Below are 54,628 nucleotides of genomic sequence, written 5' to 3'. Positions count from 1 at the left end.
CGTCGCTGTTCGGCGCCTCCGCGGCCGCCCCGAAGACCTCGGCCTCCGCGACCCCGTCGGCGACCCCGCCCCCGAAGCCGACGCCCACCCCGACTCCTACGGTCTCTCCGAAGCCCGCCGCGGCGGTCGGTCCGGGCACGCACGCGTGGAACACGCTCGGCGGCGGCGAGTGCGTCCAGCCGTACACGGGCCCCTGGGCGGAGACGTTCACCGTCGTGGACTGCACGGCCCCGCACGCCGCGCAGCTCGTCTACACGAACCTCGTCTCCGCCGACCCGGCCGCTCCCTACCCGGGGACCGACGCGCTCGCGCAGCAGATCAACACCCTGTGCACCGCGTCCGGTGTGATCGACCTGAACGCCGCCGCCGCGTATCCCGACCTCCAGGTGCAGGGCGCGTTCCCGGCGACAGACGCGCAGTGGAAGAGCGGGCAGCGGTCGTACTACTGCTTCGCGAACCGCTCCAGCGGCCAGCCGCTGACGTCCTCCGTGGCGGGACCGGGGCCGACCGGCTGAACCGCCGCGTCCGCCCAGCGGTGCCTGCGACTCAGAGGTCCGACTCGACCGGTGCGGTCGCGACCAGCTCCTTCACGCCCGACAGGATCTCGTCCGGGCGGAACGGGTAGCGGTCGATCTCGGCCTGGTCGCTGATCCCGGTCAGCACCAGGATGGTGTGGAGGCCGGCCTCGATGCCCGCGACGACGTCCGTGTCCATCCGGTCGCCGATCATCGCCGTGTTCTCCGAGTGCGCGCCGATGCGGTTGAGCGCGGAGCGGAACATCATCGGGTTGGGCTTGCCCACCACGTACGGCTCCATGCCGCCGGTCGCCTTGGTGATCATCGCGGTGACCGCGCCCGTCGCGGGCAGCGGGCCCTCGGCGCTGGGGCCGGTGGCGTCCGGGTTGGTCGCGATGAAGCGGGCGCCGGCGCCGATCAGCCGGACGGCCTTCGTGATGGCGTCGAACGAATAGCTGCGGGTCTCGCCGACGACCACGTAGTCCGGGTTCGTGTCGGTCATGATGAAGCCCGCCTCGTGGAGGGCGGTGGTGAGGCCGGCCTCGCCGATGACGTAGGCGCTGCCGCCCGGCTTCTGCGACTTCAGGAAGTCGGCGGTCGCCAGTGCGGAGGTCCAGATCGACTCCTCCGGCACGTCGAGGCCGGAGGCGCGCAGCCGGGCCGCGAGGTCTCGCGGGGTGTAGATCGAGTTGTTGGTGAGCACCAGGAAGGGCGTGCCCTGGTCGCGCCACTGCTGGATCAGCTCGGACGCGCCGGGGAGCGCGGAGTTCTCGTGGACGAGGACGCCGTCCATGTCGGTCAGCCAGCATTCGATCTCGTCGCGTCGCACGCAGGACCCCTTCCGATGGTGAAGTGACGCCACCAGCTTATTGCCCGGGGGTTGCAGGAGGGTTTCGGGAGGTTGTCGAGATGCCGTGCCGGCCGTCGTCCTCGGTGCCGGGGAGTGGCGGCACTGCTCAGTTCGGCCGGTACGGCGCGAGCTGGACCTGCTCGGCCAGCGCGTAAGCCGCGCCGCGGTCGGCGTCGTCGGCAACGAACACCCGGCCGACGAGCAGAGCCGTGCGATGGGGGAGGTCGATGCGCGTCAGCCCGGGCGGTGTCGCGCCGCTCCAACCGGCGGCGCAGAGGAGGAAATCGCCGGGCCCCGTGCCCGTCTTCCGGGTTCCCACGTAGGCGAAATTGGAGCCGGAGGCGGGATCGGTGAACTGGATGCTGAGGTAGCGGCCGCCGGAATCGGGCACATGCAGCACCTGTGGGCCGGCCGCGACGTCCAGCCAGCCGCCGAGATACAGGAGGTCGTCGGCGCCGGTGGCGATGACGGTGCCCGCCGAAGCGGACTGCGACGCGCTCTCCGGTACGGCGTAGAGCGTGTTCACGGGTATCGGGCCGCCGCCCATGCCGCGCGTCGTGAAGACGCGCTTGAAGCCGCCGACCGTGATGCGCGGCCAGAAGAACACGAACAGGAAGGTACCGGCCGCCCAGACGACGACCGCCGCGATGGAGAGGGTGACGATCGCGGCCCGGCCGCCATCCACAATGCGCCGGTACACGACCCAGGCGAAGATCGCGAGAATGACGACGGTGATCGGGGTGGCGTATTTCAGGATCAGGCGATTCACGGCCTCACCTCGACGACAGGTGGGAGCTCGTAGTCGCCGTCCAGGATCGCCGGTCCCGGAAGGTAGGCGCGGAGCATGAGCGAGAATCTCCCTGAGGGCGATGCCAGCCAGTTCGGGGTGGCATCCGGCGGCTGACGCGCCTGGAGCAGGATCTCCACCGAACCGTCGGGCTGCATGCGAAGACCCGACCGGCTGCCGATACTCGACCGCCCTCCCGGGGTATCGACGATGTAGCCCGTCGGATCCGTCGCGGTGAGTGACCAGAACGCGCCGTTCGGCGGGAGGCCGTCGGCCGGGAAGCGCACTCGATAGGCGCGGTCGCCGCTGAGTCGCGAGCCCGCGGCGTCGGTGTCCGCGGTCCAGTACGCTGCCTCCTCGAAGCTGTTGACGACCGGCAGCGCCTTCTGCAACGCAGCGCGCACCAGCAGCCCGGTGCCGGGACGGCCTGCGCGTCGGATCGCCCGCCAGCCGTTCACGGTGGTCGTCTCCGACCGGGCCACGGCGTTCAGCAGCAGGATCGTGGTCAGATACGCGAACGTCGCACCGATGATCACGCCCTGCACGACGCCGGAATCGGCCAGCCACCGGAGGAGTCCGCCCACGGTGAAACCCTAGGCAGGCAACTGGACGGGGGCAAGCACGCTGTTCTGCAGAACGCGTCGTGCCCGAGTTCCGCGCCAGGGCTCCCGTTACGCTGAGTCGGTGAGTCCGGAGATCCCCCAGCCGAGCGACCTACCGCCGTCCGCCGAGCTGACCACGCACGGTGTCGGCCCGTGGCCCGGCGCGTGGCCGGACGACGAGCGCTACGACCCCGAGCTGCTGCGGCACGGCGACACCCGGAACGTCATCGACCGGTACCGGTACTGGCGGATGGAGGCCGTGGTCGCCGACCTCGACCAGCACCGCCACCCGTTCCACGTGGCGATCGAGAACTGGCAGCACGACATGAACATCGGCTCCATCGTGCGCAGCGCCAACGCGTTCGCCGCCGACACCGTGCACATCATCGGCCGGCGCCGCTGGAACAAGCGGGGTGCGATGGTCACCGACCGCTACCAGCACGTCGTCCACCACGACGACGTGGAGGCGTTCGTCGCCTGGGCGCGGGAGGCCGGCCTCCCGATCGTGGCGGTCGACAACGTGCCGGGCTCTGTGCTGATCGAGACCTACCGGATGCCGCGCGAGTGCGTGCTGCTGTTCGGTCAGGAGGGCCCCGGCCTCTCACCCGCGGCCCTGGCCGCCGCCGACGTCGTCGTCGAGATCTCCCAGTTCGGCTCCACCCGCTCCATCAACGCCTCGGCCGCCGCCGCCGTCGCCATGCACGCCTGGATCCTCCAGCACGTCCCCTTCGAGTAGCCATCCGTTCCTCACTTTCTCCCGCAACACGCCGCGCGGAGGCGGGAGAAAGTGAGGAAGAGATGGCTGCGGGTCAGCGGTTGGTGCGGCGGATGACGAGTTTGAGGGCGGACCAGTCCTCGGACAGGGCGGCGACTTTGACGTCGACGAGGCCGCGGGCGAGCGCGGTGTCGCGGATGAGGTTCTCGTCGAGGTCGCTGACGTGGCCGGCGGCCTTGCGCGGCCAGGCCGCCCAGATCATCCCGGCGGGGTGGATGCGCGGGGCCAGCGCGTCCAGCTCGGCCACGTAGTCGGCGGCTTCGCGGTAGAACGCGACGATCAGCCCGGCCGGCTCGGTCGAGGAGGGCGCGAGCCATTCGACGTCCGACGGGCCGTCCTCCACGGGCACCGCCCAGCCCGGGTCGGCGTGCAGGAGCTGGGCGCGCATCCCGGGCTTGAGGCCGAGCTTCTTCCAGAGCGGCGTGCCCGAGTAGCCGGCGCCGCTCATGACGCGCCCTGCCAGCCGGCGTCCGCCGCGATCCGCGCGATGGCCTCCGCGTCGAGGTCGTAGACCGTCTCGCCGTCGTCGGCCGCAGGGGCGCGCACGGCGTGGGCACGCACCGTCCCGTCCGCGGACAGGTCCACCAGCGCGAACCCGGCCCCGCGCTCGGCGCGCTCCCGCGGCGGCGGCCAGAGCACGTCCGTCGTGTTGGCGACCGCCGGGGCCACGACGACCGGGATGCCCCGAGTACCCGCCGACGTGACGAGCGCGTGGTGGTAGTGGCCGGCCAGGATCAGCCGCACATCCCCCGCCGAGCACACCTCGAGCAGGGGAGCCGGGTCGATCAGCCGCAGTGTCTCGAACAGTCCCGTCGTCGGCGGGGCCGGTGGATGGTGGAGCACCACGATCGTCCCGTTCGCGCTGGGCGCCGCCAGCGCCTCCCGGAGCCGCTCGAGTCGGTCGTCCCCGATCCGCCCGTAACCGGCCCGCGCGACGGTGGTGTCGACGGTCACGACCCGGAAACCGCCCACGGTGAACACCCGCTCCCGCTCCCCGAGAACCTCCTCGAACGCACCGGGGAGGTCGTGGTTGCCCATCGCGTACGCGACGACCGCGCCGCGCTCCGCGGCCCACGGCTCCAGCCGCTCTTGCAGCAGCCGGTACGACGCCGCGCTCCCGTCGTCGGACAGGTCGCCCGACACCACCACCAGGTCGACAGCCCGCAGTTCGCCGGCGCGGGCGAGCGCCCGGTCGAGCCCCGCGAGCGTGTCGACCAGCCCGTAGTGGAGGCGGCCGTCGCCGTAGAGGTGGGTGTCGCTGAGGTGCAGGATCCGCAGTCGGTCGGTCACGCCGCCCACCCTAGCGCCACGGTCCGACGCCCCGGGGTGGGCCGGGCCGGGTCAGCCGATCAGCGACGGTCGCAGGTCGCGCAGCGTCCGGAAGTGCGTCATCCGCGTCACCCCGACCGCCGACGCCAGCAGCGCGATCAGCATCCACACCGCGAGCACGCCCGCGTCGGCCCACGCCATCGCGGGGTTTCCGCCGTACATGAGCTGACGGATGCCGTCGACGGCATACGACATCGGCAGCACGTGGTGGAGCGCCGCGAGCGGCCCCGGCAGCGTCTGCCACGGGAACGTTCCGCCCGCCGTGACGAGCTGCAGCACCATGAGCACGAGCCCGAGGAACTGCCCCACGCTGCCAAGCCAGACGTTGAGCGCGAGGATGATCGCGGCGAACGTCACCGACGCGAGCGCCATCATCCCGAACATGCCGAGCGGGTTGTGGATGCCGAAGCCGAGTGCCCCCGACACGATCGCGAACAGCCCGATCATCTGGACCGCGCCGAGCAGCCCCGGCGTGAGCCAGCCGGCGAGCGTGATCTTCACCGGCGAGTGGAGGGCGGTGATCGCGCGCCGGGACACCGGCTTGACGATGAGGAACAGCGCGTAGATGCCGATCCAGCCCGCCAGCGCCACGAAGAACGGCGCCAGGCCCGCGCCATAGGTGCCGGCCGAGGTGACGGAGTCGCTCTTCAGGTTCACCGGGTCGGCGATCGTGGAGGCCTGCTTCTTCTGCAGAGCAGGAGAGTTGTCCGGGACCTGCGCGACGCCTTGCGTGAGGCCGTCGTGGAGCTGCGTCGCCCCGTTGTGCAGGGTCGTGAGACCGTCGCGGAGCTGGGCGGAGCCGGTCGCCGCCGAGGCCGCGCCGCTCGCGAGCTGGGCGGCGCCGGCCTGTGCCTGGGACGCGCCGTCGGCGACCTGGGACGCCCCGGACGACACCTGAGCCGCACCCGCCGCGACCTGGCGGGAGCCCGCTGCGAGCTGGTTCACCGGCCCGACCGCCGACTGGATCTGCGTGTTGCCGGCCTGGACCTTCTGGTCGATGCCGCCGAGGCCGGCCTCCACCTGTGCGATCACGGCCGGGTCGACGTGGGCCGCCTGGAGCTGCGCGATGAGCTGCTGCCCGGCCGCCGGGGCCTGGACGGCGAGCTGCGCCGCGGCCTGACTGGCCTGGGTCACCTTCGCCGCGAGCTGGTCGTTGCCGGCCGAGACCTGGGCTGCGCCCGCGCTGACCTGGGCGGCGCCGTCGCGGACCTGGGCCGCGCCGGAGGACAGGTCGCCGAGCTTGCCGGCGAGCGTCTGCGACCCGCTCGCGAGCTGGGCGGTGCCGTCGGCGAGCTGGGCGGCCCCGCTCTGGGCGCTGGCGCTGCCGTCCACGAGCTGGGCGGCGCCGCCCTGCGCCTTCACCAGGCTGGAGCGGATGTCCGCGAGGCCGAGCAGGAACCGCTGAGCGGCCTCCTCGTTCACCTGCTTGACGATGGAGGTGCGGATCTTCTCGGCCGCCTGGGTGCCGATGGTCGACGCCAGGTAGCTGTTGGTGTCGTTGGTCGTCAGGGTGACGATGGCGCGCTGCGGCGTCGTCCCGGAGGCCGAGGCGAGCGCCGTGGAGAAGTCCGACGGGAAGGTGATGCTGAAGTCGTACTTCGAGTCGTCCACACCCGACGCTGCGGAGCTCGAGGCGACGCGGTGCCACTGGAACGAGCCGTCCGTGATGAGCTGGTCGGCGACCTGGCTGCCGTAGTTGACGGCCTTGCCGTCGACGGTCGTGCCGGTGTCGTCCACGACGATGGCGGCGGGGATGCGGTCGAGGTTCGCATACGGGTTCTGGTTCGCCCAGAGGTAGAGGCCGCCGTAGAGCACCGGGACGCACATCAGGGCGATGAGGGCCACGATGGACATCGGGCTGGCGGTCAGGCGGCGGAACTCGGCCGCGATCATCTGGGGGATCTTCATGAATTCTCCACGATCAGGTCGGGGAGCTCGTCGGTGTCGTCCCGGCCCGGGTCTTCTTCTGAGGTTTGAGGTGCGGCGTGGGCGGCGTCAGCGGCGTCGTCGTCGCCGGCGAACTGCCGCGACACGAGCGCCGAGGCGGCGATCGCCGCAGCGGAGGCGTCGCCCGCCACGACGAGCACGGCGATGCCGCGCGCGGCGAGCTCGCGCGCGAACCGCCACCACTCCACCGGGTCGCCGCCGTGCCGGTCGGGGGAGACGATCACGACGCCCTCCACCCCGGCGCGCAGCAGCGCCAACTCGGTGAGGAGGCGGATGCGCACGGTCGGCGGCACGGTCCCGATCGCGTACCGGGCGTACGGGGAAGCGCCCAGCTCGGCCAGCCGGCGGCGCACCGCGAGCGGGTGGGAGGCGAGACCGGCGAACATGAGCTCCTCGGCGACGATCCCGGCCACCGTGACATCGGAGGCCGGCTCGCAGACGTCGGGGGCGTCCACCAGCGCGATGCGCCGACGCATCGCTCCGAAGTCGGCGCGGCCGTCGATGGTGACCGACCCGCTGTCGGGCCGCATCCGCCCGGAGGCGATCAGCCCGAGCACGGTCGGCCGCTGCTCGGTCTCGGCGCGGCAGAGGGTGGCCTGGCCGGTCTCGAAGGAGACGCAGGTCGCGGGGAGGGCGGCGTCGCGCGGGCCCTTGGCCACGGAGTCGAGGGTGATCTTCATCGGGTGGTCGCCTCCGGTGTCCCCTCCGGGGTCGTCCGCGCAGCCCCCTGCACCGTGTCGAACGACAGCTCCGGCGTCGCGGCCAGCAGCTCGCCGGCCTCCCGCCAGCCCATTCCCGCCGCGGACAACGCCGCCAGGATGACCAGCCGGTGCCCGTCGCGGTCGGACGCCTTCGCGCGCGTCGCCTCGTCCAGCACGGACACGGCCGCGTGCTCGATGAGCCGCGTGACGGTCTCCCTGTCGAGGTCGGTGCGGATGGTGCCGTCCGCCATGCCACGGCCGACCGTGTCGCGCAGCCGCTCGCGCGCCGGGTCGAGCGCGGTGCCGACCAGCTCGCGGTGCGGCCCGCGCACGGCGAGGGCGGCGCTGACCCGGATGTGCTCGACCTCGGCCCAGAGCGTCGCGCCGAACAGCGCGATCTCCACGCGGGCGTCGGGGTGCGACACCGGGTCGAGCAGCGCGGCCAGGCGGGCGGCGCCGCGCGTGAAGACGTCGATCAGCAGTTCGTCGCGGTTGGCGAAGTGGCCGTAGACCGCACGACGGCTGAGCCCGGCGAGGGCGGCGATGGCCTCGAGCGAGGCGTCGATGTCTTCGTTGAGCGCTGCGGCGGCGGCGACCAGGAGGGCCTCCCGGTTCGCCGTCGCGTCGCGCCGGGGTGCGCGTGCGGGCGCGCCGGAGGTGGGCGCAGGGGTGGTGGGCATGCGACGATCGTACTCTTCTTGCACACGAGTGTGCAAGTTAAGCGATCACGCCGCGACCGCCCTCCCGCCCGAGACCGTCGGCACGCGCACATTGCGCCGTGCCGCGACGGCCGCCAGCGTCAGTGCGAGCGCCCCGACCGCGTACACCAGCAGCGGTCCGGTCGCACCGAACGCCGATCCCGCGTCGCCGCCCGCCGCCGCGCGCAGCATCGCCAGGGCCGGCGCCGTCGGCAGGGAGGCCGCGAGCGACGCCAGGGCCGCGGGCACGGTCGACGACAGCCCTGCGGTGAGCGCCACGATCCCCACCACGAGCGCCACCAGCCGCCCGACGCCGCCGAACGCGGCCGCCAGGGCCTGGTTGAGCAGCCCGAACACCGCCCCGATGACGGCGGCGGCCAGCGCGAAGCCGAGCCAGACATCCGGGCGCAGGCCGAGCCCGAACTGCGTGGCGCCCGCGACGACGACGCCCTGCACAGCCCCGATCAGCGCCACCATCCCGGCCGACCGCAGCGCGATCAGCGCCGAGGGCGTCGTCGTGAGCAGCATCCGCGACGGCACCGCCCGCCGGGCGAGCGCGGTCGCCATCCCGCCGAGCCAGAGCGCGAGGATCGCGTAGAGCGGGAGTGTCCCCACTCCCGTCGGCGGAGCCTTCTGGACCGCGACGACCGGCTGCGCGGCGACGGCGGACAGCGTCGTCATGTCGCTGTCGCTGTAGCTGGGGATGGACTGAGTCGCCTGCGCCAGCCCCGAGGCGAGCTGGGCCGCGCCCTCCGCCGTCTGACTCGCTCCGGTCGCGGCGGACGCGGCGCCCGAGCTCACCGACGCGGCCCCGGAGGCCGTCTGCGCCGCACCGGAGGCGACCTGCGACGCCCCCGACGCGGACGCGTCGATCCCGCCGACGAGGGCCGGCATCGCGCTCGCCAGGGCGGCGTTGCCGGACGCGACGGCGTTCGAGCCCTGCGCGAACGCCGACAGGCCGCTGTTCGCCTGCTGCAGCGTGCCGAGCGCAGCCGTCGCCCGCGTGCAGAGCACCGCCGGACCGGTCGCGCAGAGCTGCGCGACCACCTGCGCGAACTGGGTCGTCGCCGAGCCCACCCCCGCCGACGCCTGGTCCGCCGCCCCGGCGAGCGCCGCCGACCCGGCCGCGAGCTGCTCGGTCTGGGCGGGCAGCGGCTGCGCCTTGTCGCTCAGGGTGCCGAGCCCCGACGCGAGCGACTGGGCGCCGGCGTCCAGGGACTGCGCGCCCGTCGCCAGGGTGGCTGACCCGCTCGCCAGCGATTGCGTTCCCTGCGCGAGCGTCGCCGCACCGGACGACAGGGAGGCCGCACCCGACGAAGCTGACCCGATCTGCTGGTCGATCGTGTTGAATCCCGCGTAGACGTTCTGCAGGTACTGCGTGGTGAGCTGCCGGTCGAGCGCGGCCGTCGCCGCCTGCGTGACCGCCGCCGCCAGGGCGGGATCGACCAGCGCCGAGGCCGGGCTGGTCTGCACCGTCACCGTCGCCTGCTTCGCGCTCGCCGCGGCGCCGCCGATCGAGGTCGCGTCCGCCGAGAACGACGACGGGATGGTGAGCACCGCCGCGTACTCCCCGCTCGCCAGCCCGGACGCCGCATCCTTGTCGTTGGTCAGCACCCACGTGAAGTTCGTAGCGTCGGTGGACGGCGGCGCCTCCGTCGGGCTCGTGCTCCCGGAGGCGGACACGGTGGAGGCGCCCGCGATGAGCGACCCGGCGAACTGCCGCCCCAGCGGGATGGTCTTGCCGTTCTGGGTCACCGGGGTGTCGTCGTTGACCACCGCCGCGGTCACGCGGTCGAGGTGCTGGACGGGCGAGAACAGCCCCCAGCCGAGCACGGTCACCACCAACGGGGGCGCGAGGGCGAGCCCGATCAGCGTGATCGCACGCGTGCGCTCGGTCCCGGCGCGCGCGCCGAACGGCGCCCGGCCGGCGGATGGATCGGTCATGATGCGCTCCCGTCAGGTGGGAAGGTGCGAGTCGAGCGCGGCGTCGCCGCCGCGGGAGTCGGGGGTGGGTGGTCGGGGCTGAGCGTGGCGGGGGTGCGGTAGCGGGGGCTTCGGAACCGGCAGCAGCTCCGCCACCCCCTCCGGCGACTCGGCCGCCAGCACCACCGCGGCCCCCGCGTCCGCGGCCCGCTGCAACTCCGCCGCCAGCCGCCGCCGCTCCTCCCCGACCACGGCCTCCGCGCCATCGACGACGACGACTGCCGGCCGCCCCTCCGCCGCATCCCGCACCGCCGCCACCGCGTCCGCCGACCGGTCGAGCCGCGCGACTGCCGCCCGCGCCCGCACCGACGACCGTCGCACCGGCAGCAGCAGGCCGTCCACCTTCACCCGCCCCGCCGTCAGCGGCGCGCGTCCCGCGATGGCCAGCGCGAGCGCCGTGTGCCCCGGCCCCGTGACCACGATCGCGCCGCCCGGCGGGACCAGCGCGTCGAGCGGCCCGGACTCGCCGGCCCGGGCGCCCTCCGCCGCCAGCGCGTACCTCGTCCCCGGCTCGGGCCACCCGGCCGCGTCCAGCTCCGCCTGCACGCCCTCGCCCTCGATGTCCAGCACCGGCAGCGCGCGGTCCCACGAGCGCGGCATCCACCAGGTCGCCCTCCCGAACAGCACCAGCACCGCCGGAATGAGCGTCATCCGCACCACGAACGCGTCCACCGCGACCCCGACCGCCAGGCCGAGCGCGATCGGCTGGATCTGTGCGTCCCCGCCCGGGATGAAGGCCGCGAACACCGCGAACATGATGACGGCCGCGGCCGTGACCACCTTCGCCGACCCCTGGAAGCCCTGGTGCACGGAGGCCGTCGTGTCGGCGCCCCGGATGTGCTCCTCCCGCATCCGGCTGGCGAGGAACACCTCGTAGTCCATCGCCAGCCCGAACAGCACGCCCATGACGATGATCGGCATGAAGCTGATGATCGAGCCGACGTGCGCGACGCCCAGCGGTCCCGCGAGCCAGCCGCTCATGAACACCAGGCTGGTCACCCCGAACGCCGCGCCGATGCTGAGGAGGTAGCCGAGCGCCGCCGTCACCGGCACCACGATCGACCGGAACACGATCGCCAGAAGCACCAGCGAGAGCCCGACGACGAGGAGCGCGAACGGCAGCAGCGCCCCGCCGAGCCGGGAGGAGATGTCGATGCCCGCCGCCGTGTACCCGGTGATCGAGAGGTCGATCCCGTACTCGCGCTGGAAGTGGTCGTGCATCGACCGCAGCTTCGCCACGAGCGCCTGCGTCGCCTCCGAGTCGGGCGCGCCGGTCGGGACCACCTGCGCGATCCCGGTGTCCCCCGGCTCGTTGGGCGTGGAGAGCGGGACCGCCGCGACCCCGGGGACGGTCTTCAGCTCGGCGCCGAGGTCGTTCATCAGGCCGACCGGATCGGTGCTGCCGATCACGGAGCCGGTCGCGATGAGGGGCCCGTTGTAGCCCGGACCGAAGTGCTCGGCGATGAGGTCGTAGGCGATCCGCGCGGGCTCGTGCTCGTCGAGGGAGCCGGCGTCCGGCAGCGCCAGGCGGAGGGACGCGGCCGGGAGCGCGACCAGGCCGAGCAGGCCCACGACGAGCACGACGGTGAGGATCGGGATACGCGTGACCAGGCGGACCCAGAAGCCCGCGATCGGATGGCGCACGGGGGAGGGCGGTGGCGGTGGCTGCGCGGGCTGCTCCCCGGTCGGCTTCGCAGGTTCGTGCGGCTGTCCCTTGCCTGCCTTGGCGCCCCCGCGATACCGCTTCGCCACCACCCGCATGCCCGCGAACCCCAGCAGCGCCGGCGTCAGCGTCATCGAGATCAGCACCGCGATCGTCACCGCGAGCGCCGCGGCGACGCCCATCGTCGTGAGGAACGGGATCCCCGCCACGCTCAGCCCCACCAGCGCGATGATCACCGTCACCGCCGCGAACACCACCGCCGACCCGGCCGTCGCGACCGCCCGCGCCGCGGACTCCTCCGGCGCCATCCCGTGCTTGAGCTGCTCCTGGTGGCGGGAGATGATGAACAGCGCGTAGTCGATCCCGACCGCCAGCCCGAGCATGAGCGCCAGCAGCGGCGTCGTGGAGGCGATGGTCAGCCAGTGCGTCGCCGCGAAGATCAGCGACAGCGACAGTCCTGCCCCGAGCAACGCCGTGATGAGCGGGAGGCTCGCCGCGATCACCGAGGCGAACGTCGCGATCAGGACTGCGAAGGCGACCACGATGCCGAGCAGCTCTGTGACGCTGATCCCGGCGACCGACTGGGAGAAGAGCTGGCCGCCGACCGCCACCTGCGACCCCTTCGGGAGGGCGGCCTCCAGGTCGCTGCCCGCCTTCTGCAGCGCGTCGAAGGTGGAGGGCAGCACGGCGGTCTGCGCGACCGAGAGCTGGACGGGCACGATGACCGCCGACCCGTCCGCGGCGATGTTGCCCGTCGACGGCCCGCTGTAGGGCGAGGACGCCGAGGTCACCTGCGGGATCTTCGCGATCGCCGCCGCCGACGACTCCACCGCCGACTGGAACGCCGGATCGTGCACGTCCGTGCCTTTCGGCGCGACGGCGACGAGCTGGGCGGAGGTGCCGCTGACCTGCGGGAAGGTGCGCGCGAGCGCGTCCTGGGCCTGCTGCGACTCGGTGCCGGGGATGGTGAAGGTGTTGTCCGTCCCGTTGCTCAGCAGCGCCGCCCCGCCGAGGAGCAGCACGAGCGCTGCGAGCCAGATGGCGAGCACGCGTCTGCGCGCCCGGAACGCGGCGCGCCCCAGCAGGTACAGGAGCGACGACATCGGGGCCAATGTAGAGCTGTGCTCAGCTTCGCGACAATGCTCGTTTCCGCCTCGGGGAGGCTGCGGAACCCGGCGCGATAGGATCGAGTGCGACGGTCGTCCGCGAGGGGCCGACGCGCTCCCGACCCTCGAGAGGACGAAACGTGCCCGCGATCGTGATCATCGGCGCCCAGTGGGGCGATGAAGGCAAAGGCAAAGCCACCGACCTGCTCGGCAGCCGCATCGACTACGTCGTCAAGTTCAACGGCGGCAACAACGCCGGTCACACGGTCGTCGTCGGCAACGAGAAGTACGCGCTGCACCTCCTGCCGTCCGGCATCCTGACCGAGGGCGTCACGCCCGTCATCGCCAACGGCGTCGTCGTGGACCTCGAGGTGCTGTTCCAGGAGCTCGACGGCCTGATCGCGCGCGGCGTGGACGTGTCCCGCCTCAAGGTCAGCTCCAACGCGCACGTGATCACCCAGTACCACCGCACCATCGACAAGGTGACCGAGCGCTTCCTCGGCAAGCGCCAGATCGGCACCACCGGCCGCGGCATCGGCCCGACCTACGCCGACAAGATCAACCGCGTCGGCATCCGCATCCAGGACCTCTTCGACGAGAACATCCTCCGGCAGAAGGTGGAGGGCGCCCTCGACCAGAAGAACCACCTGCTGGTGAAGGTCTACAACCGCCGCGCCATCGGCGTGGACGAGGTCGTCGAGGAGCTGCTGAGCTACGCCGAACGGCTGCGGCCGATGGTGGTCGACTCTTCGCTGCTGCTGCACGAGGCTCTCGTGGACGGCAAGTATGTGCTGTTCGAGGGCGGCCAGGCGACCATGCTGGATGTCGACCACGGCACCTACCCGTTCGTCACCTCCTCCAGCTCCACCGCCGGCGGCGCCGCGACCGGTTCGGGCATCGGCCCCAACCGCATCGACCGGGTGATCGGCATCGTGAAGGCGTACACGACCCGCGTCGGGGCCGGCCCGTTCCCGACCGAGCTGTTCGACGAGTGGGGCGAGTTCCTCCGCGAGCGCGGCTTCGAGTTCGGCACCACGACCGGCCGCCCGCGCCGCACCGGCTGGTACGACGCTCCGGTCGCCCGTTACACGGCCCGCATCAACGGCGTCACCGACTTCGTGCTCACCAAGCTGGACACCCTCACCGGCATCGAGCGCATCCCGGTCTGCGTCGCCTACGACGTCGATGGTGTGCGCCACGACGAGGTGCCGTCGTCGCAGACCGACTTCCACCACGCGACGCCGATCTACGAGGAGTTCCCCGGCTGGACCGAGGACATCAGCGGCGCCCGCACGTTCGAGGACCTCCCGAAGAACGCGCAGGACTACGTGCTCGCCCTGGAGGCCATCTCCGGCGCCCGCATCTCCGCGATCGGCGTGGGCCCGGCCCGCGACGAGATCGTGGTGCGGCACGACCTGGTCGACTGACAGGCCGAGCGGTCAGGGGCGAACAGAAGGGTGACCCCTTATTCCGGTTCGCGCGCCGTAACCCGGAATAACGACCTCGTTATTCCGGGTTGCGTGCCCTAACCCGGAATAACTCCCTCACTATTCCGGCTTGCGCGCCATAACCCGGAATAACGACCTCACTATTCCGGCTTCCGCCCGTCAGAACCACGTGCTGAGCCGCGGCGGCACCGCCGTCCGGAACAGCCGGTCCAACGCCTCCGCATCCCCGTGGACGCGCCCCGCCAGCGCCAGCCCGCGCGCCAGGTCGTGGCCGAGGTAGACGCTGCCGAGCGCCTCGACCGGGAGGGTGACGTCGGGAGCGTCGGCGGTCGGCTCCACGCGCGCCTCGCCGTCCTGGGCGATGATCCGGTAGCGGCCGCCCGCGAACCCGAGCCCGTCGGTGACCTCCAGCACGAGGTCGCCGTCGCTCTCGTAGCGGCGGGCGGTGAGGGTCGCCGGGACGTCGAGGATCCGCACCCAGAGGTGGTCCTGGACGCTTGTGGTGCGGGCGCCGCGGATGTCCTGCACCAGGAGCTGCACGGGCTCGTCGACTCCGCGCGTCCAGGCCTTCACCTCGGCGACGAGGTCCAGTTCGAGGAGGTAGCGCCAGAGCGCGGTGAGCGCGGCGTCCGTCGTTGCCGCCAGGTAGTTCACCTCCACGACGTGACGGGAGAAGTCCTCCTCGCCCCCGCGCACCACGTAGCTGACGAAACCCTCGGGGCGCCCCTCCGGGGAGTCGTAGCGCACCAGGAGGTAGCGCGCCGGCTCGTCGTCCCCCTTCAGCGGGCCGATCAGGCGGTCGGCCAGGTACGGTTCGAGGCCGATCTCGCCGTGCCGGGAGGCCATGGCCTCGGCGAGGACGGCGTGGCCGGTCTCGCGGTACTCGTCGGGCGTGGTGAACGACAGCCGCCCCGGCGTCGGCGCGCCGGCCCAGCGGACCCGCTTGACGTCGACGCTCCAGCCGGTCACGAAGGTGGCCGGCCCGAAGCCCCAGCGGCCGTAGATGGTGGACTCCGAGACGGTGAGGATGGCGGCGGGGACGCCGAGCGCATGCGCGGTGCGCAGCTCCGCTCCGAGCAGCGCGGTCGCGACGCCCCGTCGGCGATGCGTCGGCGCGACCGTGACGGAGCTGATCGCCCAGGCGTCCAGGCTGCCGCCGCCCGGGACGGTCAGCGGCGCGACCCATGAGTTGACCGTGCCGACCGGCGTGCTCACGCCCTCGTCGTAGACCGCGGTGGTGCGGCGGCCGCTGAAGCTCCCCCTGGCCTCCTCGAGGACCTCCTCGCTGGGCCGCCGCCCGTGGAAGCCGCGGAAGTCCGCCACGATCCACGCGTCGATGGCGGCGGTGTCCGCCGCGTCGACGAGGGCGAGCCGGAGACCGGCGTCCGCCAGGTCGGCGGCCGAGCGCTGGTCAAGGGGTGCGGTGAGGTGGGTCTCGGTCATTGCTCCACCGTATCGGGGCGGTGCGACGGCAGAACAGGGCCGTCAGGGGCAGGCTCAGCGCCGGGCCGCTCCCGTCACCGCCCCGCCATCGCGTGCAGCAGCGGCAGGAGGGCGCCCGGCGCGGCCTCCTGCGCCTCCGCGAAGAACGCAGCGTCTGCCGCCTCGACCGACCCGATGGCCGCCTCCGCCCTCGCCGCGCCCGCCGCGGTGACGCGCAGCACCTTGGCCCGGCTGTCCGACGGGTCCGCCGCGCGCTCCAACAGCCCCTTCGCGACGAGCCGCCGCACGACCTCCGACGTCATCCGCGGGTCGGAGCCGGTCTGCTCCGACAGCCGCGCCTGGCTCGGGCTCTCGGACTGGCCGTTCGCCCACCAGGTGGAGGCCAGCAGCACGAACTGGGCGTGCGTCAGCTCGTGCGGCCGCAGCGCCTCCACCATCGCCCGCTGCCAGCGCAGGGTCGCGTGCCAGAGGAGGAAGCCCGGGCTGGTCGCCGGCCCCTCGGGGAAGTCCGTCATGCGTCCAGTCTGCTCCGTTCCGCCCTGCGTTCCGCCTCGGCCAGCAGGGCGGCGAGCGATTCGGGGAAGTCGGCGCTGATCTGCGGGCCCAGTTCGGGACCGACCGCGGCCGATCCTGCGCCGTCGATGGTGAGCGAGTAGCGCACCCGAGTGCGGGCCGAATCGTCTTCCAGGTCGTAGCGGAAGGTCAGCCGCACCTCGCCGAACTCCGTCACGTCGGCGTACGTGCGGTTCGCCTCCAACACGTCGATGCGGGAGCGGATGGGCTCCTGGCCGTCGGGCGTCACGGTCAGCTCTGTGCCGACCGCGAACGGCCCGTGCAGCTCGAATCGGTCGGCGCCGTCGTAGGTCAGCTCCCCGGTGTGGAGGTCGCGGACGGCCTCCCAGACCCGCTCACGGGGCAGCGTGGTGACGGCGATCTCCTCTGTGGTCCACATGATGCAATCCTTTCTCTGTGCGTAGATGATCTACGCATAGAGTATGTCGTCATCCTCGTCCGCGCAACCCTCCCGCCCGGTAGGGTCGGAGCATGGCTGAGAACGAGTCGACCGTGCAGGCGCTGGAGCGGCTGCAGAGCATCCGGCAGAGCATCGACAACATCGACGCGGCCGTCATCCACATGCTCGCGGAGCGGTTCAAGTTCACCCAGCAGGTCGGCGCACTGAAGGCCGAGCACGGCCTGCCGCCTGCCGACCCCGAGCGCGAGCGCGAGCAGATCCAGCGCCTGCGCGTCCTCGCCGAGGAGAGCCACCTCGACCCCGCGTTCGCCGAGAAGTTCCTCAACTTCATCGTGGCGGAGGTCATCCACCACCACGAGCGCATCGCGTCCGAGAACGGCCGGTAGGGCGGTGGCCTGGGACCCCGCGGAGCTTCCCGACGCCCACGACCGGACCGTCGTCATCACCGGCGGCAACGCCGGCGTCGGCTATTTCACGGGTGAGCAGCTCGCCCGGGCGGGAGCGCGCGTCGTGCTCGCCTGCCGGGACCCCGAGCGCGCCGAGGCCGCCGTCGCGGCGATCCGCCGCCGGGTGCGCGGCGCGCGAGTGGAGGCCACGCCACTCGACCTAACGGATCACGCCTCCGTCGACGCCCTCGCCGCCGCCCTGCTCGAACGCGAGCGCGTGGACGCCCTCGTGCTCAACGCGGGGATGGTGCACCCGCCGCGCGAGCGGCGCACCGACCGCTACGGCAACGAGCTGGTCCTCTCCACCAACGTGCTCGGCCACTTCCGCCTCGTCGCGCGCGCCCTGCCGGCCCTGGAGCGCACCGCGGGCGCCCGCATCGTGTCGCTCGGGTCGCTCGCCGCCCGGCTCGGTTCGCTCCGGCTGGACGACCTCCAGCTCGAGCGGTCGTACACGTCGTGGCGGGCGTACTCGGGCTCGAAGATCGCCGCGCAGGTGTTCGGATTCGAGCTGGAGCGCCGGCTCCGCGCCGCGGGCAGCGGGGTGACGAGCCTGGTCGTCCATCCCGGCTACTCGACCTCCGGGCGCACCCCCGGCATCCGCGGCGTCAACCAGCCGAGCCGCGCCAAACGGTTCGCCGACAACCTGCAGGCGGCGTGGACGCAGGGCAAGGACCACGGCGCGTGGGTCCCGGTGCGCGCCGTCCTCGACCCCACGGTGACCGGCGACGACTACCTCGGGCCGGCCGGGCTCACGAAGGGTGCGCCCGCGAACGGGCGCGCCGCGCGGTCGTCCCGCTCACCGCGGACCGGGGCCCGGCTGTGGCCGTTGCTGGAGGCCGCGTCGGATCAGGAGTTCACGGTCCGCTGAGCCGTGCGCGTCAGTCGTCGACGACGATCGAGAGCAGCCGCTGCCCCTCCGGCACCTTGGCGCGCAGCGCGTCGCGGGCGGCCGGGTAGTCGGTCCCGTCGGCCTCGATGTGCTGCGTCGCCGACTCCCGGATGATCGCGGTCGCGATCACGCGTCCGCCGCGGGGCATCGCGTTGTGCACCTGCAGCAGCTCGAATCCCTGTGGCACCTGCTCCTTCACGAGCGCGCGTGCGGTCTCGGCGTCGTCCGCCTCGGCGGTCAGCTCGCGGGTCTCAGTGGTCTGCGTCACGCCGTGCACTCTCATCGCACGCAACGCTACCGGAATGCACGTACATCAGTATCCTGACCGCGCTCTCAGCGGACGCTCAGACCGGTCGACTGGGCTGTACCTCATGGACATCGCCTACACCGCCATCGCGCACGCCTCCGGAGGCGGACGCGACGGTCACGTCCGCAGCGAGGACGACCTGATCGACCTGGACACCCGCCCGCCGCGCGAGCTCGGCGGCTCGGGCGAGGGAACCAACCCCGAGCAGCTCTTCGCCGCCGGCTTCGCCGCGTGCTTCCTGAGCGCCATCCACGCGGTCGGCCGCGCCGGCAAGCTGGACACCTCGGACGCCGCCGTCTCGGCGAGCGTGGGCATCGGCGCCAACGGCGAGGGCGGCTACGGCCTCGCCGTCGAGCTGGACGTCTACCTGCCGCGCCTCGGCCGGGAGACCGCGGAGGAGACGATGGAGAAGGCCCACCACGTCTGCCCGTACTCCAACGCGACGCGCGGCAACGTCCCGGTCAAGCTGACGCTGGTCGACTGACCGGAGCTGACGGGAGCGCGGTGCGGTCGCGGCGTCAGTCCGCCGCGACCCGCCCGACCTTCTCGGTCTTGTCCCAGCGGGCTTCGGCGCCGGCGAGCTCCTTGAGATACGAGTCGAACGTAATCGCGCAGAGCAGCGAGCCGTACCCGGCCAGGTAGATCAGCGTCGGGGCCAGCCAGCGTCCCGCGCGGGTGCGCTCGGACCGTCGCGCGAGCCACGCGACGACCATGGAGAACGGGATCCAGATGTAGATCGCGAGCGTCAGGATGAACAGCGCCTCGGTGCTGAGCGTGATCCCGAACAGGCCAGGCAGCCACACCAGGGTGATCGGCGGGAACAGCGCCGTGATCATCACGATCATGTTGATGATGCCGGGGAACAGCAGGATGTGCCCCAGCTCTTTGCGACTGGTCCTGGCATCCGTGAGCGAGCCGAGGATGAGCACGAACAGGTAGGCGAGCGCCGCCGAGATCCAGAGCACACGGAAGACGTTCGCGGCCAGCTCGTTCTGCAGGAAGAGCAGCCCGGCGAGCCCGATCGCGGACGTCACCATGATCAGCGGCAGCAGCCACAGGCTGAACCAGACGATGCCGAACGTCCACGCGCCGAGGTGGTGGACCCGCGAGGGCCGGAACCAGACCTTGGAGTACCGCGCCGTCACGGACACGTTGCCGCGCGCCCAGCGCAGCCGCTGCTTCCAGAGCGCGTCGACCGCGCGCGGCTCCTCGGCGAGGACGTGCGCGTGCGGCTCGAACACGACCTTCTTGCCGTGCAGCTGCGTCTCGAAGGTCGTGATGGTGTCCTCGGCGAGCGTGGAGGTGTCCACCCGGCCGCCGATGGCCATCAGGTTCTCGCGGGTGTGGAGCTGCGCGCCGCCGGCGAGGCAGGCCTGCGCGCCGAGCACGTTCTGCGCGCGCCGGGCGGCGGGCTGCGAGAGCACGTATTCCACGCTGACGAACTTGGTGAGGTAGTTGCGGTCGCGGCTGCCCTCGCGGATGTACGCGGAGACGGCCCCGACCTCGGGGTCGGCGAGGTGCCGGGTCATTCGCCGCAGCGAGTCGGGCAGGTAGATGACGTCGGCGTCCATGATGAGGAGCGCCTCCATCCAGTCCTCGGCGAGGATGCGCTCGATGCCGTGGTTGAGGGTGTGCGCCTTGCCCTGGCCGCCCTGCTCGCGGCGCAGCAGGAAGACGTTGCCCGGATACTTCTCGGCCCGGCTGCCGACGACGACGGGGGTGTCGTCGGTGCTGGCGTCGTCCACCACGTAGATGCGCAGAGCCTCTTTGGGGTAGTCGAGCGCCATGAGCCGGTCGATGGAGGCCCCGATCACGGCGCCCTCGTTCCAGGCGGGCACGACGATGGCGACGCGCGGGAGGTAGGGCGCGGCCTTCTTGTAGTGGTTGATCCAGGCGTGGAACGGGATGACGACGAACGTCGCCGCGGCCGCGACCACCGGGATGAGTCCCGTCAGTGCCAGGATCAGGCACACCACGACGCCGATCCACTCCAGCACGCCGAGCACGTCCACGCGGGCTCCCCTCCGTCCCTCCCACACTACCGGGCGTTCTGCCCCGGGGGACCGGCGCGGCTAGGTGGGAAGGGGTGCGGGAGCGGCCGCCGCGGAGAACTCGCCGTCCGCGACCGCCTGGCGAACCGTGAGGTAGTCCGCGTGCGCCTGATCGGCATACGCGAGGGCCCACTCGACCACGGCGATGTCGAACGTCGTGCCGCTCCCCAGGTATCCCGCGATGAACGGGGCGTTGGGGGACTGCGCGTGGGCGCGCGCGAGCACGGTGCCGCAGGCGTCGACGTAGTCGGCGAACGGCCGGAAGTCGAGCTCCTCCGTGTCGATCGACACATTGTGGTCGCGGAACTGCCGGATGTAGAACGCGTGCCCGTCCTGCCGGGCGTAGCCCAGGAACGGATCGCTGACGGCCTGCAGCACCCGCTGGTTGCCGACGACCCGGTGGCCGTGCTCGTCGTCGTGGGCGTGGTCGTCGAACTCGGGCGAGCGCCCGGCGGGGGCCCCGCCGAACTCGACGGCGACGGACTCGCTCGCCTCCTTCACCTGCAGCACCAGCGGCTCGCCGGCGGGCCCGGTGAGCACGATGATGTAGCACCGCGTTCCCACGCTGCCGACGCCGACGACGCGGCGTGCGGCGTCCGTCGGCACGTACTGCGACAGCAGCACCGCGATGTCCGTCGGGACGGTCTCCAGATAGGTGCGAAGGATCGCGAGCACGTTCTGCTCGGTCGCTTCGGGCACATGGGTCTGCCGCGGCGGGTTCTCGACGATCGTCATCGCGCCGTCCGCGCCGCGCTGGGTGATCTTGCGGACGACCCGGGCGGACGTGCGCCGGGACGCGGCTTCGATCGCACGGTCGAGCACCTGCTGAGAGCTCACGGCGCTCCGGAACCTGCTCACGTCGGCGCGGACGTAGTAGCGCTCCAAGACGTCGAGCCGCATCATCTGCCGGAGGCCGATGCGATAGGCGGCGGCGGCCTCCAGGGCGGCGATCCTGACCTCCGGCTCCCCGAAGCCGCGCTGGCGTGCCGCCAGCACGACGCTCGCCACGAAGCGCTTCAGGTCCCACTCCCACGGCCCGTAGGCCGACTCGTCGAAGTCGTTGAGGTCGAAGACGAGACTGCGCTCGGGCGACGCGAAGAGCCCGAAGTTGGCGAGGTGGGCGTCCCCGCAGATGGTCACGTCGACGCCGGTCCGCGGCTCCGGCGCGAGGTCGGCGGCCTGGATCGCCGCCGATCCCCGGTAGAAGGCGAACGGGTTCGTCGTCATCCGCTCCAGCCGCAGCGGGATGAGCTCGGCCACCCGGTGCTGGTGCTGTCGCTTCAGGATGCCGACGGGGTCGCGATCGGCCGCCGGTGCGTAGTCGCCGTGGCGGCTCCGCGGGACACGCGAGCGGGCGTCCTTTCCGGCCCGGAAGAGATCGGCGGCGCTGTGGATCGCGTCGTGGTCGAGACGGAGGTGGCCCTCTTCAGCTGTCATCGGCTGCTCCTCCGCCCGGCTCGTGCGCGGCACCAGCCTACGGCGAGAAGCAGCCGATGATGATGCGGGTCAGGCCCGCGCAGCCCCGCCCAGCGTCCCGCCCGCAGCGAGCCGCATCAGGTCAGACCCGAGGTCGATCCCCAGCTCGTTCCCGCCGGCCGAGCCGAACTCGTGCTGGTAGCTGTTCCAGGAGGTGTCCTTGATGCGGGCCTCCACGCCGGTCTCCATGAGCACGACCAGTTCGCGCGCCGCGCGGTCGATCCGCTTGCCGAGGGCGTTGTCCTGCCAGTCCTCGGTCGAGGCGAACACCGAGGTCGGCGCCGTCATCGTGCGGAGGTAGGCGAACATCGATCGCATCTGCTCGTCGACGACCAGCGCGTGCCGAGCGGTTCCCGCCGTCGCGCCAAGGACAACCGGCTTCGCGATCAGGAGGTCGTTGTCGAGCACCTGGAAGAAGGAGCTGAACAGCCCGCTCGGGCCCGCCTTGTAAACCGGGGCGGTCGCGATGATGCCGTCGGCCGACGCGAGCGCCTCGATCGCCGCCGTGAAGCGCGGGCCGAGGTGGCCGGACGCGAGCGCGCCGGAGAGCTCGGGCAGGAGCTCCCGGAGGTCGAGGTTCAGTGTCTCGACCGTGTGGCCGTCGCGCTGGGCGGCGGCCTCCACGCGCAGGGCGAGGCGGTCGGCGAGCATCTTGGTGGACGACGGGTCGCTGACGCCCGCGTTGACGACGACCACCCGGAACGGGCGCTGGTCGGTGCTGGTCATGGTGTCCTTCTTCACAATCGTTCGGATCGTCTCGGCGCTCAGAGCCCCGGGTACTGCGCCCGGACCTCGTCCGACGAGTCCTGGTAGGGGGAGGCGCCGGTCACGTTGTCGCCGCGGTTGGCGTTCGGGCGCGGCTGGCGCGGGGCCGCGTCGCCGTACTTCGCCTTCACGAGCGACTCGTGCGTGGGAGCCTCGGGCGTCTGCGGGTCCTTGCGGGCCTCGGTCTCCTTGCGGAGCACCGGGATGACCTCCTCGCCCAGCAGGTCGAGCTGCTTGAGCACGGTCTTCAGCGGCAGGCCGGCGTGGTCCATCAGGAAGAGCTGGCGCTGGTAGTCGCCCGCCCACTCGCGGAAGGTCAGCGTCTTGTCGATGACCTCCTGCGGGCTGCCGACGGTCAGCGGGGTCGCGTCCGTGAACTCCTCCATCGTCGGGCCGTTGCCGTAGACGGGGGCCTCGTTGAAGTACGGGCGGAACTCCTTCTTGGCCTCCTGCGAGGTCTTCGCGATGTAGGCCTGGCCGCCGAGGCCGACGATCGCCTGCTTCGCGGTGCCGTGGCCGTAGTGCTCGAAGCGCTCCCGGTAGAACGCGATCAGGCGCTGGTAGTGCTCCTTGGGCCAGAAGATGTTGTTCGCGAAGAAGCCGTTGCCGTAGAACGCGGCCTGCTCGGCGATCTCCGGGGTGCGGATGCTGCCGTGCCAGACGAACGGCGGCACGTCGTCCAGCGGGCGCGGGGTGGAGGTGAAGCCCTGCAGCGGTGTGCGGAACTTGCCCTCCCAGTCCACGACGTCCTCGTGCCACAGCCGGTGCAGGAGGTTGTAGTTCTCGAGCGCGAGCGGCAGGCTCTGGCGGATGTCCTGACCGAACCACGGGTACACCGGGCCGGTGTTGCCGCGGCCGAGCATGAGGTCCATCCGGCCCTTGGAGAGGTGCTGGAGCATCGCGTACTCCTCGGCGAGTCGCACCGGGTCGTTCGTGGTGATCAGCGTCGTGGAGGTCGTCACGATCAGCCGCTCGGTGAGGGCGGCGATGTGGGCGAGCAGCGTCGTGGGCGACGAGGAGAAGAACGGCGGGTTGTGGTGCTCGCCGATCGCGAAGACGTCCAGCCCGACCTCCTCCGCGTGCGTGGCGATCTTCACGATCGCGTCGATGCGCTCCGCCTCGCTCGGGGTCTCGCCGGAGACCGGGTCGCGCGTGATGTCGCTGACGGAGAAGATTCCGTACTGCATTGCTGGCTCCTCAGGTTCGTTCTCGCCGTATCTATGCAAACGCATATAACGTCACCGGGCTGGAGGTATTCCCGGCGGGCTGGCATCAGCATGGCGCATCGGCCGGAGGTGAGCCAGGAGCCTCGCACTTCGGGCGATGTGTATATCACACGTCAGGCTTTTCTCAGATGGATCGGGCAAGCTGGCTCCATGGGGGAGCAAGAGAACACGAGACATCCACGTCGACGCGGTGCGGCCGCGGCGGCCTTCGTCGGGCTGAGCGCGACCGCCGGTGTGCTGGTCAGCGCGATGGTGGCGCCGGTGGTCGCGGTGGCGGGAGTCGCGACCGAGACCGGCATCCACCTCTTCGAGACGATGCCGGAGGCGCTGACGGTGGACGCGCTGGCGCAGACGAGCGATATCTACGCGAAGAACCGCGAGGGCCAGCCGGTGCTGCTCGCGTCGGTCTACGACCAGAACCGCAAGAACGTGGCGTGGGAGGACATCTCCCCGTTCGTGAAGGACGCGCTCACCTCCACGGAGGACCCGCGGTTCTACACGCACGGGGGCGTCGACATCCCGTCCGCACTGCGCGCCGCGATCGGCAACGCGTCCTCCGGCAACGTCGACTCCGGGGCCTCGACCATCACCATGCAGTACGTCAAGAACATCCTGGTGCAACGTGCCGAGGCGATCCGCGACAAGGGCGAGCGCGCGGCCGCCTATAAGGAGGCTACCAAGACCGGGATGGACCGCAAGCTCCGTGAGATGCGCCTCGCGATCGGGCTCGAGAAGGCCCTCCCGAAAGACCAGATCATGCTCGGCTACCTCAACATCGCGCACTTCGGCGGCTCGGTGTACGGCATCGAGGCCGCCGCGGAGTACTACTTTGGCGTGACCGCGGCCGATCTGACGCTCCCGCAGGCGGCCGCCCTCGTGGCGACCGTGAACGCGCCCAACGACTTCCGCATCGACGACCCGGACAACATCGGCGACAACAAGTTCCGCCGCGACAACGACGTCCTCGCCGCGATGCTGGAGGAGAAGCGGATCACGCAGGCGCAGCACGACGAGGCGGTCGCGACCCCGATCGAGCCGAAGATCACGCCGCCGTCCACCGGCTGCGTCACCGCCAATCCGCTCGGCGCGGGCTTCTTCTGCGACTACGTGCAGCGGGTGATCGAGAACGAGAAGCTCCTCCCCGACCCGACAGACCCCGAGCGCAGCACCCTGAAGCGCGGCGGCTACGACATCTACACGACGCTCGACCTCGACCTCCAGGCCTCCGCCGTCGCCGCGGTCGAGGCGTATGTTCCGCGCACCACGGAGGTGCTCGACCTGGGATCGTCGCTGGTCACCGTGGAGCCTGGCACCGGACGCATCCTCGCGATGGCGCAGAACAAGGACTTCAACGCCGACCAGGACGAGGCGTCCCCGGAGAACACGGCCGTCAACTACAGCACCGATCGCGACTATGGAGGGTCCAGCGGCTTCCAGGCGGGCTCCACCTACAAGGTCTTCACGCTCGCCGAGTGGCTCAAGGACGGGCGATCGCTGAACGACGTCGTCAACGGCGACTCGCGCGCTTTCAACCTGTCCTCCTTCAAGGACAGCTGCCAGGGATCGAGCAGCGGCCCGTACTCCCCCAAGAACGACAGCGGTCAGAAGCCGGGGAACATCTCGGTGCGGTCGGCGACCGCGAATTCGGTCAACGGCGCCTACTTCTCCATGGCGCAGAAGCTCGACCAGTGCGAGATCCGCAAGACGGCGGAGGCCTTCGGCGTGAAGCGCGCCGACGGCAAGCCGCTCACCTCCTACGTCTCCGACGTGCTCGGCACGAACGAGGTCTCGCCGCTGCGGATGGCGGCGGCTTTCGCCGGGATCGCCAACAAGGGCGTCTACTGCGCGCCCGCTGCGATCGACCGGATCGTCGGGCCGGACGGCGCCGAGGTCCCGGTACCGGCATCCTCCTGTTCGGAGGCCGTGAGCCCGGAGGTGGCCGCAACAATGGCGTCGGCGCTACAGAGCGTCACCCGCGGCGGCGGAACCGGCGCGCCCTCGAACCCGGGCGACGGCATTCCCGTCTTCGGCAAGACCGGCACGACCGACTCCGAGAAGGACACCTGGTTCGTCGGCTCCACCACCCGGCTGACGACCGCGGTCTGGGTCGGCAACGTGACGGGGGGCGTGTCGCTGCGCCGGTCCACGGTCGGCGGCATCCAGGCCGACCAGCTCCGCCACCGGGTCTGGAAGCAGTACATGACGGCCGCCAACAAAGTGCACCCGGGGGAGGATTTCCCCGAGGCCTCCGTACGTCCCGTGCGCGAGTAGCCGCCGCGTCCGATTTCCGCCGGTCGGCGTCGGTGGCGGGCAGTAGCCTCGACGGGTGAAGGTCGCTCTGCAGTTCGTCGCCATGGGTCTCGTCTGGGGCGCCAGCTTCCTGTTCATGAAGGTGGCGCTGGGAGGCGTCTCCTTCGGGCAGGTGGCGTGGGCGCGCCTGGTGTTCGGGGCGCTGACGCTCGGGATCATCGTGCTGGCCACGCGCAGCCGGCTCCCGAAGGAGCCGATCGTGTACCTGCACTTCCTCGTCGTGGCGATCACGTACTGCGTGGTGCCGTACCTCCTGTTCGCCTGGGCGGAGCAGTACGTGTCCTCGAGTCTCGCGAGCATCTACAACGCGGTGACGCCGATCACGACCGCGATCCTCGCGACGGCCGCGTTCCGGGTCGAGAAGCTCAACCGCGACCAGGTGCTCGGTGTCCTCGTCGGCATCGTCGGGGTGGTCGTCGTGGTCGGGCCGTGGTCGATCGCCGCGCTGTCCGGCAGCGTGTGGGGGCAGCTCGCGTGCCTCGGCGCGGTCACCTGCTACGGCTTCAGCTTCGGGTACATCCGGCGGTTCATCAGTCACCGGGACATCCCGGCGACCTCGGTCGCGTTCCTCAACATCGGGCTCGCGGCCGCGATCATGCTCGTGCTGACGCCGGTCGTGGCCCTGTCGCCGGTCACCTTCACCTGGCCGGTGCTGCTGAGCCTGCTGGCGCTGGGCGCGCTCGGCACGGGCGTCGTCTACATCTGGAACATGAACGTGCTGCGGGCGTGGGGACCGACCGCTACGTCAGGCGTGACTTACGTGACGCCGGTGGTCGGCGTGGCGCTCGGCATCCTCGTGCTCGGCGAGCACCTGAGCTGGAACGAGCCCGTCGGCGCCGCGGTCGTGCTGTGCGGCATCCTGCTGACGCAGCAGCGCGTCCGCCTCTTCACCCGCCGTCAGGCCGAGCTCGTCGACGTCCGAACGAACTGACAGGACACGCCGCCTCGGCATGGTCCGAGACGGCGTGTCCTGTCAGGTGGATGGCGGCTAGGCGACCGTCGGGCCGAAGTGCTCGGGGAGGGTCGAGCGGTGCACGCCGCGCAGCTCCTCGATCCCGATGGTGAAGAGGTCCTGCACCTCGAGCACCGGCTGGGCGCCGACCTCGGCGTCGGTGACGCCGATGCGGAGCAGCGGCACGCCGCGCCCCTCGCAGAGCCCGCGGAACTTCACGTCGTCCTCGCGCGGCACCGAGACGATGACGCGTGCGGTGGACTCGCTGAACAGGGCCGTCGCGGCGTCCACGCCGTCGCGCTCCTGCAGCTCGCCGAGCCAGACGCGGGCGCCGACACCGAACCGCATCACGCTCTCGGCCAGCGCCTGCGCGAGGCCGCCGTCCGCGAGGTCGTGCGCCGAGGAGACGAGCGCCTCGACGGAGGCCGCGTGAAGCGTCTCGGCCAGGGTGCGCTCGGCCGCGAGGTCGACCGCCGGCGGGCGTCCGCCGAGGTGGCCGTGGACGGTGCCGGCCCAGGCCGAGCCGTCGAGCTCCTCACGCGTGACGCCGAGCAGGTAGATGTTCTCGCCCTCGTCCTGCCAGCCGGCGGGGATACGGCGGGCGACGTCGTCGATCACGCCGAGCACGCCGACGACCGGGGTCGGGAAGATCGGGGTGTCGCCGGTCTGGTTGTAGAACGACACGTTGCCGCCGGTGACCGGGATCTCCAGCTCCAGGCAGGCGTCGGAGAGGCCCTCCACGGCCTGCGAGAACTGCCACATGACCTCGGGGTTCTCCGGGCTGCCGAAGTTGAGGCAGTCGGTGACAGCCGCGGGCACGGCTCCGGAGGCGGCGACGTTGCGGTACGCCTCGGCCAGGGCGAGCTTGGCGCCCTGCTTCGGGTCGAGCTGGCAGTACCGGCCGTTGGCGTCGGTCGCGATGGCGAAGCCGAGGCCGCTCTCCTCGTCGACGCGGATCATGCCGGAGTCGTCGGGGAAGGAGAGAGCGGTGTTGCCGCCGACGAAGTAGTCGTACTGGTCGGTGATCCAGCTCTTGTCGGCGAGGTTGGCGCTGCCGAGGAGGGCGAGCGTCTGCTCGCGCAGCTCGTCGCCGGTGGTCGGCCGCGCCAGCACGCTGGCGGTGTCGGCCTGGAGGGCGTCGATCCAGGTCGGGTAGGCGACCGGGCGCTCGTAGACCGGGCCGTCGACCGCGACCGTGCGCGGGTCGACGTTGACGATCTCCTCGCCCTTCCAGTTGATGACGAGCCGGCCGGTCTCGGTGACCTCGCCCAGCACGCTGGTCTCGACATCCCACTTCGCGGTGACGGCGAGGAAGGCGTCCAGCAGCTCGGGCTTGACGACCGCCATCATCCGCTCCTGGCTCTCGGACATGAGGATCTCTTCCGCCGTGAGCGTGGGGTCGCGCAGCAGCACCTTATCCAGCTCGACGAACATGCCGCCGTCGCCGTTGGAGGCCAGCTCGCTCGTGGCGCAGGAGATGCCGGCGGCGCCGAGGTCCTGGATGCCCTCCACGAGCTTGTCGCGGAACAGCTCCAGGCAGCACTCGATGAGCACCTTCTCAGCGAACGGGTCGCCGACCTGCACGGCGGGCCGCTTGGTCGGGCCGCCCTCGGAGAACGTGTCGGAGGCCAGGATGCTCGCGCCGCCGATGCCGTCGCCGCCCGTGCGGGCGCCGAACAGGACCACCTTGTTGCCCGCGCCGGACGCGTTGGCGAGGTGCAGGTCCTCGTGGCGGAGCACGCCGACCGAGAGCGCGTTGACCAGCGGGTTGCCCTGGTACACGGAGTCGAAGTAGGTCTCGCCGCCGATGTTCGGCAGGCCGAGGCAGTTGCCGTAGAACGAGATGCCGGAGACCACGCCGTGCACGACGCGGGCGGTGTCCGGGTCGTCGATGCGGCCGAAGCGGAGCTGGTCCATGACCGCGACCGGGCGTGCGCCCATCGAGATGATGTCGCGGACGATGCCGCCGACGCCGGTCGCCGCGCCCTGGAACGGCTCGATGTAGGAGGGGTGGTTGTGCGACTCCACCTTGAAGGTGACCGCCCAGCCCTCGCCGACGTCCACGACGCCCGCGTTCTCACCCATGCCGACCATGAGGTTCTTCTTCATCGCCGGCGTGACCTTCTGGCCGAACTGGCGCAGGTAGATCTTGGACGACTTGTAGGAGCAGTGCTCCGACCACATCACCGAGTACATCGCCAGCTCGCCCGAGGTGGGGCGGCGGCCCAGGATCTCTCGGATCTGCGCGTACTCGTCCTCCTTGAGGCCGAGCGCCGCGTACGGCTGCTCCTTCTCCGGAGTCGCGGCGGCGTTCGCGACGGTGTCGACGACATGCTGGACGGTGGTGTCGGTCACGCGGGCACTCCAGGCTGCTGGCGGTGGCGGGGGATGGGAGTCATTCTACCGGGGCGCGAGGGTGCACGGTCCCGGGCCGGTGGCAGGATGGGTGCACGAGCCGTTGTGTGCATCCCACCGCTGGACGGAAGGCTGAACTATGCAGATCCCACGACCGTCGGCGGAGACGATGGAGCTGTTCCGCTCGGTGGTGCCCGAGGCTCCCGGCGTCGAGGTCAAGCCGATGTTCGCCAACCTGGGCGCGTTCGTGAACGGCAACATGTTCGCCGGGCTGTTCGGCGAGAGCGTCGGGGTGCGCCTGCCCGACGACGCCGTGCGGGAGGAGCTGCAGGCGATCGACGGCACCGGTCCGTACGGGCCGGCCGAGCGCCCGATGGGCGGCTACGTGTCGCTCCCCGAGGCCTGGCGCGATGAGCCCGAGCGCCTCCGCGAGTGGATCGGAGTGGCGCTGGAGCAGGTCGGCCGGATGCCGCCGAAGGTGAAGAAGCCGCGCAAGCCCGCGACGCCGCGCGCGCCGAAGGCCTGACGCCCTGACGCGCTGACGTCCTGACGCCCTCGGCGATGCCCAGGCGGTCGGGAGGCTACGCCTCGACGAGGGCGGAACGGATGACGCTGGTGAAGAACGTGAGCCCGTCCACACCGGAGCGCATGGCCGCCGCCGTGTCCGGCCCGAAGCCCGGCTCGACCGCGTGCTCGGGGTGCGGCATGAGGCCGACCACGTTGCCGCGTTCGTTGCGGACGCCCGCGATGTCGTCCAGCGAGCCGTTCGGGTTGACGCCGGTGTAGCGGAAGACCACCAGGCCCTCGCCCTCCAGCCGCTTCAGCTCCTCGGCCGACGCGATGAAGCCGCCCTCGCCGTTCTTCAGCGGGATGACGATCTCCTGGCCCTGCTCGAAGCCGTTGGTCCACGGAGTGTCCGCGTTCTCGACGATCAGGTGCTGGTCGCGGCGGATGAAGTTGCCGTGGTCGTTGCGGATGAGGCCGCCGGCGACGAGGTGCGCCTCGGCGAGCATCTGGAAGCCGTTGCAGATGCCGAGGACCGGCATCCCCTTGGCCGCGGCGTCCACGACCTCGGTCATGATCGGCGACAGGGAGGCGATGGCGCCGCAGCGCAGGTAGTCGCCGTAGCTGAAGCCGCCGGGCAGCACGAGGGCGTCGACGCCCTGGAGGTCGTGCTCGCCGTGCCAGAGCGCGACCGGCTCGGCGCCGGCGATGCGGACGGCGCGCAGCGCGTCCCGGTCGTCCAGCGAGCCGGGGAAGGTGATGACGCCGATGCGCATCAGGCGTCCTCGCCCGGGTAGTGGATGCCCACCACGTCCTCGATGACCGAGTTGGAGAGGATCTCGTTGGCGATCTCGGTGACCGCGGCGCGGGTCGCGTCGTCGATCGGACCGTCAACGGTCAGCTCGAACCGCTTGCCGACCCGGACTCCGGAGAACTGGCCCTTGCCGATGCGCGCGAGGGCGCCGGCGACGGCCTTGCCCTGGGGGTCGAGCAGCTCAGCCTTGGGCATGACTTCCACAACGATCGTCGACAAAGGGTGATCTCCGCTCCACTCGCGCATCAGGGCACAGCGATTCTACCGTGGGGCGGAGGGGGCTCGGTCCGCCCGGGCGGTCTGCGCCGCGAAGGCGAGTGCTCGGCCCGCGAGCTCGGCGTGCAGGCGGCCGAACAGGGCGGCGGAAGCGGCGCCGGGCCAGTCGTCGGGAAGGGCCGCGGCGGGGAGGCCGGGGTCGCGGTAGGGGATGACGCGCCACTCGTCGAGGACGCGGATCCACAGGGCGAAGGCGTCGCGGTCGTCGGCCGGGGGCGGCGCGGTCTGGAAGCGGGCGAGGAAGGACTCGTGAAGGGCGCGGATGGCGGGGAGGTCGTACCAGCGCGCGAGAGCCGAGGGGAGGGCGGGGGTGGGCGGGGAGCCCGCGAGGTGTGCGCCGGTGAACAGGTCGGCGCCGAACGCGCGGGCGACCTCCGCGAGCTCGGCCTCCAACGTGTCGGGCCCGATCCAGAGGCCGTCGGCGACCGTCCCGCAGCCGAGCGCGGCGAGCGTGCGCCGCAGCCGGTGGCGCTGCGGTCGCTGATGCTCGGGGAACGAGAACGACACCAGGCACCAGGAGGCCGGCGCGGCGCGCTCGCCGAAGATGCGCGCGTCGCCCCGCTCCAGCATCGGCACCGCCGCCGGGTCGAGTGCGTACCCGGCGGCCGCGTCCCGCTGCTCGCGCACCAGCACGCCCCGCGCGCACAGCCGCGCCAAGCTGGAGCGCGCGGTCGCGGCGGGGATGCCGAGCGCGGCCATCAGCTCCACGGCCCCGGCGGCGCTCATCCAGCCGCCGAGCGGGCGCAGGGTGCTGCCGACGACCGTGCGGAGCACAGCGGTGGCGGAGCCGCTGCGGGCTTCGAGGTCCTCCCGCACCTCCACCCGCTCGCTCATTCCGTGATCAGCTCGCCGAGCACATCCCGCACCGCCGCCAGCCCGACCGCGACCTCCTCGAAGCTGGTGCTCAGCGGCGACAGCCCGATGCGGAGGCCGTCCGGGTCGCGGTAGTCGGGGATGACGTCGCGCTCCCAGAGCCGCGCCGTCACCTCGCGCATCGCCGGGTGGCTGAGGGTGACGTGGCCGCCCCGCTGCGCCGGGTCGCGCGGGCTCGCGAGGGTGACGCCGAGCGGTGTCAGCCAGGTGTCGGCCAGCCGCACCGCGAAGGTCGTGAGGGCGACCGATTTCGCGCGCACCGCGTCGATCCCGCACTCGGCGATCATCGCGACCGTGTCCTGGAGGGCGAGCATCCCGACGACCGGCGGTGTCCCGGAGATGAAGCGGCGGACCCCGTCGGCGGGCTGGTACTCGGGGCCCATCAGGAACACGTCGCGCACGCCCATCCAGCCCTGGATCGGCTGCACGAGCCGGCGCTGGAGGCGACTGCTGACGTAACCGAACGCGGGCGACCCCGGTCCGCCGTTCAGGTACTTGTAGGTGCAGCCAACGGCCAGATCCGCGTTCCACGCGTCGAGGTCGACGGGCACGGAGCCGGCGGAGTGGCACAGGTCCCACAGCACGAGCGCCCCCGCGTCGTGGACGATACGGGTGATCGCGTGCGCGTCGGCGAGGAACCCGGAGCGGTAGGCGACGTGGCTCAGCACGACGAGGGCGGTGCGCGGTCCGACCGCCGCGGCGACCTGCTCGGGAGTCACGCCGGACTCGGTGTCCGCCTCGATCCACACCAGCGTCAGCCCGCGCTCGCGCGCGATGCCGTCGAGCACGTAGCGGTCGGTCGGGAAGTTGTCGGTGTCGAGGACGATCTCGCTGCGCTCCGGCAGCGAGTCGACGGCGGCGCGCGCCAGTTTGTAGAGGAGCACGGTCGTGGAGTCGCCGATGAAGGTCTGGCCCGCCGCGGCCCCGAGCGCGGTCTCGCCGAGCGCGTCGCCGATGCGGAACGGCAGCTCCATCCACTCCTCGTCCCAGCCGCGGATGAGCCGGCCGCCCCAGCCGTCCACGAGGAACCGGTGGATGCGTTCGACGCTCGCGAGCGTCGGCCGGCCGAGGGAGTTGCCGTCGAAGTACGCGACGACCGGGGATGCGGTGGAGAGGTCGGGTGCGCCATCGGCGGGGGCGACTCCCACGAAGCGCTCGCGGTAGCGGGCGAGCGGGTCTGCTTCGTCGAGAGCCCGCGCGGCGGCGAGCGGGTCGCCGGCGAGGGTGTCGGCGTCCGCCTCCGCTACCTCGTCGTCGATCGGGTCGTAGGCGAACAGGTCGTCGGGGAGGTCGGTCATGGGGTGTCCTGTCCAAGCGGTCGGGAGGGGAGGGTGAGGAGGTCGGGGACGCGCACGCCGCGGGCGGTGGCGAGCCAGGCGGGGAGGTCGCGGTGGTCGGCGGGAGGCGGGGTGGGGATCCAGGCGACGCGGGGGCCTCGGGGCGCAGTCGGTTCGCCCGCGATCGTGCGCACGAGGGCTTCCCCGGTCAGGCCGGCCTCTTGCAGCGCCGCGAGCTCGCGCGCGTTCACGCCCACGGGGAGGTCGCCGTTGCCGAGGTCGGTGCCGTACAGGACGCGCCCGCCCGCGGCGGCGAACCGGCGGAGGTTGTCGACGGCGATGCGGTAGTGCTCGGTCGGGGTGCCCCAGCCGTGGATGTCCAGGGTGCTGATCCACGACATCCCGCCGCGGACGGCCTCCGCGATGAGCGCGTCATCGAGCCGCTCGGTGAAGGGGGTGTGCGCGAGCTGGTCGACGCCGGTCGCCAGCGCGCGGGCGGTCTGGCCGGGGCCCTGCACGTGCGCGACGACGGGGAGCCCGGCCGCGTGGGATTCCTCCACAATCGCGGCCAGGGTCGAGTTCTCCACGGTTTCGCCCGCGTCCGTGTTGAGGGTGACCTTGATGCGCGAGGCTCCCAGCATGACCTGTTTCCGCACTGCATCCCTGGCCTCCCGTGGGCCGCCGACTTCCGCCGCAGCGCCCTCCGGCGCCCAGCCGGACGCCACCGGGTAGCCGCCCGGGGCGGTGATCAGCGCGCCCGCGATCGCGACCGCCGGCCGGCCCGGGAGGTCGGGCAGCCAGGAGGCCGCGACGCTCGGGATCCAGCCGAGGTCGACGGCGTGCGTGATGCCGCCGGCGAAGAGCGCGGCCGGGTCGGAGAGGCCGAGGTGCGTGTGGTGGTCGGTCAGCGCGGGGAAGAGGGTTCCGCCGAGAGGGAGCGGCGGAGTGGAGTCATCGGGCGCGGCGCCGGGCACCAGGTGCTCGCCGTCGATCTGGAGGGTCGCCGGGCCGTCGAACCCGGCGCCGGTCCAGACCGCGTCCACCTGGATGGCCCGGGCGGGCGAGGCGGTGTCGGTCATTCCGGTGCGCCGATCTCGGTCCGCACGGCGAACAGCTCGGGGAAGAACGTGAGGTCGAGCGCCTTCTGCAGGAAGTTCACGCCGGTGGAGCCGCCGGTGCCGGTCTTCATGCCGATGGTGCGCAGGACGGTCTTGAGGTGGCGGAAGCGCCAGAGCTGGAAGTTGTCCTCGAGGTCCACGAACTCCTCGCACGCCTCGTACTCGCTCCAGTGCTCCGACGCGTGCTCGTAGATGTCGCGGAACACCGGGACCAGCTCGGGAGTGAACACATGGGCCTCGGTGACGTCGCGGTCGAGCAGGGCCGCCGGGACGGCGTGGCCGGCGCGCGCCAGGTAGCGCAGGAACTCGTCGTAGACGCTCGGCGCCTCCAGCAGCTCGGTGAGCAGCGCGAGCGCGGCCGGGTCGTCGCGGAACACCGACAGCATCCGCCGGTTCTTGTTGCCGAGCACGAACTCCACCGCGCGGTACTGGTACGACTGGAACCCCGACGAGTTGCCGAGGAAGCCACGGAACTGGGCGTACTCGGTCGGCGTGAGCGTCGCCAGCACCGACCACTGCTCCGTGAGCGTCTTCTGGATGTGCTTCACCCGGGCGATCCGCTTGAGGGCCGGCTGCAGCTCGTCCGCGCGCAGCAGATCGCGGGCGGACTGCAGCTCGTGCAGCACCAGCTTCAGCCAGAGCTCGGTGGTCTGGTGCTGGATGATGAACAGCAGCTCGTCGTGGTGCTCGGGCACACTGACCGGCTTCTGCGCGCTGAGCAGGGTGTCGAGGTCGAGGTACGACCCGTACGACATGCGCTCGCGGAAGTCCGTGACGATGTCCGGATCGAACTCGCGCGTGTTCTCGTTCGACGTCATGTTGCGATTCTGCGCCGATCGTCACGGAAGTGCAACAGACGATGAGTCGCCCGCGACCCAGCACCCGGACGTTCACCGCCGTTCACCGGCCGGCTACCTGCAGTTGCCGCCTCCGTCGTCGCCGGCTCCTAGCGTCGAGCCGGAACTTCCTGCGGACGGGAGACGGGAATGGGCAGGCACTACGACCTCGCGATCGTCGGCGGAGGCATCGTCGGACTCGGGCACGCCGTCGCGGCATTGCGGCGGGGACTGACCGTGGCCGTGGTGGATCGCGCCTCCAGCGTCGAGGGAGCGTCCGTCCGCGGTTTCGGGCACCTGTGCGTCACCGGCCTGGAGGGCGAGGCGCGCGCGTACGCGGAGCTCGGCCGCGAGCTGTGGCCGACCCTCGCCGTGGAGGCCGGGTTCTGGCTCAGCGAAGCCGGGACCGTCGTGGTCGCGCAGGCGCCGGACGAGCTGGCCGTGCTGGAAGAGTTCCGCGACACCCGCGGTGGCCACGACGTGCGGATGCTGACCCCCGCCGACGTGCGCGAGCGCGTCCCCGTCGCCGACGGCGTCGCGGCCGGGGGCGCCTTCTTCCCCGCCGACCTGCAGGTCGATCCGCGCGAGGCCGCGCCCGCGATCGCACGCTGGCTCGACGCGCACGGCGTCGACTTCTTCTGGCACACCACCGTGACCGGCGTCGAGACGGGCCGGGTGCACACCTCGCGCGGCCGGGTGTCCGCCGACGCGGTCGTGGTCGCCGTCGACCATGAGGTCGACCGGCTGTTCCCCGGCATCGCGGAGGCGCACGGCATGCAGCGCTGCGGGCTCGACATGCTGCTCGTGGAGGCCGACCTCGACCGGCCGCTGACGGCGCCGGTCCTGACCGCGCGGTCCCTGGTGCGGGGCGCCGCGTTCGCGCATCTCCCCGGGGTCGACGCGGTCCGGGAGCGGCTCGCCGCCGAGCGCCCCGACCTGGCCGCGTACGACATCGACCAGGTGTTCGCCCAGCGGCCGGACGGGTCCGTCCTGCTCGGGGCGGCCAGGCGGCGTGGCGACGACGTTCCGCCGTTCCAGTCGGAGACCGCGTTCGAGCTGCTGCTGGACGGCGCGCGGGCGCTGTTCGGTCCCGGCCGGGTGCGGGTGCTCGAACGCTGGCAGGGGGTGCACGCCTCCGCCGCCGACGACTTCCTCGTGTCGTCGCCCGCGCCGTCGGTCCGCGTCGTGTCGGTGACCTCCGGCAGCGGGATGACCACCGGGCTCGGCCTCGCCGACCGGGTGGTGGACGAGCTGTTCGCCACCACGCCGGGAGTGCTGAGCGCGGCCGGAGCCGCGCGCTCGCGCTGATCGCACGCCACCCGACCACACTGAAGCCCGCATTCTGCCGACCACCGAAGCCCCGCCGACCACCGAAGCCCCGCACAGAAAGGCACCGGCCATGTCTCCTGAAGGCCTGATCACGAGCGAGTTCGACGACGCCGCCATCATCGACACGGAGGTCGACCCGGCCGCGCTCGTCGCGGTCGACGCCGACGACCCGTACGCGCTCGACACCGCCGCGCTCGACCCGGACGAGCTCACGGACCTCGAGCTCGTCGTGCTCGGCCTCACCGGCACCACCGTCGCGGACGACGGCCTCGTCGAGCAGGCGTTCCTGCGCGCCCTCGACGCGGCCGGGCTCGCCGTCACCGACGACGAGCTGCGTCGCGCACAGGAGTTCGCTCACGCCGCGATGGGCCGGCCGCGGATCGCCGTCTTCCAGGCGCTGACGGACGACGAGGATCGGGCGGAGCACGCGAACGCCGTCTTCGAGTCCGCTTACGCCGAGCTCGCCGCGGACCAGGGTGTGCGTCCGGTCCCCGGCGCCGAGGACCTGATCCGTCGCCTCCGGTCGCTCGGTGTGGCGGTCGTGCTCACCACCGCGTTCTCCCGCGCGACGCTGGACACCGTGCTCGACGCCCTGGGCTGGCGCGACCTCCCCGACCTCGCGCTGAGCCCGTCGGACGGCGGCCGCGGACGCCCCTACCCCGACCTGCCGCTCACAGCGCTGCTGCGCACGGGCGCGGCGAGCGTGGAGGGCATGGTCGTCGTGGGCGACACCGCGAGCGACATCGCGTCCGGCCTCGCCGCCGGCGCCGGCCTGGTGGTCGGTGTGCTGACCGGCGCGCACGACGAGGAGACGCTCCTCGACGCGGGCGCTGACGCGGTCATCGCCGGCGTCGCGGACCTGGCCGAGCTGCTCGGCCTGGACGAGCTGGACGAGCGGGACGAGCTGGACCGCGCCGACCACCGGGGCGACGACGTCGAGAAGGCTGCCGTGCGCGCCGCCGGCCAGCCGGAGAGGCAGACCCTGCGGTGACGGTGAAAGCGGTGACCCCGCGCGTCGTCGCGCCGCCGGCGAGCCTGGGGTTGGGGGTGAGTGTGTATCCGTCTGCGACCGCGATGGTGTGGCAGGGCGTCGGGCATCGGCACGAGGCCGTGGCCGTCCCCGGCGTGCGGCTGGCGCCCGGCGACGCGCTCGTGGAGGTCGAGCTGGCGACGGTGTGCGGTTCGGACATCCACACGGCGCTGGGCCACCGGTCGGCGCCGGCGCCGCTCGTGCTCGGGCACGAACAGGTCGGGCGCGTCGTCGCGCTCGGCCGTGGCGGCGCGAAGACGACCGACGGGCGTCGGGTCGCGCTCGGTGAGCGGGTCGTCTGGTCCGTGGCCGTGCCGTGCGGCCGCTGCGCGCGCTGTCGCCGCGGCCTCCCGCAGCGCTGCGTCAGCCTCCAGAAGTACGGTCACGAGCGGATGCGGCGCGGCTGGGAGCTGTCCGGCGGCTTCGCGACCCACACGCACCTCCTCGACGGCACGTCGATCGTGGCCGTGCCCGAGGACCTCCCCGCCGCCGTGCTCGCGCCGGCGTCGTGCTCGACGGCGACCGTCGCCGCCGCACTGGAGGCCGCCGCCGCGATCGTCCCCCTCGACGGTGCGCTCGTGCTGATCGCCGGCGCCGGGATGCTCGGCCTGACCGCGTCCGCGATGGCGACGGAGGCCGGGGCGAAGGTCGTGGTCAGCGACCCGATCCCCGAGCGCCGGGAGGCCGCCCGCCTGTTCGGCGCCGCGGCCGTCGCCGATCCGCGTGCGGCGCCGGACTCCCGCGCCGGCCTGCCCGCGGCCCTCGCGAAGGCCGGCGGCCGGGCGTCCGCGCCGACCATCGCCCTCGAGTTCTCCGGGAACCCGTCCGCCGTCCGGTCGCTGCTGCCCGTGGTCGACGTGGGCGGTGTCCTCGTCCTCGCGGGCTCGCTCGGGGACGGCCCGGAGCTGTCGCTCGTTCCCGAGCAGCTCGTCCGGCGCCTCCTCACGGTTCGCGGCGTCCACAACTACGCGCCCCGGCACCTGGAGCAGGCGGTGCGATTCCTCACGGAGGCGGGCGGGAAGTACCCGTTCGCCGAGCAGGTCGGCGCCGTCTTCCCGCTCGCGGAGGTCGACGCGGCGCTGTGTGCCACCGGCTACCCCCGGGTGGCGGTGCGGCCGAGCTGAGGGCCGTTCGTGGCATCGTAGGGGCATGGCCGCCGACCCGTTCGCCCGCTTCTTCGAGTTGCTGCGCGCGCTGCCCGAGCCGGAGGACGCCGAAGCACTGTACGGCGACGACCCGGAGGGCCGGCGTCGGGAGCGCAACCTGCGGAGGTACTTCGCGATGCCGCACGCGCCGGTCCTGCTGCTCGGCGAGGCGCCGGGCTGGCGCGGGATGACGGTCACCGGCGTCCCCTTCGTGTCGGTGCGGGAGGCGGAGGCGGGCGTGGTTCCCGGGCTCGAGCTGCCGGAGCATCCGCAGGCGCCGTGGGAGGCCTCCAGCCGGGTGGTGTGGGCGACGCTGCAGGACTGGCGCGGACCGGTGCCATTGTCGTGGCCGGTCTACCCGCTGCACCCGTTCGTCGCTGGCACGCCGCACAGCAACCGCACGCCGCGGCCAGCCGAGGTGCGTGCGGGCGCGCCGGTCGCGCTGGAGCTCATCCGGGCGCTGGAGATCGAGAGGGTCGTCGCGGTGGGGAGGAAGGCGCAGGGCGCAATCGCGACGGCCGGGCTGGAGGCGCCGGCGATCCGGCATCCCGCGCAGGGCGGCGCTGCTCTGTTCGCCGCCCAGCTCATCGAGCTGAACCGGGCGCTGGAACGCTGAGCGGGCGCGGCCCGGCCGTCAGCGGGCAAGGCCCTCAGCGGCCAGGCCGCCCGGGGTGCGCCCTCGCGTCGTCGATGGCGTCGGTCGCGTCGCGGAGGCGGTCGAGGAACCCGATGATCGTGCGGGCCTGGTCGTCGTCCAGGGTCGCGGCGATGTCGACCAGTTCCTCGCGCACGTCGCCGAGGATCGCGCGGTGGAGCTCGTCGGTCGGGACGGCGGGCACGATGATCAGCGCGCGGCGGTCGAACGGGCTGGGCTCGCGACGGATGTGGCCGGCCTTCTCGAGCCGGTCGAGCAGCACGGTGATCGACGAACTCTGGATGCCGAGGTAGTCGCCGAGCTCCTTCGGGCCGACCGCGATGCCGCGCTCCCTGGCGCGCAGCAGGTAGCGCAGTGCGGAGATGTCGTTGACCGTGAGGTTCATGCTCTTCTCGGAACGGCGCTGCATCTCCGACTCGGCGACCAGGTAGCTCCGGAGGCCCTCCAGCACGTCGAGCGCGCGTCGTCGTTCCGCGTCCGCCCTGCCGGACGCGGCCGGAGTCGAACCCTTCTCGGTGGTCATGGCTTCGATGATAGGCCTGGCTGGCTGAGTCGGGTCAGACCGGGGCGGGTGCGGCCGGGTGCGGCGCGAGGACGAGCCCGCTCGCGCGCGACGCGTGGTCCGCGAGCGTGTTCAGCACCTGGTCGTCGAGCCGTTCGGGGGCGGCGCAGGCGAACTCGTAGCGGAGAGGGATGGCGTTGTCGATCCAGAGGGCATGCCGGCCGACCGGGTCGGTCTCCTCCGGCGTCCAGCTCAGCAGGAACGGCTCACGCCGGCGGAGCTTCATGGTGATGACGGCCTGCAAGTGCGCGAGGGTGCGATCGTCGAACTCGAACGACTGGCCGTCGTAGATCAGAGCGCCCATCTCGGTGTCCTTTCGCTGGGGCGAGTGAACCTGGAACGATGATAGCGATAGCTCGGTTATCTAGCTATCCGACTTGTGGAATATTTATTTTCCCGGTCGTGCGGGATATACCGATCCTCCGTGCCGCCCCCGGGCTAGTCCGGCTAGTTGCATCCGGGCATTGTCGTCCGGCCGCTAAGAAGCGGATCGTGACAACGACCGTCCTCGCCGCTTGACGGCGAAATCCTCCGGACGTACTATTCCACAAGGAATAATCCCTTCCGATCATCACCGAGAGCAGAACCTCCGAGCACCTATGCCGCACGCCCCGACCCTCACCCCGCTCGCCGTCGCAGCGCTCGCGCTGCTCGCCGAGGGGCCGACGCACCCGTACGAGATGTATCAGACGCTCGTGCTGCGCTCGGAGGACCGGCTCGTCAAGGTGCGGCCGGGCTCGCTCTACCACACGGTCGACCGCCTGGCCCGGCAGGGCCTGGTGCGCGCGACCGGCACCGAGCGCGAGGGCAACCGCCCCGAGCGCACCACCTACGAGATCACGGAGGAGGGCACCCGGGCGCTCGGCGAGCGCGTCGCGGACATCATCGCGACGCCGGTCAACGAGTTCCCCGAGTTCCCGCTCGGCCTCGGCGAGGCGCACAACCTCCCGCTGGAGACCGTGATCGACCTCCTCCGCAACCGCGTCGGCCTCATGCGCGCCGACATTGCCCTGCTCGACGACGGCATCCACCGAGTCCGCGCGAAGGGGCTGCCCGAGAAGTACTGGCTCGACGTGCGGTACCTGCGCACGACGGCGGAGGCCGAAGCCACCGCCCTCGAAACCCTCATCGACGACCTCGCCTCCGGAGCCATCTCCTGGGACGAGGAGAAGCAGCATTGAGAGAAAGAATCACATGGAACGCCAACTGAAGCCGTGGCCCGCCCTCTGGGCGCTCGTCATCGGGTTCTTCATGATCCTCATCGACACGACCATCGTGTCGGTCGCCAACCCGTCGATCATGAAGGGCCTCAACCTCGGTACGGACTACAACGCGGTCATCTGGGTCACCAGCGCCTACCTGCTCGCGTACGCCGTCCCGCTGCTGATCACCGGCCGCCTCGGCGACCGCTTCGGCCCCAAGAACATGTACCTGATCGGCCTCGTGATCTTCACCCTCGCCTCGGCCTGGTGCGGATTCTCCGGAGTCATGGCGGGAGGCGGCATCACGATGCTGATCACCGCGCGCGTCGTGCAGGGTCTCGGCGCCTCGCTGATGACCCCGCAGACGATGGCCGTCATCACCCGCATCTTCCCGCCGGACCGCCGCGGTGCGGCGATGGGCCTCTGGGGCGCTGTCGCCGGCGTCGCCACGCTGATCGGCCCGCTGCTCGGCGGCGTGCTGGTCGACTGGCTCGGCTGGGAGTGGATCTTCTTCATCAACGTCCCCGTCGGCGTCGTCGCGTTCATCCTCGCGATGCGCCTCGTCCCGAAGCTGCCGACGCACACCCACGCATTCGACATCCTCGGCGTCGTGCTCTCGGCGGTCGGCATGTTCCTGCTGGTGTTCGGCATCCAGGAGGGCGGCACCTACAACTGGGGTGTCATCGGGGACGGGCCGTTCTCGGTGTGGGGCCTCATCATCGCCGGCATTGTCGTCCTGATCGCGTTCGTGGTCTGGCAGGCGTTCAACAAGAAGGAGCCGCTGCTGCCGCTCCCGCTGTTCCGGGATCGCAACTTCTCGCTGTCCAACGGTGCGATCACGACGGTGGGCTTCGCCGTGACCTGTATGGCGCTGCCGCTGGTGTTCTACTTCCAGACCGTGCGCGGCCTCACCCCGACCCAGTCGGCGCTGATGCTCGCCCCGACCGCCGTGTTCTCCGGTGTGCTCGCCCCGGTCATGGGCCGCCTGATCGACAAGATCAACCCGAAGTTCATCGCGACGCCCGGCCTGGTGCTGTTCTCGCTGGCGCTGTTCCTCTACTCGCGGATGCTGACCCCGGATGTGAGCATCTGGTGGCTGCTCGTCCCGAGCGCGCTGCTGGGCATCGCGATGTCGGGCGTATGGGGGCCGATCTCGGCCGTCACCACGCGCAACCTGCCGATGAACCAGGCGGGAGCGGGCTCCGGCGTGTTCAACACCACGCGCCAGATCGGCGCCGTGCTCGGCAGCGCGTCCATCTCCGCCCTCATCACCGGCCGCCTCGCGGCCGACCTGCCGAAGGCGCCGAGCGGTGCGGCCCCGACCGCGACCACCGGCACCGAGCTGCCGAGCTTCCTGCACGCCGGGTTCACCCAGGCGATGTCGGAGGCGCTGCTGCTGCCCGCGGCCGTCGCCCTCCTGGGTGCGCTCATCGTGGTGTGGTGGGCGAAGCCGAAGCCGCCCGCGTGGGGGCCGGGAGCCGCCGGCGCGGGTCAGGCTGGTGCGGGTGCGCCCGCCGGTGCGCCGGTTGAGCCGGTGGGAGTGTCGGAGTCCGCCAGCGCCCACGGTGCGCACGCGGCCGCCGCCCCTGTCGACGCGGTGCAGCACGGCGCCCATGCGGCCGAGCTGGCCGCGGAGGTGCGCGACGGCGACGAGCACCACGGCATCCACGCGGCCCCCGCCACCGACTAAGCGCGGGCGCGGCGCTCGCCGCGCTCGCCGCACGCGAAGAAGGGAGGACTTCCCAGCCGGATCGGCTGGGAAGTCCTCCCTTCACTGCGTTCGGGCGGCGAGTCGCCCGGGGATCTCCTCCGCTGGCTACGCCTCCGCGACCACCCGCACGACGTTCGCCCACGGGTCGTCGAACGCCACCGACCGCCCGTCGTCGCGGGTCGCCACCCCGTAGTGCCGCATCCGCTCGGTCAGCGCACCCACATCGTCCGCGCCGGGCAGTCGGAGCTGCACCTCGCCGAGCCCCAACGCCAACCGCCGCACGCCGGCGCCGCGGCTGTTCCACGTGTTCATCGCCATGTGGTGGTGGTAGCCGCCGGCAGAAACGAACAGGGCCGACGAGCCGAGGGAGGCCGTGGCCTCGAACCCGAGCCGGTCGACGTAGAACGCCCGAGCCGACGCGACATCCCCGACCGACAGGTGCACATGGCCGACCACGGCGTCGCCGAAGCGCGGGTCGTCCGCGTTGGTCGAGCCGTCCAGCGTCGGCAGCTCGCCCAGCGCCGCACCGCGTTCGCTGAGGTGCTCGCGCAGGAACGCGTTCGGGTCGAGGTAGAGGGTGGCCATCTCCACCTGTCCGTGCGTCCAGCTCCACTGGCTGCGGTCGCGGTCCCAGTAGAGCTCGACCCCGTTCCCCTCGGGGTCGGTGAAGTAGAAGGCCTGCGAGACGAGGTGGTCGGCGCTGCCGGTGAACGTGCCCGGAGCGCGGCGGGCGACGGAGTACACGGCCGCGGCGAGGGCCTCCTGGCTGTCGAACACGATCGCGGTGTGGAACAGGCCGGCGTCGCCGGGGGAGGCGTGCTTCAGCTCGGGCGCGTGCTCCAGGATCACGGAGGGCGTCGCGCCGCGCCCCAGGATGACGCGGCCTCCCTCGGCGGCGAGCACGGAGAGCGTGACGGCGTCGCGGTAGTAGGCGGTCATCGCGTCCAGGTCGGCGACCCGGAGGGTCACCGCACCCATCGCGGAGTCGGCGGGCAGCAGTTCGGGCATGCGTAGTGCAACACCGGAGGCGCCGCAGGTATTTCAGGTCTCGATCGCGCCGCCGGTCTCGGCCAGGTAGCGGCGCAGGGTGAGCGACGGGTCCGCGGCCTGGAGCGCGCGGTACCGGGCGAAGTCGAGCTGGGCGCGCAGGGAGGTGCCGCCCCGCATCCGCTCGGACTGCGCGCCCTCCACCGACTGGATGCGCCGCGCTTCCGCGAAGAGCTCGTCCCGGCGGTCGGCTCCGACCACGAGCACGCCGTCGTCGTCGGCGACGATCCAGTCGCCCGGCGCGACAGCGACACCATCGAGCGTGGCGCTGCGCATCGCGGCTCCGGCCGGTGGGACCCGCCGCGGTCCGAACGGGTGCGCGCCCAGGCTGAACAGGGGGAGGCCGATCTCCCGGAGCTGGGCGGTGTCACGGTGCAGGCCCCAGATCACCGCGCCGGCGAGGCCGGCCTCCCGCGCCTCCAGCAGCATCAGGTCGCCGACGCAGGCCTCGTCGCGCCGGCCGCCGTTGTCGACGACGAGCACCGCGCCGGGAGGGGCGTCGTCGATGGTCTCGAGCAGGACGTCGACGCTGCCGAGGTGCGTGACCGGTGCGGCGGGGCCGTGGAAGGGCCGGTCCGGGAGGAGGGGGACGAGTGCGACGGGGGCTGCGGCGACGGGGAGGCCGAGGCGGACGGCGGCGTCGGCGACGGCGGCGGTGGGGATCGGGTGGCTGTTGGTGCCGTTCGTTTCCATGTCGCGACGCTACCGCCGGTCCCCTGCGCGTGGGGCATTCCGGCTGTCCTCCACAGCCGGGTCGCTCGCGCGACTTCTCCACGGATCCCGGTGGGGTCTTCTCCGGCGCGCCCCGCTGCCCAAGGATGGTTTCCGGGAGGTGCGATGAGACGGATGGCACGGTTGGCCCGCCGGTACTGGGTCGTGACGCTGACGCTGGGGATCGGCGTCCTCGGCGTCGTGCTGGCCCTCGCCGGCGCGGGCTGGCTGGTGCAGTGGGTGTTCAGCGTCTACGCGCTCGCCGTCGCGGTGTGGCAGGGAGTGGGCATGGTGCGCGCGATGGCGCACGGCCGGTTCGGTCTCGACATCCTGGCCATCACGGCGATCGTCGCCACGGTGCTGGTCGGTGAGTTCGTGGCCGCGCTGATCGTCGTGCTCATGCTGACCGGCGGCGACGCGCTGGAGGACTACGCCAACCGCCGGGCGAAGCGCGAGCTCGACGCCCTGCTCACGCGAGCGCCGCAGCAGGCGCATCTCGTGGTGGACGGCGGCTACCAGGAGGTGCCGGTCGACCAGGTGACGGTGGGGGACGCGCTGCTCGTCCGGCCGTCCGAGATCGTCCCGGTCGACGGCGTCCTGCTCTCGGTGCGGGGCACGTTCGACCAGGCGTCGATCACGGGCGAGAGCATCCCGGTCGAGAAGGCGGCCGGTGACGAGGTGCTGAGCGGGTCGGTGAACGGGCAGGAGGCCGTCGAGCTGCGGGCGACATCCACCGCGGCGTCCTCCCAGTACCAGCAGATCGTCGCGCTGGTCGCGCAGGCGGCGGAGAGCAAGGCGCCCGTCGTCCGGCTCGCCGACCGCTACGCGGTGCCGTTCACCGTGTTCTCGCTGGGGCTCGGCGCGGTCGCCTGGTGGCTGAGCGGCGACCCGGTGCGGTTCGCCGAGGTGCTCGTGCTGGCGACGCCGTGCCCGCTGCTCATCGCGGCCCCAGTCGCGTTCATCGGCGGGATGAGCCGCGGGGCGCGCAACAGCATCATCGTCAAGTCCGGTGGCGTGCTCGAACAGCTCGCGCGGGCGCGCACGGCCGTGTTCGACAAGACGGGCACGCTCACCTACGGCGCACCGGCGCTCAGCGACGTGCGCCCGCAGCCGCCGTTCGACGCGGACGAGCTCCTGGCCGCGGTGGCGAGCGCGGAACAGTACTCCTCCCATGTGCTCGCCGCGTCGTTCATCCAGGCCGCCCGCACGCGCGGGCTGGAGCTGCGCGAGGCCGCCTCCGCGCAGGAGGCCGCGACCAACGGCGTGGTGGCGGACATCGACGGCAGGGAGGTCGTGGTCGGCAAGTTCGCCTTCGTCGCCGCCCACGCGCCCGACGCGGTGCGGACCCCGATCGCGCCGGGTGAGCTGGCGGTCTACGTGGCGATCGGGGGCCGGTTCGCCGGCGCGCTGCTCGCGAGCGACCGGCTGCGGGCGAACGCGGCGGCCACGCTCCGGGAGCTCTCCGCGCTCGGCGTCACGAACACGATGATGCTCACCGGCGACTCCCGCGAGACCGCGGAGCACATCGCCGGGGAGCTCGGCATCACCCGGGTCCGCGCCGAATGCCTGCCGGCCGACAAGGTCGCCGAGGTCGCGGGCATCCCGGAGCGGCCCGTGATCATGGTGGGCGACGGCGTGAACGACGCGCCCGTGCTCGCCGCGGCCGACGTCGGGATCGCGATGGGAGCCAAGGGTGCGACCGCGGCGAGCGAATCGGCAGACGCGGTGATCCTCGTGAACGACATCCACAGCGTCGCGCGGGCCGTGCGGATCGGCGCTGACACCGTCCGCATCGCCCTGCAGAGCATCTGGCTCGGGATCGTGGTCTCGGTCGTGCTGATGCTGATCGCGGCGTTCGGCGTCATCCCGGCGACGGCGGGCGCGCTCATCCAGGAGCTGGTCGACGTGGCGACGATCCTCGCGGCGCTGAGGGCGATCGGGGGGCGGCTCGACGCGCGGGAGGCTGCGGCGGAGCCGCGGGCGGGGCCGTCTGTGCCGGTCGGCGGTGCGGGGCGGTCGCCCTAGGCGGGGAGGCCGCCCGCGCGGGTGGTCGGGTCGGGCACGCCGGGCACACCGTTCGTCGGAGGCTACGCCCCGGTCAGGCGCTCCAGCAGCTCGCGGTAGCGGGCGGCGGTGCGCTCCACCACCTCGGCGGGGAGTTCCGGCGGGGTGCCCTGCTTGTCCCAGTTGGCGGCGAGCCAGTCGCGGACGATCTGCTTGTCGAAGCTGGCCATCCGCTCGGCCGGGGTGGCGGCGGTGGCGAACACCTGGGCGTCCCAGTAGCGGCTGGAGTCGCTGGTGAGCACCTCGTCCGCGAGCGTGATCTCCCCGGTGCGGCGGTCGGCGCCGAACTCGAACTTCGTGTCGGCGATGATGATGCCGTGCTCCTCGGCGATGGCCGCACCGCGCGCGTAGACCTCCAGCGACAGCCGGCGCAGCTCCTCCGCGACCTCCGGGCCGACCAGCTCGACCGTGCGCTCGAAGCTGATGTTCTCGTCGTGCTCGCCGAGCGGGGCCTTCCACGCGGGGGTGTAGATCGGCTCCGGCAGCCGGTCACCGTCGGTGAGCCCGGCCGGGAGCGGGACGCCGCAGACGCTCTGCGTCGTCCGGTACTCGGCCCAGCCGCTGCCGGTCAGGTAGCCGCGGACCACGCACTCGATCGGGAACATGTCCAGCGGCTTCACGAGCATGGCACGGCCCACGACCTCGGCCGGGATGCGCTCCACGACGCGGTCGCCGTCCAGCGCGTGATCCGGGATGAGGTGGTTCGGGACGCTGCCCAGGCGGTCGAACCACCACAGGCTGAGCGTGGTGAGCAGCTCGCCCTTGCCCGGGATCCCGGGCTCGAGCACGTGGTCGAACGCGCTCACCCGGTCGGAGGCGACCACGAGCACGGCCGTGGTGTCGTCCAGTCCGTCCGCCCCCTCGGGGACGTACAGGTCGCGGACCTTCCCGGAGTAGACGTGCTTCCAGCCTGCCAGTTCGCTCACCCGTCCATCGTAGGGGTCGTGCCTGGCTGCCGACGGGCTTCAGATGGTGCGGCCGCCGTCGACGGCGAGGACGTCGCCGGTCACGTACGACGCCGCGGGGGACGCGAGCCAGGCCACGGCGGCGGCGACCTCCTCCGGGGTGCCCATCCGGCCTGCGGGGACGTAGCCGCCGATCCGCTCCCGGGTCCCGTCGTCCAGCCGGAGGTTGCCGCCGGACACGATCGGGCCCGGCGCGACCGCGTTCACGCGGATGCCGCCCCGCGCCTCGTCCAGCGCGGTCGTGCGGGTCAGGCCGACCACGGCGTGCTTCGCCGCGGCGTAGGCCGACATCCCCGGCGCCCCGCGCGTCCCGGCGGTGGAGGTGACGTTGACGATGGCACGCGGCCCACTGGACGCCCGCAGCGCCCGCACCTCGGCGCGCATCGCGACCGCCACCGTGCGGAAGTTCACCGCGACGATCTCGTCGAACGCGTCCGCGGGCATGTCGGCGAGCGGGGTCGGCAGGTGCCCGCGGCCGACGTTGTTGACCGCCACCGCGAACGGGTGGCCGAGTTCGGCCGCCGCGGCGATGGCGCTCTCCAGTTCGCCGTCATCGGTCGCGTCGAGCGGGAAGACCCGCGGGCAGGCGACGCCGGACGCGAGGAGTTCGTCCTGGAGGGCGCGCAGGGCGGCGGCGTCCCGCGCGGCCGGGGCGACGATGAGGCCGTCCGCGCCGAGCGCGCGGCAGATCGCGTTGCCGATGGCGCCGTTCGCGCCGAGAACGAAGGCAACGCCTGTCGTTCCGGTCTGCGGGTCCGCCGTGCCGGTGTTCCCGCTCTGCGCTTGCGTGTGTGTGCCGTTCGAGGCAACGCCGGTCGTCCCGCTCTTCGCTTGCATGCGCGCGCCGCCCGAGGCAGCGCCCGTCCCATCCGCGCTCACGGCCGCACCCCCTCGCGCACGCCCGCTCGATCCCGCACCTCGCGCCGATCGAGTGGGAGCAGGAACCCTGCCGCGATCAGCCAGGCCATGCCCGCGAAGCGCCCGATCGGGAGCAGGAACTGGAGCGGCTCCACGGCGAGGGACAGGAACGAGAGTTCCGAGAGCGCCGCCACGACCAGTCCCGCCCACGCCAGCCAGCGCGGGAGCAGCCCGAGGATGACGCCGGGCACCGCCATCCCCGCGATCAGCAGGCCGAGGCCGACGACGTAGCCCACGCCTCCGGCGACGAAAGCCAGGAACGAGAACGCGAGCGCCAGCCGCGGGTCCGACGTCAGCTCCGGTCGGCTCAGCAGGTAGCTGCCGAACGCCGAGACCATCAGCAGGATCGACGCGGTGAGGCCGCCCGTGAAGCCGATCACCGGGCCGGGGACGCGCGCGCCGAGCCGCTGCAGGCGGGCGAAGGCGGTCGCCGCGTAGATGCCGAGGGGCACAGCCGAGCCGAACTGCAGCATGGCGCCGACGCGGATAGCCGCCCAGTCCGCGTGGGCGTGCGCGGCGACCGCGTCCGCGCCGGCGAACGGGGAGAGGAAGGCGCCCGCGCCGGACAGCGCGAACCCGACGATCAGCGCGAGCAGGAACAGGCCCGCGTGGACGATCGCGAGGATGCCGAGAGGCGGCCCGCCCGAGCGTCGGCGGGAAGTCGGCTGGATATCGTTCATAGATGTAATGATTACACTGTGTAATCGTTACGCGCAAGCGCTATTCTGATTCCGTGACGTCCGTTCCCGCCGCCTCCCCGATCCCGACCGGCGATGGCGCCCGCCCGCACCGCGGCGCCCCACCGCGCACGGCGTTCCTGCTCGCCCAGGTCGGCGCGGACGCCGCCGACCGTTTCGCCGAACGCGTCGCCACCCTGGGCCTGACTCCGCGCGAGGCCGGCGCGATCCGGGTTCTCGGCCGGCGGCAGGGCCTCAGCCAGCGCGAGCTCGCCGAGCAGCTCGGCACGGTGCCGAGCCGCCTCGTCGCGCTCGTCGACGAGCTCGAGACCAAGGGGTACGTCGTCCGTGAGCGCAGCGAGGGCGACCGGCGCAACAACGTGCTCACGCTGGCTCCGGAGGGCGAGCGGATGCTCGCGCGCCTCCGGGAGGTCGCCGAGGCGCACCAGGGCGACGTGCTGTCCCCGCTCGACGACGACGAGCAGGTCGCCCTCGCGGCCCTGCTCGCGAAACTCGCTGCCGCCTCCACCGTGCCGCCCGGCCACCCCGGCTTCCGCCGCTGATCCCGCGCCTCGGCACCAGCCACACGAGCCGCCGAGTACGCGCGAATTCAAGCGAAAACCGCCGAGTACGCGAACAATCCGCGTACTCGGCGGGTGCGCGGTCAGGCCAGCAGCTTCGCCTTCGCCGCGGTGAACTCCTCGTCGGACAGGATTCCCTGCGAGTGCAGGGTGGCGAGCTGCTGGATCTTCGCCATCATGTCGTCGGCGGGGGCGGCGGGTGCCGCCGCCGGCGCCGCGGCCTGCTGCTGCGCCGCCGCCTGCTGCATCTGCGCCTGTTGCTGCTGCTGCTCGTACGCCTGCTGCTCGTACTTGTCCTGCTCGCGCTGCGCCTGCCGACGCTGCACGTTCCCCGACACGGCGGTCGCCGTCCCGGCCACGACGGCCGTGCGGGCCGCCATCCCGATCAGTCCCGGGCGTCCCATTCGTCCTAAAGGCATGTCCCCACTCCTCGGCTCTCAGCTCTCGACCTTCTCGGCACCGGCGTCTTCGTCTTCGTCCTCGTAGTCCTCGAACTCCCCGGCCACGACCGCGTTGACGACCGGCGCCGGGATGCGCTCGCTGTGGACCACCAGGCCGCCCGCCTGGAAGAACTTGCTGGCGAGGTCCTTCGCCCAGAGGTGCTCGATCACCAGGATCGCGCCGGTCGTTCCCGGTTCGATCAGCTCGGCGATCGAGTCGACGTCCTCCCCTCCGGCGAGACCGCCGGCCTCCAGCGTGATGTCCGCCATGCCGATCTCGTCGCCGATCTCCTCCAGCTCCATGATCTCGACCACGCCGTCGGCGTGACGCATCACGAACAGGAGGTCGAGGAGGCGCACCGTGCCGCTCTCCACCAGGTCGAGGATGGCCTGCACCACCCCGGGCGACGGTCTGTCGTTGTCGAACTGGGCGACGATGAACTCCGCCGGACCGTACTCGAATTCAGCCATCTCACGCCTCCGTCAGCGGGCCGGTCCCGCTTTCACGGCAGACGATACACAGGCGTACTCAGCCCGGCAATGACCGATTTGCGGCCGCCGGAGGGCGTGAGATGTGCACGGTCACATCCCTAGACTGGGACTCTGCGGGCACGCCGTCGACGTCGAGAAGGGACCCCTGGTGGGCGAGAAGAACTGGGCAGGAAACCACGAGTACCGGGGCCGGATCGCGCGTCCGACAAGCCTGGAGGAGCTCCGCGAGGTCGTGACGGGCGCGACCTCCGTGCGTGCGCTCGGCAGCAAGCACTCCTTCAACGACCTGGCCGACACCGACGGCGTCCTGGTCAGCACAGCCGGCCTCCCGGCGGGGATCCGCATCGATGAGGAGGCGCGCACGGTGACCGTGGGCGGTGGCGTCCGCTACGGCGACCTCGCCCGCGAGCTGCAGGCGGCGGGCTGGGCGCTGCACAACCTGGCGTCGCTCCCGCACATCTCGGTGGCCGGCGCCATCGCGACCGCGACGCACGGCTCGGGCGACCGCAATGGCAACCTGTCGACCGCGGTGGCCGCGCTGCGCATCCTCACCGGGTCGGGCGAGCTCGTGGAGTTCGCCCGAGGCGACGCCGGCTTCGAGGGAGCGGCGGTCTCGCTCGGCGCACTCGGGGTCGTAACGGAGGTCGTCCTCGACATCCGGCCGACGTTCGACGCGCGTCAGCGCCTGTTCGGCGGCGTGCCGTGGGAGGCCGTGACCGGCCGGCTCGACGAGGTCACCTCAGCGGCCTACAGCGTCTCGCTCTTCACGACCTGGGACGAGGACACGGTGTCGCTCGCCTGGCTGAAGGAGCTGGACGGCGCCGCGTCGACGATCGCCGACGACTTCTTCGGCGCGCCCGCGCTCACCGAGGCGCGGCACATGATCGCCGCGATGGACGTCCGCAACACGACAGAGCAGCTCGGCGTGGTCGGCCCGTGGAGCGAGCGGCTCGCGCACTTCCGGTTCGAGTTCACCCCGTCTAACGGCGAGGAGATCCAGTCCGAGTACCTGGTGCCGCGCGCCCGCGCCGTGGAGGCCATCCAGGCGGTCCGCGAGCTCGCCCCGGTGATCGCGCCGCTGCTGCAGATCAGCGAGATCCGCACCGTCGCGGCCGACGACCTGTGGCTGTCGAGCGCCTACGGCACGGACGCGGTCGGCCTCCACTTCACGTGGTTCCGCGACCAGACCGGTGTGGAGGCGGTGCTCCCGACCCTGGAGGCCGCGCTGCTGCCGCTCGGCGCCCGCCCGCACTGGGGCAAGCTGTACCTCGACGTCGACCGCGTCGTCCCGTCGCTCTACCCGCGCCTCGACGACTTCCGCGCCCTCGCCGCGTCCCTCGACCCCGAGTCCCGCTTCCGCAACCCCTTCCTCACCCGCCTCCTCAGCTAGCCCCAACCCATCGATTCCGGAGTTATGTACACCGTCGGACGGCGTGTTGCGTACATAACTCCGGAACGGATGGTGGCTAGGGGCGGGCGACGCGGGCGGCGATGTCGGTGCGGTACTGGGCGCCGGGGAGGTGGATGCGGGCGACCGCGGCGTACGCGCGCTCGCGGGCCTCGTCGAAGCTCGTGCCGCGGGCGACGACGGAGAGCACGCGGCCTCCGGTGGCGAGCAGCGCGCCGGTGTCGGCGTCGAGCGCGGTCGCGGCGTGCGCGATCGTTACCTCCGGCACCTGCGCCGCCTCGGCCAGCCCGGTGATCGGCCGGCCGGTCTGCGGCGCCTCCGGGTAGCCCTCGCTCGCGAGCACCACGGTCACCGCGGTGTCGAACGCGAACTCGGGTCGCGGCATCTCGGACAGCTCGCCGGTCGCCGCCGCGTACAGCAGCGACGACAGCGGCGTCAGCAGCCGCGGCAGCACGACCTGGGTCTCCGGGTCGCCGAAGCGCGCGTTGAACTCGATGACGCGGATGCCCTTCGACGTCACGATCAGGCCGCAGTAGAGGAGCCCGATGAACGGCGTCTGCTCGGACGCGAGCTGACGCACGGTCGGGAGGGCGATGGTGTCGATGACCTCGTCCACGAAGTTGTCGGGCAGCCAGGGCAACGGCGAGTAGGCGCCCATCCCGCCGGTGTTCGGGCCGGCGTCGCCGTCGAGCAGGCGCTTGTAGTCCTGCGCGGGGCTCAGCGGCAGGACGGTGTGGCCGTCGCTGATCAGGAACAGCGACACCTCCTCGCCGTCGAGGAACTCCTCGATCAGCACGCCGCCCTGGACCAGGTAGTGGCGCGCGTGCTCGACGGCGGCGGCGCGGTCGGAGGTCACGATGACGCCCTTGCCCGCCGCGAGGCCGTCGGCCTTCACGACGTAGGGCGCGCCGAACTCGTCGAGCGCGCGCTCCGCCTCGGCGAGGGTGCTCGCTCGCGCGGCGCGGCCGGTCGGGACCCCGGCCTCCTCCATGATCCGCTTCGCGAAGGTCTTCGAGCCCTCGAGCTGCGCGGCGGCGCGGCCGGGACCGAACACCGGGATGCCGCGGGTGCGCAGCGGGTCGGCGACGCCGGCGACCAGCGGAGCCTCTGGGCCGATGACGACGAGCTCGAACCCGTGCTCGATCGCGTACTCGGCGACGGCGGCCCCGTCCAGCGGGTCGAGGCCCGGCTCGACCGGGACGTCGGCCGCGATCCCGGCGTTGCCCGGGGCCGCGACGATCGCGTGTCCGGCCTCCTCGGCCAGCAGCGCGGTGATGATGGCGTGCTCGCGGGCACCGGAACCGAGGACCAGAATCTTCACGCGACCCATGCTAGAGGGCGCGGCCCCGCTCGTCTGACTCGGGAGGCCGCCGGGCCCGGGTGCGAGGATGGGGGCATGGCCAGAGCGAAGATCACCGACGAGGTCGGCGGCGCGGCGGTCCGCGTCGCGCTCGCGGAGGGCGCCGACCGCAACACCACGGCGACGGCGGTGCGCTACCTCCTCCAGCTCCTGGCCGAGCGCGCCCCCGGCAACACCGTGGAGGTGCGCGTGCCCCCGTTCGGCGCCGTGCAGTGCATCCCGGGCCCGCGGCACACCCGCGGGACGCCGCCGAACGTGATCGAGATGGATGCCGCGACCTGGCTGGCGCTGGCCTCCGGCAACCTCGCGTGGGCGGACGCGCTCGCCTCCGGCTCGGTGCACGCGTCCGGCCAGCGCGCGACCCTGGACGGCCTCGTCCCGCTCCGCTTCTGACCCGCGCCGACCCCTCTCCGCACCCCTCTCCGCAGTGGGCATCCGCTCAGGTGCGGTGCGCGAGAATGGGGGCATGAGCCCGAACCCGGAGGAGTCCGCCGTGCCCGAGGAGGCGCACGCCGCCGATGCCGCCGAGCCCGCGCCCGCCCCGGACCCGGAGGTCGACGCCACCGTCACCGAGGCCCAGGTGCGCGTGCACCGCTCGCCGCGGTACTTCCGCTTCATGCTCACCGGCGCCGTCGTCTTCGGCGTCATCGCCCTCATCCTCACCTATTCGTTCCCGGCGAACCCCACCTACGACCGCGGCCAGGTCTTCGGCTTCCTGCTGGCGATCTGCGCGACCATCGGCGTGGCCGTCGGCGCGCTGGTCGCCCTCCTGATCGACCGCGCGGTCACCCGCCGGGCACGCACCGTGCAGGCGGATAGAATCGACGTGCGCCTTCCCGGCGCCGGCGCCGAGCTCGACACCGAGCGCGGCACGGAGCCGGGTCCCGAGTCGGACGGCACGCAGAGCAACGGCTCTCGTCCGTCCGTCGACAGCTGAACATCCCGACACACCTTTCAGAAAGGGGCCCGCTGTGGCCGGAGGCGACGGTCGTCTGAGTCATGATCTTCTGCCCGGTGAGAAGGGGCCGCAGGACGC

The 54,628-nt window shown here is 72.1% G+C and carries 56 protein-coding genes (2 of these 56 cut by a window edge); 21 read left to right on the top strand and 35 right to left on the bottom strand.

Annotation, left to right across the window (positions count from 1 at the left end):
- Positions 1 to 515 carry the end of a septum formation family protein gene (locus ABIA36_RS17900; RefSeq protein WP_369963924.1) on the top strand. It extends 2,674 nt beyond the left edge of the window, so only the last 515 of its 3,189 coding nucleotides appear in the window; its start codon lies off the left edge, out of view; its stop codon occupies positions 513 to 515.
- 31 nt (positions 516 to 546) lie between these two features.
- Here the strand turns inward: ABIA36_RS17900 and ABIA36_RS17895 are convergent, their stop codons facing one another.
- The 3 genes from ABIA36_RS17895 to ABIA36_RS17885 form a co-directional block, all read right to left on the bottom strand.
- The gene (locus ABIA36_RS17895; RefSeq protein WP_369963940.1) at positions 547 to 1,308 is read right to left on the bottom strand and encodes an HAD-IIA family hydrolase; all 762 of its coding nucleotides are present in this window, start codon (positions 1,306 to 1,308) and stop codon (positions 547 to 549) included.
- A gap of 163 nt (positions 1,309 to 1,471) precedes the next feature.
- Positions 1,472 to 2,134, bottom strand: a complete 663-nt coding sequence (locus ABIA36_RS17890; RefSeq protein WP_369963923.1) for a DUF1254 domain-containing protein — start codon at positions 2,132 to 2,134, stop codon at positions 1,472 to 1,474.
- Positions 2,131 to 2,736 (bottom strand): DUF1214 domain-containing protein, encoded by a 606-nt coding sequence (locus ABIA36_RS17885; RefSeq protein WP_369963922.1) that lies wholly within the window; start codon positions 2,734 to 2,736, stop codon positions 2,131 to 2,133. Before ABIA36_RS17885 ends, ABIA36_RS17890 begins: the two co-directional genes overlap by 4 nt.
- 100 nt (positions 2,737 to 2,836) lie before the next feature.
- On the opposite strand from ABIA36_RS17885, the gene ABIA36_RS17880 reads away from it, so the two are divergent.
- A complete protein-coding gene (locus tag ABIA36_RS17880; RefSeq protein ID WP_369963921.1) occupies positions 2,837 to 3,490 on the top strand; it encodes a TrmH family RNA methyltransferase in 654 nt (217 codons plus the stop codon).
- A 73-nt stretch (positions 3,491 to 3,563) separates the two neighbouring features.
- Here ABIA36_RS17880 and ABIA36_RS17875 read toward each other — a convergent pair whose 3' ends face one another.
- Genes ABIA36_RS17875 through ABIA36_RS17845 form a run of 7 tightly spaced genes read right to left on the bottom strand, consistent with a single transcriptional unit; the run spans position 3,564 to position 12,953 of the window.
- A complete protein-coding gene (locus ABIA36_RS17875) occupies positions 3,564 to 3,977 on the bottom strand; it encodes a DUF3052 family protein (RefSeq protein WP_369963920.1) in 414 nt (137 codons plus the stop codon).
- Positions 3,974 to 4,819, bottom strand: a complete 846-nt coding sequence (locus tag ABIA36_RS17870; RefSeq protein ID WP_369963919.1) for a metallophosphoesterase — start codon at positions 4,817 to 4,819, stop codon at positions 3,974 to 3,976. The genes ABIA36_RS17875 and ABIA36_RS17870 overlap by 4 nt, the downstream gene beginning before the upstream one ends.
- 51 nt (positions 4,820 to 4,870) lie before the next feature.
- Positions 4,871 to 6,766: a YhgE/Pip family protein gene (locus ABIA36_RS17865; RefSeq protein ID WP_369963918.1), complete on the bottom strand. Its 1,896-nt coding sequence runs from the start codon at positions 6,764 to 6,766 to the stop codon at positions 4,871 to 4,873.
- Positions 6,763 to 7,485 (bottom strand): hypothetical protein, encoded by a 723-nt coding sequence (locus tag ABIA36_RS17860; protein ID WP_369963917.1) that lies wholly within the window; start codon positions 7,483 to 7,485, stop codon positions 6,763 to 6,765. The genes ABIA36_RS17865 and ABIA36_RS17860 overlap by 4 nt, the downstream gene beginning before the upstream one ends.
- The gene (locus tag ABIA36_RS17855; protein ID WP_369963916.1) at positions 7,482 to 8,186 is read right to left on the bottom strand and encodes a TetR/AcrR family transcriptional regulator; all 705 of its coding nucleotides are present in this window, start codon (positions 8,184 to 8,186) and stop codon (positions 7,482 to 7,484) included. Before ABIA36_RS17855 ends, ABIA36_RS17860 begins: the two co-directional genes overlap by 4 nt.
- Positions 8,187 to 8,231: 45 nt before the next feature.
- Positions 8,232 to 10,148: a YhgE/Pip domain-containing protein gene (locus ABIA36_RS17850; protein WP_369963915.1), complete on the bottom strand. Its 1,917-nt coding sequence runs from the start codon at positions 10,146 to 10,148 to the stop codon at positions 8,232 to 8,234.
- A gap of 12 nt (positions 10,149 to 10,160) precedes the next feature.
- Positions 10,161 to 12,953 (bottom strand): MMPL family transporter, encoded by a 2,793-nt coding sequence (locus ABIA36_RS17845; RefSeq protein ID WP_369963914.1) that lies wholly within the window; start codon positions 12,951 to 12,953, stop codon positions 10,161 to 10,163.
- A gap of 143 nt (positions 12,954 to 13,096) precedes the next feature.
- Between ABIA36_RS17845 and ABIA36_RS17840 the strand changes: the two genes are divergently transcribed.
- Entirely contained in the window at positions 13,097 to 14,383 is a 1,287-nt protein-coding gene (locus tag ABIA36_RS17840) for an adenylosuccinate synthase (protein ID WP_369963913.1), read from the top strand.
- Between the two features lie 180 nt (positions 14,384 to 14,563).
- Here the strand turns inward: ABIA36_RS17840 and ABIA36_RS17835 are convergent, their stop codons facing one another.
- The 3 genes from ABIA36_RS17835 to ABIA36_RS17825 all read right to left on the bottom strand — a co-directional run bounded on the left by ABIA36_RS17835 (position 14,564) and on the right by ABIA36_RS17825 (position 16,799).
- Positions 14,564 to 15,847 carry a GNAT family N-acetyltransferase gene (locus ABIA36_RS17835; RefSeq protein WP_369963912.1) on the bottom strand — a complete coding sequence of 428 codons (1,284 nt, stop codon included), beginning with the start codon at positions 15,845 to 15,847 and terminating at the stop codon, positions 14,564 to 14,566.
- 74 nt (positions 15,848 to 15,921) lie between these two features.
- Complete coding sequence (locus ABIA36_RS17830) at positions 15,922 to 16,362, bottom strand: MarR family winged helix-turn-helix transcriptional regulator (RefSeq protein WP_369963911.1); 441 nt, start codon at positions 16,360 to 16,362, stop codon at positions 15,922 to 15,924.
- Positions 16,359 to 16,799, bottom strand: a complete 441-nt coding sequence (locus ABIA36_RS17825; protein WP_369963910.1) for a polyketide cyclase — start codon at positions 16,797 to 16,799, stop codon at positions 16,359 to 16,361. The genes ABIA36_RS17830 and ABIA36_RS17825 overlap by 4 nt, the downstream gene beginning before the upstream one ends.
- A 92-nt stretch (positions 16,800 to 16,891) precedes the next feature.
- Here ABIA36_RS17825 and ABIA36_RS17820 point away from each other — a divergent pair, with 92 nt between their 5' ends.
- Both ABIA36_RS17820 and ABIA36_RS17815 read left to right on the top strand, forming a co-directional pair.
- Positions 16,892 to 17,206 carry a chorismate mutase gene (locus tag ABIA36_RS17820; protein WP_179604467.1) on the top strand — a complete coding sequence of 105 codons (315 nt, stop codon included), beginning with the start codon at positions 16,892 to 16,894 and terminating at the stop codon, positions 17,204 to 17,206.
- 4 nt (positions 17,207 to 17,210) lie between these two features.
- Positions 17,211 to 18,134, top strand: coding sequence for an SDR family NAD(P)-dependent oxidoreductase (locus ABIA36_RS17815; RefSeq protein WP_369963909.1), 924 nt, complete (start codon positions 17,211 to 17,213; stop codon positions 18,132 to 18,134).
- Between the two features lie 10 nt (positions 18,135 to 18,144).
- On the opposite strand, the gene ABIA36_RS17810 is transcribed toward ABIA36_RS17815, so the two are convergent.
- Positions 18,145 to 18,423, bottom strand: a complete 279-nt coding sequence (locus ABIA36_RS17810; RefSeq protein ID WP_369963908.1) for a hypothetical protein — start codon at positions 18,421 to 18,423, stop codon at positions 18,145 to 18,147.
- A 103-nt stretch (positions 18,424 to 18,526) separates the two neighbouring features.
- Here ABIA36_RS17810 and ABIA36_RS17805 point away from each other — a divergent pair, with 103 nt between their 5' ends.
- On the top strand, positions 18,527 to 18,946 hold the full coding sequence (locus tag ABIA36_RS17805) for an organic hydroperoxide resistance protein (RefSeq protein ID WP_369963907.1): 420 nt from the start codon (positions 18,527 to 18,529) through the stop codon (positions 18,944 to 18,946).
- Between the two features lie 34 nt (positions 18,947 to 18,980).
- Here the strand turns inward: ABIA36_RS17805 and ABIA36_RS17800 are convergent, their stop codons facing one another.
- From ABIA36_RS17800 to ABIA36_RS17785, 4 genes are all read right to left on the bottom strand, one after another.
- Positions 18,981 to 20,474 carry a glycosyltransferase family 2 protein gene (locus ABIA36_RS17800; protein ID WP_369963906.1) on the bottom strand — a complete coding sequence of 498 codons (1,494 nt, stop codon included), beginning with the start codon at positions 20,472 to 20,474 and terminating at the stop codon, positions 18,981 to 18,983.
- Positions 20,475 to 20,534: 60 nt separating this feature from the next.
- Positions 20,535 to 21,950 carry a DUF2252 domain-containing protein gene (locus tag ABIA36_RS17795; protein ID WP_369963905.1) on the bottom strand — a complete coding sequence of 472 codons (1,416 nt, stop codon included), beginning with the start codon at positions 21,948 to 21,950 and terminating at the stop codon, positions 20,535 to 20,537.
- Positions 21,951 to 22,019: 69 nt separating this feature from the next.
- Positions 22,020 to 22,715: a CE1759 family FMN reductase gene (locus ABIA36_RS17790; protein WP_369963904.1), complete on the bottom strand. Its 696-nt coding sequence runs from the start codon at positions 22,713 to 22,715 to the stop codon at positions 22,020 to 22,022.
- Positions 22,716 to 22,753: 38 nt separating this feature from the next.
- Positions 22,754 to 23,941 carry an LLM class flavin-dependent oxidoreductase gene (locus tag ABIA36_RS17785; protein ID WP_369963903.1) on the bottom strand — a complete coding sequence of 396 codons (1,188 nt, stop codon included), beginning with the start codon at positions 23,939 to 23,941 and terminating at the stop codon, positions 22,754 to 22,756.
- A 189-nt stretch (positions 23,942 to 24,130) separates the two neighbouring features.
- Between ABIA36_RS17785 and ABIA36_RS17780 the strand changes: the two genes are divergently transcribed.
- Together ABIA36_RS17780 and ABIA36_RS17775 are read left to right on the top strand one after the other, a co-directional pair.
- Positions 24,131 to 26,251, top strand: a complete 2,121-nt coding sequence (locus ABIA36_RS17780; protein WP_369963902.1) for a transglycosylase domain-containing protein — start codon at positions 24,131 to 24,133, stop codon at positions 26,249 to 26,251.
- Positions 26,252 to 26,306: 55 nt separating this feature from the next.
- Complete coding sequence (locus tag ABIA36_RS17775) at positions 26,307 to 27,221, top strand: DMT family transporter (protein WP_369963901.1); 915 nt, start codon at positions 26,307 to 26,309, stop codon at positions 27,219 to 27,221.
- A 57-nt stretch (positions 27,222 to 27,278) separates the two neighbouring features.
- Here the strand turns inward: ABIA36_RS17775 and purL are convergent, their stop codons facing one another.
- On the bottom strand, positions 27,279 to 29,597 hold the full coding sequence (gene purL, locus ABIA36_RS17770; protein ID WP_369963900.1) for a phosphoribosylformylglycinamidine synthase subunit PurL: 2,319 nt from the start codon (positions 29,595 to 29,597) through the stop codon (positions 27,279 to 27,281).
- Between the two features lie 139 nt (positions 29,598 to 29,736).
- On the opposite strand from purL, the gene ABIA36_RS17765 reads away from it, so the two are divergent.
- Positions 29,737 to 30,123 (top strand): TfoX/Sxy family protein, encoded by a 387-nt coding sequence (locus tag ABIA36_RS17765; RefSeq protein WP_369963899.1) that lies wholly within the window; start codon positions 29,737 to 29,739, stop codon positions 30,121 to 30,123.
- Between the two features lie 55 nt (positions 30,124 to 30,178).
- Here the strand turns inward: ABIA36_RS17765 and purQ are convergent, their stop codons facing one another.
- From purQ to kynA, 6 genes are read right to left on the bottom strand one after another with little or no spacing between them, the layout of a single operon-like run.
- On the bottom strand, positions 30,179 to 30,877 hold the full coding sequence (gene purQ, locus ABIA36_RS17760; protein ID WP_369963898.1) for a phosphoribosylformylglycinamidine synthase subunit PurQ: 699 nt from the start codon (positions 30,875 to 30,877) through the stop codon (positions 30,179 to 30,181).
- On the bottom strand, positions 30,877 to 31,134 hold the full coding sequence (purS, locus tag ABIA36_RS17755; protein ID WP_179604482.1) for a phosphoribosylformylglycinamidine synthase subunit PurS: 258 nt from the start codon (positions 31,132 to 31,134) through the stop codon (positions 30,877 to 30,879). The genes purQ and purS overlap by 1 nt, the downstream gene beginning before the upstream one ends.
- A gap of 42 nt (positions 31,135 to 31,176) precedes the next feature.
- The gene (locus ABIA36_RS17750) at positions 31,177 to 32,025 is read right to left on the bottom strand and encodes a PaaX family transcriptional regulator C-terminal domain-containing protein (protein WP_369963897.1); all 849 of its coding nucleotides are present in this window, start codon (positions 32,023 to 32,025) and stop codon (positions 31,177 to 31,179) included.
- Entirely contained in the window at positions 32,022 to 33,362 is a 1,341-nt protein-coding gene (locus ABIA36_RS17745; protein WP_369963896.1) for a kynureninase, read from the bottom strand. The genes ABIA36_RS17750 and ABIA36_RS17745 overlap by 4 nt, the downstream gene beginning before the upstream one ends.
- Positions 33,359 to 34,420 (bottom strand): hypothetical protein, encoded by a 1,062-nt coding sequence (locus ABIA36_RS17740; protein WP_369963895.1) that lies wholly within the window; start codon positions 34,418 to 34,420, stop codon positions 33,359 to 33,361. Before ABIA36_RS17740 ends, ABIA36_RS17745 begins: the two co-directional genes overlap by 4 nt.
- A complete protein-coding gene (kynA, locus tag ABIA36_RS17735) occupies positions 34,417 to 35,277 on the bottom strand; it encodes a tryptophan 2,3-dioxygenase (RefSeq protein WP_369963894.1) in 861 nt (286 codons plus the stop codon). The genes ABIA36_RS17740 and kynA overlap by 4 nt, the downstream gene beginning before the upstream one ends.
- 168 nt (positions 35,278 to 35,445) lie before the next feature.
- Here kynA and ABIA36_RS17730 point away from each other — a divergent pair, with 168 nt between their 5' ends.
- The 4 genes from ABIA36_RS17730 to ABIA36_RS17715 all read left to right on the top strand — a co-directional run bounded on the left by ABIA36_RS17730 (position 35,446) and on the right by ABIA36_RS17715 (position 39,415).
- Positions 35,446 to 36,603 (top strand): TIGR03364 family FAD-dependent oxidoreductase, encoded by a 1,158-nt coding sequence (locus tag ABIA36_RS17730; protein WP_369963893.1) that lies wholly within the window; start codon positions 35,446 to 35,448, stop codon positions 36,601 to 36,603.
- Positions 36,604 to 36,694: 91 nt separating this feature from the next.
- On the top strand, positions 36,695 to 37,615 hold the full coding sequence (locus ABIA36_RS17725) for an HAD family hydrolase (protein WP_369963892.1): 921 nt from the start codon (positions 36,695 to 36,697) through the stop codon (positions 37,613 to 37,615).
- Between the two features lie 11 nt (positions 37,616 to 37,626).
- Complete coding sequence (locus tag ABIA36_RS17720) at positions 37,627 to 38,778, top strand: alcohol dehydrogenase catalytic domain-containing protein (RefSeq protein ID WP_369963891.1); 1,152 nt, start codon at positions 37,627 to 37,629, stop codon at positions 38,776 to 38,778.
- A gap of 25 nt (positions 38,779 to 38,803) precedes the next feature.
- Positions 38,804 to 39,415 (top strand): uracil-DNA glycosylase, encoded by a 612-nt coding sequence (locus ABIA36_RS17715; RefSeq protein WP_369963890.1) that lies wholly within the window; start codon positions 38,804 to 38,806, stop codon positions 39,413 to 39,415.
- Between the two features lie 34 nt (positions 39,416 to 39,449).
- On the opposite strand, the gene ABIA36_RS17710 is transcribed toward ABIA36_RS17715, so the two are convergent.
- Positions 39,450 to 39,977, bottom strand: coding sequence for a MarR family winged helix-turn-helix transcriptional regulator (locus tag ABIA36_RS17710; protein WP_369963889.1), 528 nt, complete (start codon positions 39,975 to 39,977; stop codon positions 39,450 to 39,452).
- Between the two features lie 34 nt (positions 39,978 to 40,011).
- Positions 40,012 to 40,320 (bottom strand): hypothetical protein, encoded by a 309-nt coding sequence (locus ABIA36_RS17705; RefSeq protein WP_369963888.1) that lies wholly within the window; start codon positions 40,318 to 40,320, stop codon positions 40,012 to 40,014.
- Positions 40,321 to 40,615: 295 nt separating this feature from the next.
- On the opposite strand from ABIA36_RS17705, the gene ABIA36_RS17700 reads away from it, so the two are divergent.
- Together ABIA36_RS17700 and ABIA36_RS17695 are read left to right on the top strand one after the other, a co-directional pair.
- The gene (locus ABIA36_RS17700; protein WP_369963887.1) at positions 40,616 to 41,197 is read left to right on the top strand and encodes a PadR family transcriptional regulator; all 582 of its coding nucleotides are present in this window, start codon (positions 40,616 to 40,618) and stop codon (positions 41,195 to 41,197) included.
- A 13-nt stretch (positions 41,198 to 41,210) separates the two neighbouring features.
- Entirely contained in the window at positions 41,211 to 42,908 is a 1,698-nt protein-coding gene (locus ABIA36_RS17695) for a DHA2 family efflux MFS transporter permease subunit (protein WP_369963886.1), read from the top strand.
- Positions 42,909 to 43,034: 126 nt separating this feature from the next.
- Here the strand turns inward: ABIA36_RS17695 and ABIA36_RS17690 are convergent, their stop codons facing one another.
- On the bottom strand, positions 43,035 to 43,937 hold the full coding sequence (locus tag ABIA36_RS17690; RefSeq protein WP_369963885.1) for a VOC family protein: 903 nt from the start codon (positions 43,935 to 43,937) through the stop codon (positions 43,035 to 43,037).
- Positions 43,938 to 43,970: 33 nt separating this feature from the next.
- Positions 43,971 to 44,669, bottom strand: a complete 699-nt coding sequence (locus ABIA36_RS17685; RefSeq protein ID WP_369963884.1) for an RraA family protein — start codon at positions 44,667 to 44,669, stop codon at positions 43,971 to 43,973.
- A gap of 144 nt (positions 44,670 to 44,813) precedes the next feature.
- Between ABIA36_RS17685 and ABIA36_RS17680 the strand changes: the two genes are divergently transcribed.
- A complete protein-coding gene (locus ABIA36_RS17680; protein ID WP_369963883.1) occupies positions 44,814 to 46,712 on the top strand; it encodes a heavy metal translocating P-type ATPase in 1,899 nt (632 codons plus the stop codon).
- Positions 46,713 to 46,774: 62 nt separating this feature from the next.
- Here ABIA36_RS17680 and ABIA36_RS17675 read toward each other — a convergent pair whose 3' ends face one another.
- Genes ABIA36_RS17675 through ABIA36_RS17665 form a run of 3 tightly spaced genes read right to left on the bottom strand, consistent with a single transcriptional unit; the run spans position 46,775 to position 49,314 of the window.
- On the bottom strand, positions 46,775 to 47,677 hold the full coding sequence (locus ABIA36_RS17675; protein WP_369963882.1) for a phosphoribosylaminoimidazolesuccinocarboxamide synthase: 903 nt from the start codon (positions 47,675 to 47,677) through the stop codon (positions 46,775 to 46,777).
- A gap of 39 nt (positions 47,678 to 47,716) precedes the next feature.
- The gene (locus tag ABIA36_RS17670; RefSeq protein ID WP_369963881.1) at positions 47,717 to 48,553 is read right to left on the bottom strand and encodes an SDR family NAD(P)-dependent oxidoreductase; all 837 of its coding nucleotides are present in this window, start codon (positions 48,551 to 48,553) and stop codon (positions 47,717 to 47,719) included.
- A 38-nt stretch (positions 48,554 to 48,591) separates the two neighbouring features.
- Positions 48,592 to 49,314, bottom strand: a complete 723-nt coding sequence (locus ABIA36_RS17665; RefSeq protein ID WP_369963880.1) for a hypothetical protein — start codon at positions 49,312 to 49,314, stop codon at positions 48,592 to 48,594.
- 53 nt (positions 49,315 to 49,367) lie between these two features.
- On the opposite strand from ABIA36_RS17665, the gene ABIA36_RS17660 reads away from it, so the two are divergent.
- The gene (locus ABIA36_RS17660; RefSeq protein WP_369963879.1) at positions 49,368 to 49,874 is read left to right on the top strand and encodes a MarR family winged helix-turn-helix transcriptional regulator; all 507 of its coding nucleotides are present in this window, start codon (positions 49,368 to 49,370) and stop codon (positions 49,872 to 49,874) included.
- Positions 49,875 to 49,975: 101 nt separating this feature from the next.
- Here the strand turns inward: ABIA36_RS17660 and ABIA36_RS17655 are convergent, their stop codons facing one another.
- Entirely contained in the window at positions 49,976 to 50,311 is a 336-nt protein-coding gene (locus ABIA36_RS17655) for an SHOCT domain-containing protein (RefSeq protein ID WP_369963878.1), read from the bottom strand.
- An 18-nt stretch (positions 50,312 to 50,329) separates the two neighbouring features.
- A complete protein-coding gene (locus tag ABIA36_RS17650; RefSeq protein ID WP_369963877.1) occupies positions 50,330 to 50,803 on the bottom strand; it encodes a DUF6325 family protein in 474 nt (157 codons plus the stop codon).
- A 169-nt stretch (positions 50,804 to 50,972) separates the two neighbouring features.
- Between ABIA36_RS17650 and ABIA36_RS17645 the strand changes: the two genes are divergently transcribed.
- The gene (locus ABIA36_RS17645; protein WP_369963876.1) at positions 50,973 to 52,214 is read left to right on the top strand and encodes an FAD-binding protein; all 1,242 of its coding nucleotides are present in this window, start codon (positions 50,973 to 50,975) and stop codon (positions 52,212 to 52,214) included.
- 76 nt (positions 52,215 to 52,290) lie between these two features.
- Here the strand turns inward: ABIA36_RS17645 and purD are convergent, their stop codons facing one another.
- The gene (purD, locus tag ABIA36_RS17640; RefSeq protein WP_369963875.1) at positions 52,291 to 53,553 is read right to left on the bottom strand and encodes a phosphoribosylamine--glycine ligase; all 1,263 of its coding nucleotides are present in this window, start codon (positions 53,551 to 53,553) and stop codon (positions 52,291 to 52,293) included.
- Positions 53,554 to 53,628: 75 nt separating this feature from the next.
- On the opposite strand from purD, the gene ABIA36_RS17635 reads away from it, so the two are divergent.
- The 3 genes from ABIA36_RS17635 to purF form a co-directional block, all read left to right on the top strand.
- Entirely contained in the window at positions 53,629 to 53,985 is a 357-nt protein-coding gene (locus ABIA36_RS17635; RefSeq protein WP_369963874.1) for a sterol carrier family protein, read from the top strand.
- Between the two features lie 73 nt (positions 53,986 to 54,058).
- The gene (locus ABIA36_RS17630; RefSeq protein WP_369963873.1) at positions 54,059 to 54,529 is read left to right on the top strand and encodes a hypothetical protein; all 471 of its coding nucleotides are present in this window, start codon (positions 54,059 to 54,061) and stop codon (positions 54,527 to 54,529) included.
- A 34-nt stretch (positions 54,530 to 54,563) separates the two neighbouring features.
- Positions 54,564 to 54,628, top strand: partial view of an amidophosphoribosyltransferase gene (purF, locus tag ABIA36_RS17625; protein ID WP_369963872.1) — the start only. It continues 1,558 nt past the right edge of the window; 65 of the gene's 1,623 nt are visible here — the first part of the coding sequence; the start codon lies at positions 54,564 to 54,566; its stop codon lies off the right edge, out of view.

This window comes from Leifsonia sp. EB34 (assembly GCF_041260585.1).
Taxonomy (GTDB): domain Bacteria; phylum Actinomycetota; class Actinomycetes; order Actinomycetales; family Microbacteriaceae; genus Leifsonia.
This window is presented reverse-complemented; position numbering and strand designations above follow the sequence as displayed.

Excerpts from the sequence above, each read along its gene's own strand:
- ABIA36_RS17740 (WP_369963895.1), bottom strand. The coding sequence starts at position 34,420 with ATGACCGACACCGCCTCGCCCGCCCGGGCCATCCAGGTGGACGCGGTC.
- ABIA36_RS17820 (WP_179604467.1), top strand. The coding sequence starts at position 16,892 with ATGGCTGAGAACGAGTCGACCGTGCAGGCGCTGGAGCGGCTGCAGAGC.
- ABIA36_RS17790 (WP_369963904.1), bottom strand. The coding sequence starts at position 22,715 with ATGACCAGCACCGACCAGCGCCCGTTCCGGGTGGTCGTCGTCAACGCG.
- ABIA36_RS17695 (WP_369963886.1), top strand. The coding sequence starts at position 41,211 with ATGGAACGCCAACTGAAGCCGTGGCCCGCCCTCTGGGCGCTCGTCATC.
- ABIA36_RS17665 (WP_369963880.1), bottom strand. The coding sequence starts at position 49,314 with ATGAACGATATCCAGCCGACTTCCCGCCGACGCTCGGGCGGGCCGCCT.
- ABIA36_RS17845 (WP_369963914.1), bottom strand. The coding sequence starts at position 12,953 with ATGTCGTCGCTCCTGTACCTGCTGGGGCGCGCCGCGTTCCGGGCGCGC.
- ABIA36_RS17765 (WP_369963899.1), top strand. The coding sequence starts at position 29,737 with ATGCAGATCCCACGACCGTCGGCGGAGACGATGGAGCTGTTCCGCTCG.
- ABIA36_RS17745 (WP_369963896.1), bottom strand. The coding sequence starts at position 33,362 with ATGACCGACCTCCCCGACGACCTGTTCGCCTACGACCCGATCGACGAC.
- ABIA36_RS17680 (WP_369963883.1), top strand. The coding sequence starts at position 44,814 with ATGAGACGGATGGCACGGTTGGCCCGCCGGTACTGGGTCGTGACGCTG.
- ABIA36_RS17655 (WP_369963878.1), bottom strand. The coding sequence starts at position 50,311 with ATGCCTTTAGGACGAATGGGACGCCCGGGACTGATCGGGATGGCGGCC.
- ABIA36_RS17780 (WP_369963902.1), top strand. The coding sequence starts at position 24,131 with ATGGGGGAGCAAGAGAACACGAGACATCCACGTCGACGCGGTGCGGCC.
- ABIA36_RS17690 (WP_369963885.1), bottom strand. The coding sequence starts at position 43,937 with ATGCCCGAACTGCTGCCCGCCGACTCCGCGATGGGTGCGGTGACCCTC.
- ABIA36_RS17700 (WP_369963887.1), top strand. The coding sequence starts at position 40,616 with ATGCCGCACGCCCCGACCCTCACCCCGCTCGCCGTCGCAGCGCTCGCG.
- ABIA36_RS17715 (WP_369963890.1), top strand. The coding sequence starts at position 38,804 with ATGGCCGCCGACCCGTTCGCCCGCTTCTTCGAGTTGCTGCGCGCGCTG.
- ABIA36_RS17635 (WP_369963874.1), top strand. The coding sequence starts at position 53,629 with ATGGCCAGAGCGAAGATCACCGACGAGGTCGGCGGCGCGGCGGTCCGC.
- ABIA36_RS17705 (WP_369963888.1), bottom strand. The coding sequence starts at position 40,320 with ATGGGCGCTCTGATCTACGACGGCCAGTCGTTCGAGTTCGACGATCGC.
- ABIA36_RS17830 (WP_369963911.1), bottom strand. The coding sequence starts at position 16,362 with ATGACGGACTTCCCCGAGGGGCCGGCGACCAGCCCGGGCTTCCTCCTC.
- kynA (WP_369963894.1), bottom strand. The coding sequence starts at position 35,277 with ATGACGTCGAACGAGAACACGCGCGAGTTCGATCCGGACATCGTCACG.
- purQ (WP_369963898.1), bottom strand. The coding sequence starts at position 30,877 with ATGCGCATCGGCGTCATCACCTTCCCCGGCTCGCTGGACGACCGGGAC.
- ABIA36_RS17730 (WP_369963893.1), top strand. The coding sequence starts at position 35,446 with ATGGGCAGGCACTACGACCTCGCGATCGTCGGCGGAGGCATCGTCGGA.
- ABIA36_RS17805 (WP_369963907.1), top strand. The coding sequence starts at position 18,527 with ATGGACATCGCCTACACCGCCATCGCGCACGCCTCCGGAGGCGGACGC.
- ABIA36_RS17860 (WP_369963917.1), bottom strand. The coding sequence starts at position 7,485 with ATGAAGATCACCCTCGACTCCGTGGCCAAGGGCCCGCGCGACGCCGCC.
- ABIA36_RS17710 (WP_369963889.1), bottom strand. The coding sequence starts at position 39,977 with ATGACCACCGAGAAGGGTTCGACTCCGGCCGCGTCCGGCAGGGCGGAC.
- ABIA36_RS17750 (WP_369963897.1), bottom strand. The coding sequence starts at position 32,025 with ATGAGCGAGCGGGTGGAGGTGCGGGAGGACCTCGAAGCCCGCAGCGGC.
- ABIA36_RS17850 (WP_369963915.1), bottom strand. The coding sequence starts at position 10,148 with ATGACCGATCCATCCGCCGGCCGGGCGCCGTTCGGCGCGCGCGCCGGG.
- ABIA36_RS17785 (WP_369963903.1), bottom strand. The coding sequence starts at position 23,941 with ATGCAGTACGGAATCTTCTCCGTCAGCGACATCACGCGCGACCCGGTC.
- ABIA36_RS17835 (WP_369963912.1), bottom strand. The coding sequence starts at position 15,847 with ATGACCGAGACCCACCTCACCGCACCCCTTGACCAGCGCTCGGCCGCC.
- ABIA36_RS17865 (WP_369963918.1), bottom strand. The coding sequence starts at position 6,766 with ATGAAGATCCCCCAGATGATCGCGGCCGAGTTCCGCCGCCTGACCGCC.
- ABIA36_RS17670 (WP_369963881.1), bottom strand. The coding sequence starts at position 48,553 with ATGCAAGCGAAGAGCGGGACGACCGGCGTTGCCTCGAACGGCACACAC.
- ABIA36_RS17630 (WP_369963873.1), top strand. The coding sequence starts at position 54,059 with ATGAGCCCGAACCCGGAGGAGTCCGCCGTGCCCGAGGAGGCGCACGCC.
- ABIA36_RS17855 (WP_369963916.1), bottom strand. The coding sequence starts at position 8,186 with ATGCCCACCACCCCTGCGCCCACCTCCGGCGCGCCCGCACGCGCACCC.
- ABIA36_RS17795 (WP_369963905.1), bottom strand. The coding sequence starts at position 21,950 with ATGACAGCTGAAGAGGGCCACCTCCGTCTCGACCACGACGCGATCCAC.
- ABIA36_RS17895 (WP_369963940.1), bottom strand. The coding sequence starts at position 1,308 with ATGGACGGCGTCCTCGTCCACGAGAACTCCGCGCTCCCCGGCGCGTCC.
- ABIA36_RS17650 (WP_369963877.1), bottom strand. The coding sequence starts at position 50,803 with ATGGCTGAATTCGAGTACGGTCCGGCGGAGTTCATCGTCGCCCAGTTC.
- ABIA36_RS17725 (WP_369963892.1), top strand. The coding sequence starts at position 36,695 with ATGTCTCCTGAAGGCCTGATCACGAGCGAGTTCGACGACGCCGCCATC.
- ABIA36_RS17685 (WP_369963884.1), bottom strand. The coding sequence starts at position 44,669 with ATGGAAACGAACGGCACCAACAGCCACCCGATCCCCACCGCCGCCGTC.
- ABIA36_RS17825 (WP_369963910.1), bottom strand. The coding sequence starts at position 16,799 with ATGTGGACCACAGAGGAGATCGCCGTCACCACGCTGCCCCGTGAGCGG.
- ABIA36_RS17875 (WP_369963920.1), bottom strand. The coding sequence starts at position 3,977 with ATGAGCGGCGCCGGCTACTCGGGCACGCCGCTCTGGAAGAAGCTCGGC.